35 protein-coding genes are annotated in these 46,585 nt (G+C 70.0%); 8 read left to right on the top strand and 27 right to left on the bottom strand.

Going from position 1 to position 46,585, the window contains the following annotated elements:
* Positions 1-1,218, bottom strand: a 1,218-nt coding sequence (locus tag CAP_RS12515) for a FecR family protein (protein WP_044240184.1), incomplete at its 3' end; no start/stop codon positions are given.
* A 184-nt stretch (positions 1,219-1,402) separates the two neighbouring features.
* Between CAP_RS12515 and CAP_RS12510 the strand changes: the two genes are divergently transcribed.
* Positions 1,403-3,136 carry an OmpA family protein gene (locus tag CAP_RS12510; protein WP_052374941.1) on the top strand — a complete coding sequence of 578 codons (1,734 nt, stop codon included), beginning with the start codon at positions 1,403-1,405 and terminating at the stop codon, positions 3,134-3,136.
* Positions 3,137-3,139: 3 nt separating this feature from the next.
* On the opposite strand, the gene CAP_RS12505 is transcribed toward CAP_RS12510, so the two are convergent.
* Together CAP_RS12505 and CAP_RS44365 are read right to left on the bottom strand one after the other, a co-directional pair.
* The gene (locus CAP_RS12505; protein WP_052374939.1) at positions 3,140-5,533 is read right to left on the bottom strand and encodes an ATP-binding protein; all 2,394 of its coding nucleotides are present in this window, start codon (positions 5,531-5,533) and stop codon (positions 3,140-3,142) included.
* A gap of 71 nt (positions 5,534-5,604) precedes the next feature.
* Positions 5,605-6,402 (bottom strand): hypothetical protein, encoded by a 798-nt coding sequence (locus CAP_RS44365; protein ID WP_156040728.1) that lies wholly within the window; start codon positions 6,400-6,402, stop codon positions 5,605-5,607.
* A 154-nt stretch (positions 6,403-6,556) separates the two neighbouring features.
* On the opposite strand from CAP_RS44365, the gene CAP_RS12495 reads away from it, so the two are divergent.
* From CAP_RS12495 to CAP_RS12480, 4 genes are all read left to right on the top strand, one after another.
* Positions 6,557-8,326, top strand: coding sequence for an adenylate/guanylate cyclase domain-containing protein (locus tag CAP_RS12495; protein WP_231511383.1), 1,770 nt, complete (start codon positions 6,557-6,559; stop codon positions 8,324-8,326).
* 105 nt (positions 8,327-8,431) lie between these two features.
* Positions 8,432-9,772 carry a sigma 54-interacting transcriptional regulator gene (locus CAP_RS12490; protein ID WP_231511381.1) on the top strand — a complete coding sequence of 447 codons (1,341 nt, stop codon included), beginning with the start codon at positions 8,432-8,434 and terminating at the stop codon, positions 9,770-9,772.
* A gap of 32 nt (positions 9,773-9,804) precedes the next feature.
* Positions 9,805-10,602, top strand: a complete 798-nt coding sequence (locus CAP_RS12485) for a peptidylprolyl isomerase (protein ID WP_197041140.1) — start codon at positions 9,805-9,807, stop codon at positions 10,600-10,602.
* A 74-nt stretch (positions 10,603-10,676) separates the two neighbouring features.
* The gene (locus tag CAP_RS12480) at positions 10,677-12,782 is read left to right on the top strand and encodes an ATP-dependent helicase (protein ID WP_081864813.1); all 2,106 of its coding nucleotides are present in this window, start codon (positions 10,677-10,679) and stop codon (positions 12,780-12,782) included.
* A gap of 171 nt (positions 12,783-12,953) precedes the next feature.
* On the opposite strand, the gene CAP_RS12475 is transcribed toward CAP_RS12480, so the two are convergent.
* The 18 genes from CAP_RS12475 to CAP_RS12385 form a co-directional block, all read right to left on the bottom strand.
* A complete protein-coding gene (locus CAP_RS12475) occupies positions 12,954-14,696 on the bottom strand; it encodes a nitrite/sulfite reductase (protein ID WP_081864816.1) in 1,743 nt (580 codons plus the stop codon).
* A 211-nt stretch (positions 14,697-14,907) separates the two neighbouring features.
* The gene (locus CAP_RS12470) at positions 14,908-16,254 is read right to left on the bottom strand and encodes a carboxypeptidase-like regulatory domain-containing protein (RefSeq protein WP_231511379.1); all 1,347 of its coding nucleotides are present in this window, start codon (positions 16,252-16,254) and stop codon (positions 14,908-14,910) included.
* A gap of 362 nt (positions 16,255-16,616) precedes the next feature.
* Positions 16,617-17,066, bottom strand: a complete 450-nt coding sequence (locus CAP_RS12465) for a hypothetical protein (RefSeq protein ID WP_156040727.1) — start codon at positions 17,064-17,066, stop codon at positions 16,617-16,619.
* 39 nt (positions 17,067-17,105) lie between these two features.
* Complete coding sequence (locus tag CAP_RS12460; protein ID WP_044240172.1) at positions 17,106-17,654, bottom strand: response regulator transcription factor; 549 nt, start codon at positions 17,652-17,654, stop codon at positions 17,106-17,108.
* Positions 17,655-17,656: 2 nt separating this feature from the next.
* Positions 17,657-19,141, bottom strand: coding sequence for a sensor histidine kinase (locus CAP_RS12455; protein WP_081864812.1), 1,485 nt, complete (start codon positions 19,139-19,141; stop codon positions 17,657-17,659).
* Positions 19,142-19,282: 141 nt separating this feature from the next.
* Positions 19,283-19,693 (bottom strand): cytochrome C oxidase subunit IV family protein, encoded by a 411-nt coding sequence (locus CAP_RS12450; RefSeq protein WP_044240169.1) that lies wholly within the window; start codon positions 19,691-19,693, stop codon positions 19,283-19,285.
* An 11-nt stretch (positions 19,694-19,704) separates the two neighbouring features.
* A complete protein-coding gene (locus CAP_RS12445) occupies positions 19,705-20,382 on the bottom strand; it encodes a cytochrome c oxidase subunit 3 family protein (RefSeq protein ID WP_044240167.1) in 678 nt (225 codons plus the stop codon).
* Positions 20,379-22,031: a cytochrome c oxidase subunit I gene (gene ctaD, locus CAP_RS12440; protein ID WP_044240157.1), complete on the bottom strand. Its 1,653-nt coding sequence runs from the start codon at positions 22,029-22,031 to the stop codon at positions 20,379-20,381. Before ctaD ends, CAP_RS12445 begins: the two co-directional genes overlap by 4 nt.
* Positions 22,032-22,048: 17 nt before the next feature.
* Positions 22,049-22,999, bottom strand: coding sequence for a cytochrome c oxidase subunit II (coxB, locus tag CAP_RS12435; RefSeq protein ID WP_044240156.1), 951 nt, complete (start codon positions 22,997-22,999; stop codon positions 22,049-22,051).
* A complete protein-coding gene (locus CAP_RS12430; RefSeq protein ID WP_052374930.1) occupies positions 22,996-23,871 on the bottom strand; it encodes an SCO family protein in 876 nt (291 codons plus the stop codon). The genes coxB and CAP_RS12430 overlap by 4 nt, the downstream gene beginning before the upstream one ends.
* On the bottom strand, positions 23,871-24,521 hold the full coding sequence (locus CAP_RS12425) for a hypothetical protein (RefSeq protein ID WP_044240155.1): 651 nt from the start codon (positions 24,519-24,521) through the stop codon (positions 23,871-23,873). The genes CAP_RS12430 and CAP_RS12425 overlap by 1 nt, the downstream gene beginning before the upstream one ends.
* Before the next feature lie 10 nt (positions 24,522-24,531).
* Positions 24,532-25,740, bottom strand: coding sequence for a hypothetical protein (locus CAP_RS12420; protein ID WP_044240154.1), 1,209 nt, complete (start codon positions 25,738-25,740; stop codon positions 24,532-24,534).
* Positions 25,740-26,375, bottom strand: a complete 636-nt coding sequence (locus CAP_RS12415; protein ID WP_044240153.1) for a c-type cytochrome — start codon at positions 26,373-26,375, stop codon at positions 25,740-25,742. Before CAP_RS12415 ends, CAP_RS12420 begins: the two co-directional genes overlap by 1 nt.
* Positions 26,372-27,523, bottom strand: a complete 1,152-nt coding sequence (locus tag CAP_RS12410) for a DUF3341 domain-containing protein (RefSeq protein WP_231511377.1) — start codon at positions 27,521-27,523, stop codon at positions 26,372-26,374. The genes CAP_RS12415 and CAP_RS12410 overlap by 4 nt, the downstream gene beginning before the upstream one ends.
* Positions 27,516-28,973 carry an NrfD/PsrC family molybdoenzyme membrane anchor subunit gene (gene nrfD, locus CAP_RS12400; RefSeq protein WP_044240152.1) on the bottom strand — a complete coding sequence of 486 codons (1,458 nt, stop codon included), beginning with the start codon at positions 28,971-28,973 and terminating at the stop codon, positions 27,516-27,518. The genes CAP_RS12410 and nrfD overlap by 8 nt, the downstream gene beginning before the upstream one ends.
* On the bottom strand, positions 28,970-31,963 hold the full coding sequence (locus CAP_RS12395; protein WP_044240151.1) for a TAT-variant-translocated molybdopterin oxidoreductase: 2,994 nt from the start codon (positions 31,961-31,963) through the stop codon (positions 28,970-28,972). The genes nrfD and CAP_RS12395 overlap by 4 nt, the downstream gene beginning before the upstream one ends.
* Entirely contained in the window at positions 31,960-32,688 is a 729-nt protein-coding gene (locus CAP_RS12390) for a cytochrome c3 family protein (RefSeq protein WP_044240150.1), read from the bottom strand. The genes CAP_RS12395 and CAP_RS12390 overlap by 4 nt, the downstream gene beginning before the upstream one ends.
* Positions 32,689-32,954: 266 nt before the next feature.
* On the bottom strand, positions 32,955-33,734 hold the full coding sequence (locus tag CAP_RS12385) for a hypothetical protein (protein WP_156040726.1): 780 nt from the start codon (positions 33,732-33,734) through the stop codon (positions 32,955-32,957).
* A 75-nt stretch (positions 33,735-33,809) separates the two neighbouring features.
* Here CAP_RS12385 and CAP_RS50280 point away from each other — a divergent pair, with 75 nt between their 5' ends.
* The gene (locus CAP_RS50280) at positions 33,810-34,058 is read left to right on the top strand and encodes a hypothetical protein (RefSeq protein ID WP_156040725.1); all 249 of its coding nucleotides are present in this window, start codon (positions 33,810-33,812) and stop codon (positions 34,056-34,058) included.
* A gap of 45 nt (positions 34,059-34,103) precedes the next feature.
* Here CAP_RS50280 and CAP_RS12380 read toward each other — a convergent pair whose 3' ends face one another.
* Positions 34,104-34,655 (bottom strand): AidA/PixA family protein, encoded by a 552-nt coding sequence (locus CAP_RS12380; protein ID WP_044240143.1) that lies wholly within the window; start codon positions 34,653-34,655, stop codon positions 34,104-34,106.
* 439 nt (positions 34,656-35,094) lie between these two features.
* Between CAP_RS12380 and CAP_RS12375 the strand changes: the two genes are divergently transcribed.
* Both CAP_RS12375 and CAP_RS12370 read left to right on the top strand, forming a co-directional pair.
* Complete coding sequence (locus tag CAP_RS12375; RefSeq protein ID WP_044240141.1) at positions 35,095-37,356, top strand: TOMM precursor leader peptide-binding protein; 2,262 nt, start codon at positions 35,095-35,097, stop codon at positions 37,354-37,356.
* An 11-nt stretch (positions 37,357-37,367) separates the two neighbouring features.
* Positions 37,368-38,543: an amidohydrolase family protein gene (locus tag CAP_RS12370; RefSeq protein ID WP_044240139.1), complete on the top strand. Its 1,176-nt coding sequence runs from the start codon at positions 37,368-37,370 to the stop codon at positions 38,541-38,543.
* A gap of 49 nt (positions 38,544-38,592) precedes the next feature.
* Here the strand turns inward: CAP_RS12370 and CAP_RS47930 are convergent, their stop codons facing one another.
* From CAP_RS47930 to CAP_RS52205, 5 genes are all read right to left on the bottom strand, one after another.
* Entirely contained in the window at positions 38,593-39,393 is an 801-nt protein-coding gene (locus tag CAP_RS47930) for a BMA_0021/BMA_0022 family TOMM bacteriocin (protein ID WP_052374928.1), read from the bottom strand.
* 34 nt (positions 39,394-39,427) lie between these two features.
* Complete coding sequence (locus tag CAP_RS12360) at positions 39,428-43,633, bottom strand: TOMM system kinase/cyclase fusion protein (RefSeq protein ID WP_044240137.1); 4,206 nt, start codon at positions 43,631-43,633, stop codon at positions 39,428-39,430.
* A gap of 4 nt (positions 43,634-43,637) precedes the next feature.
* Positions 43,638-45,401, bottom strand: coding sequence for a sigma-54-dependent transcriptional regulator (locus tag CAP_RS12355; RefSeq protein WP_044240127.1), 1,764 nt, complete (start codon positions 45,399-45,401; stop codon positions 43,638-43,640).
* Positions 45,402-45,542: 141 nt separating this feature from the next.
* Positions 45,543-45,836, bottom strand: coding sequence for an ATP-binding protein (locus CAP_RS52210; protein WP_231511368.1), 294 nt, complete (start codon positions 45,834-45,836; stop codon positions 45,543-45,545).
* Positions 45,833-46,108, bottom strand: coding sequence for a P-loop NTPase family protein (locus tag CAP_RS52205; protein ID WP_044240125.1), 276 nt, complete (start codon positions 46,106-46,108; stop codon positions 45,833-45,835). Before CAP_RS52205 ends, CAP_RS52210 begins: the two co-directional genes overlap by 4 nt.
* Positions 46,109-46,585: the final 477 nt, after the last annotated feature.

Raw genomic sequence — 46,585 nt, 5'->3', positions numbered from 1 at the left:
CGCCATCCCCAGGTCGGGCGCGCTGCCCCGGATGCGCAGGCGAATGACCTGGGGATGGCGCTGCTTCAGGTCGACCTGCTCGATGACCGGACCGAAGGGGCCGTCGTCGAGGGCCAGTTCGAGGGCAGGAGAGGCGCCGAAATGGAGCACGCCATAAGGGTTCGCTTTGATCTGGCCAGGGTCGATCTGGCCGGCCTGGCCGAGGGTGGCCTGGACGAGGTGGGTCACACGGATCGCCGCAATGCCCAGGTACTCCTCGTGGTCGATGGCCCGGACGCGCAGGTGATAGCCACCGACGGGGAAGCGCTCGCCGCGGAAGACGAGGACGTCGGAGGGGACCTCTTCACGGGTGACGAGATCATTGAATTCAGGGTCGCGGGCGACCTCGACGCGATATGCAATGGCACGAGGGACGGGCTGCCAGGCCGCGGTGAGCACGCCGGTCGCTCCGGAGGCGAGGAGGATGTCCGAGCCACGGGCAGGGGCGCCGCCACTCGCCGAGGCCCAGGCCGGGGCCGGCGGGAGCGGGCGCGGAGGCGCGGGGGGTACGGTGGGGGTGAAGCGGGTGCCGTGGTTCCTGGGGACGTCGACGGCGCGGCCCGCTGCATTCACGGCGGCCTTGCCGTCGAACACGGCGACGGTGGTGCGGTCACCCTTGCGCTGGACGACGGTGTCGCGCGAGGTGGCGCTGACCCGTCCGCCGCCGCGGATGTCGACCTCGACGGTGGCGAGGGACGCGCGGGACGAGTCGCCCGCTTTCCCGGAGTCGCCACGGAGGGCGGAGAGAGCAGCCTTCACCTCGCCGGCTTCGAGCTCGACGGCCGCCGGGGGGGCGCGAGAGACGCGGGAGCGGCTGGCGGTGCCGTAGATGACCACCAGGGTGCGGGGGGAGAGGACGAGGCGGGTGCGGTCGATGAACTCGATGTCCGCGCGGCCCTCGTCGAGGGTATTGACGCTCGAATTGGTGCCGAGGGGCATGCCGGCCGAGGCCGTGACCCAGCCCCCACCGGAAGGACGGGCGCGGACCTCGGGATGCGCACCCTTGATCCTGGCATCGGGGATGGTGGTGACGGTGGCGGGGAGGACCAGGGTGAGGCCCTCGGGCAAGGCCACGCCAGGGCTGCAGGCCACGCGATTATAACGGTGCAGGAGGGCGACGTGCTTCGTCGAGCCGTAGGTGACCTTGGCGATATCGTCGCAGGTCTCGCCCTTCTGCACGCCCCATTGGATGACCGGCTCCGGGTATCCCTCGGTAGGCCCCGCAGAAAATGCGGCTGTGGTGTGGCTCAGCAGGCCGGCGGTGAGCGCAGTCAATACGCCTCTCGGGGGAGCCACGGCGTGGTCGACGCTATCGGATCGAGTTCCGCATTGCAAGGTGAGGACGGATGCCCTACGAAGGGTCATGGCGCATTGGCTGGGCCGGCTGGTGTGCGTCCTGGCGCACGCCGCGGCGGGCGCCGTCGTGACACTCTGCGGCTCGAAGGCAGCGGCACAGGAATCCACGGCGCTCGATCGGTTCGACCCGGCGCCCGCGGGAGATGCGTTCTTCTCGGTGCCCTCGGCAAGCGTGCCCGGCAAGCTCGCGCCGGGGGCGGCGGCGCTGCTCAGCTACGCGCGCGATCCGCTGTCACTGCGCCGCCAGAGCGACGAGGGCGACGAGCTGACCTGGGTGAGCCGGCAGGTGGTGCTCCACGTGCTCGTCAGCATGGAGCTGTTCGAGCGGGTGAAGCTCGACCTCGATGTGCCCGTGACCGTGGAGCAAGGGGGGACGTCCGGCACGCTGGGGACGCAGACGGTGACGGCACCCTCGGGGGCACAAGCAGGAGATCTGCGGGTGGGCGGTCGGGTGGCGCTCCTCGGGCAGGATGGGGCAGTGCCGGCGGCAGCGTTGCGGATGTCGGTGTGGCTGCCCGGCGGAGGGGCGCGCGCGTTCTCGGGGACGGAGTCGGCGCGCTTCGCGCCCGCGCTGGTGGTGGGCGGGGAGTACCCGCGCTGGCTGTGGTCGGCGACGTTCGGGGGGCGGTTCGTGCCGGCATCCGAGGAGAGCCTGACGGGGGGCGAGACGTTCGGTGGGGTGGCAGCAGCGCTGCGGCTGGGGGGGTTCCAGATCGGGCCAGAGCTGATGGTGGCGGGCGTGGCAGGGAACCCGCTGCAGGAGCGGGCGCGGAGCGGGGTCAGCGCCGAGGGATGGCTGGGCGCGCGGGTTGCGCTGGGGCCGGTGACGCTGGGGCTCGGGGGTGGTCCGGGGTTCGGGAGGACGCCGGGGACGCCGGCGTTCCGGCTGTTCGGGGGGATCAGCGTGGCTGCCGATCTGGGGCGCAGTCGGGAGCGCACCCCGGTGGCAGGCGACGCGGGCGAAGGGGACGGGGCGCGCAGGGACGCGGCCAAGGCGGTGGGCGCGAAGGTCCCCGAGCGTGCCGTGGGGGTGGCGCCGGTGAGCGATCAAGACGGGGACGGGGTCGTCGACGCCGACGATGCCTGCCCGGCGCTGGTCGGGGTGGACAGGCCGCCGCGGCGGGGATGTCCGCCGGACCAGGACGGGGACAGGATCGTCGACGCCGACGATCGATGCCCGGCCGAGGCCGGGGTGGCGAGCACGAACGCGGAGCGGCACGGGTGCCCTGCCGACACCGACGGGGACGGGATCGTCGACGCGCGGGATGCGTGCCCCTCGGAGCGCGGTGAGGCGACGCAGGATCCGCAGACCCACGGCTGTCCGCGGGCGGTGCGGGTCGAGGGGTCGCAGATCGTCCTGCTGCAGCAGGTGAACTTCGCGACGGGGAAGGCGGAGATCCTGAAGGAGAGCTTCGATCTGCTCCAGCAGGTGGTGCGGGCGCTCGAGGAGCACCCGGAGATCGCGCGGGTGGCCGTGGACGGGCACACGGATGGGCGGGGGTCCGAGAAGGCGAACCTCGACCTGTCTCGGCGGCGGGCGCTGTCGGTGGTGCAGTGGCTGATCGAGCACGGGGTGGACGCGCGGCGGCTGGAGTCGCGGGGGTTCGGGCCGCGGCGGCCCCTCGCCGACAACACGACGGATGCAGGGCGCGCGAAGAACCGGCGGGTGGAGTTCCAGATCCGGCGGCGCACGGCGGAAGGCGCCGCCGGCTGGCGTGACGGGCCCGTGGACGAGGACTGAAGCTCAGGCGGAGTTGGGCGGGAGGTCGTCGTCGGGGGCGAGGGTGGAGACGATGGCCACCAGCTCGGCGGGCTCGATGGGCTTGGCCATGTGGGCGTGAAAGCCGGCGTCGAGGGCGCGGCGGCGATCCTCGGGGCGCGCGAAGGCCGTCATGGCGACGGCGGGGAGGTCGCGGAGGGCGATGTCGCCGGAAGCCCGGACCTCGCGGATGAAGGTGTAGCCGTCCATGCCCGGCATGCCGATGTCGCTCACGAGGACGTGGGGGGTGTTCGCGCGCAGCGCCCTGAGCGCCTCGGGGCCCGAGAGGGCGGTGCTCACGGTGGCGCGCTGCTCTTCGAGGACGCGGCGGGTGAGCTCCAGGGCGTCGGGTTCGTCGTCGACGACGAGGACGCGGACGCCGTCGAGGGTGGTGCGCGGGGGCGTGTGGCGGGCGCGAGGACGGCCGCTCATCGGGGACGACGAGAGGGGGGCGCTCGCCTCGCAGGGGAGCTCGACGACGAAGATGGCCCCGTCCCCGAGGCCAGGGCTGCTGGCGTGGATGCGGCCGCCGTGGCGCTCGACGAGGTGCTTGACGATGGAGAGGCCGAGGCCGAGGCCGCCGTGGCGCCGGGCGATGGTGGAGTCGGCCTGGCGGAAGCGGTCGAAGATGTGGGGGAGGACCTCGGGGGCGATGCCCTGGCCGCTGTCGCGCACGGTGAGGACGACCCAGGCGCCGGAGCGTTCGAGGGTGATGTCGACGAGGCCGCCGCGAGGGGTGAACTTGATGGCGTTGGAGACGAGGTTGACGACGACCTGCTGCAGGCGGTTGGAGTCGCCCTGAACCGGGGCGTCGAGGGTCTCGATCTGGGCGCGCAGGGCGACGCCCTTGGCGACGGCGGGGGCGCGGAGGTCTTCGAGGGCGGCACGGACCACGGCGTCGAGGTCGAGGGGGCCCACCTCGACGTGGAGCTTGCCGGTGACGATGCGGCTGACGTCGAGCAGGTCGGAGACGAGCTGGGCCTGCATGCGGGCGTTGCGCTCGATGACTTCGAGGCCCTTGTCGATCTGCTCGGGCTGGCGCGTGGGGCGGCGGAGGAGCTGCGCCCAGCCGAGGATGGCGTTGAGCGGGGTGCGCAGCTCGTGGGAGACCGTGGCGACCAGCTCGTCCTTGGTGCGGCTCGCGCGCTCGGCCTCGGCGCGGGCGGCGCGCTCGCTCTCGAGAAGCAGCTCGCGCTCGAGATCGCGCTGCTTGCGCTCGGTGGTGTCGGTGACCACGCCCGTGGCGGTGAGGGGGGCCCCCTCCAGGCCCGCGATGACCTGGCCGCGGTTGCGGATCCAGCGGACCGCGCCGTCGGAGCGGATGATGCGGTGCTCGATGTCGTAGACGCCGCAGCGGCCGAGGGCCTGGCGCCACGCGGCGAGGGCGGTGCTGACGTCGTCGGGGTGCATGCGGCCGAAGAAGTCGGCGACGGTGGAGGCGGTGTCCTCGGCAGGGAGGCCGAGGATGCGGTTGAAGCCGCGGTCACGGCTGTCGACGCCAGAGCCGACGTCGATGCGCCAGGTGCCCGCCTCGGCGGCGTCGACGGCCTCGGAGAGGCGCAGGTTGGTCTCGCGCAGCTCGGCCTCGGCCTGCTTGCGGTCGTGGATGTCGATGACGGAGCCGATGTAGCCGAGGAACTCGCCGGAGGGCCCGAGGCGGGGGCGCCCGGCGTCGATGGCCCAGCGGTAGATGCCCTCGCGGCTGCAGAGGCGGTAGTCGATGGCGAAGGGCCTGCGCTGCTCGTTGGCTTCGAGGAAGGCGCGGGTGGAGGCGCCGCGGTCGTCGGGGTGGACGGCGTCGGTCCAGCCGAAGCCGAGGCCCGTCTCCTCGCACTGGCCCGTGAACTCGTACCAGCCGCGGCTGAGGAAGGAGCACCGGCCATCGGACTCGGTGACCCAGAGCATGGCAGGTGCCGTGTCCGCCATGGTGCGGAAGCGGGCCTCCTGCACCTCCTCGCTGGGTGGCGCGGAGGCGCGCGCATGCTCTGCCAGGAGCGCGGCGTGGGCGCGGCTCACGTCGAGGAGCGAGGCGACGCGCGCGAGCAGCTCGGCAGGATCGCAGGCGGCGGAGACCACGTCGTTCGCGCCGGCGCGGAAGGCGTCGAGGGCAGCTTCATGGCGCTCTGCCTCCGCGCCGGGAGGCAGGAGCACCAGGATGGGGAGCGCCGCGCGATCGCAGTGGGCGCGGGCTCCGCGGCAGATGGCGGCGGGCGGGAGATCCGGCAGCCGTGCCTGCACGAGGAGCAGCGGAGGCGCGACGCCGGGGGAGAGGCGCGCGAGCGCGAGGTCAGGGTCGGTGACGACCTCGACGGGATGCGCTGCGGCAAGGATGTCCCTGACGAGGAGCACATGCTCCGTGCTGTTCGCGATGAGCCACACAGAACCCTCTCGCTGCACGTCGCCGGGGTCTTCCCTGCTCAGAGCCGCCTCAGAGCCGCCTCAGAACCGCCTCAGAACCGCCCTTGCATCACGAGGCCGGCAGTGCCGGGGCCGAAGCTCGGGGCGACCCAGACATTGCGGCGCGCCTCGCGCTTGTTGTCCCGCTCCCGCTCACTCTCGCGCTCACGGGGCCACACGCCGTACGCGACGGTGATCGCGCCGGCGATCCAGGCCCCCGCGAAGGTGGCAATGCCGAGGGCCTGGAAGGTATCGCCCTGGCTCTTGAGCCGCATCGCCTCGCTCTGCAAGGAAGCCGCCTGCACGCACTTTTCCGGAAGGGCGTTCCCGGTGCACGACCCGCCCTCCGCCTCGACCTCAGTCACGAGCGCGCCCGCATTGAGCGCCAGGTTACCGGAGTCGGTGACCCGGTTGCCGCTGAACGTGAAGAGAATCATGGTGCCGCCGAGGAGCGCCGCGGTGATGCCCGAGCCGACGCCGACGAGGACCCAGTTGGGGCCCGGCTCGGCCCTGTCCTCGCGGGACCGGGCCGACTCGGGCACCGCGGCGTGCGCGTCGACGCTGGCCGCCGCCTGCTGCGCCGACGCCTCCGCAGAGACAGCAGCGCCAGCCGCGGTGCTCTCGGGCTTGCCCGTGCCCATCGTCGAGGATTGCCCCCCAGAAGCTGGCTGCGCCGAGGGAGCTGGCTGCGCCGAGGGAGCTGGCTGCGCCGAGGTCGCCATGGTGGCGGACGTCGTCGGAGCACCCGGCGCGGTCGACGTGGTGGGGGCGCTCTGGGCAAGCGCGCTGCCGCTCACGGTGAACGCTGCGACAACCACCGTGGCGAGGGCGCGGATCCCCGTTCGTTGCATCAGCCCTCTGTAGCCAAAAGGCCGGGGGATGTCGAGAATGGCCCCGACCTTCATCGCAAGGTCAGGAGGCTCCGCACGCTTGCTTCGTGGCTCCAGACACTGCTCCGGGTCGTTTCCAGCAACGGCGGCCCGTCGTTCCGTCTAGCTTCGGCGCATGGCGCTGCGCAGCTCGCTCCGCACGAAGGCTGCGGTGCTCTTCATGGGGATCACCCTCTTGCCGGTGGTGGTTGCGGTGGCGCTGCTCATCGAGATCAGCCGCCGGCCCGTGCAGAACGCGGAGGAGATGCTCCAGTCGGCGGTGGTCGCCGAGGTGGTCGGGGCCGCGGCGCGGCTGACGCGGGACGTGGAGAGCGACGCGCGGGTGGTGGCCGCGCTCTTCGCGAGCGCAGCCGAAGGAGCGACGCGCGATGAAGACGTGATGGCGCAGGTGCGGGCGCTGCTCGGGACGCGCACAATCACCGAGGCGGTGCGGCTGGAGGTGCCGTCGGCAGGGCTGCAAACGGTGTTCCGGAAGGCGGAGGCGACGGCGGACCCACCGAAGAGCACCGCGGAGCTGCGGCGCGTTGCCGACGAGGAAGAGGCGGCATTCGGACTCACGGGACCCGGGCAAGGGGTGGTGGTGGTGCGGGTGCCTTCGAAGGCCGGCGGGGCCGCGGGCTACGTGGTCGCGGGGGTGCCGCTCGCGCTGCTCGGAGAGGACGTGCGCGAGATCGCGGAGCGGCGGTTCGGCAAGCAGGGGGTGAGCCTGGTGGTCGCGGGAGAGGAGCGGACCGCAGTGGCCGCGGTGGGGGCGCCCGGGGTGGAGGTGGGGAGCGATGTCTCGGGGCTGCCGATGTTCGGGTTGCTGGGCCCGGAGGTGGCCTGGAACAAGAGCGTGAGCGCGGTGAGCCAGCACGAGATCGACGGGCGCGAGGTGGTGGGCGCGATCCAGATCGTGCCGGAGTTCCGCTGGGCCGTGCTGGTGTGGCGGCCGCGCGCGGAGGCGTTCGCGGCGCTCACGGACATGCAGCGGGGCGGCCTCGCGGTGGCCCTCGCCGGCGCGCTCCTGGCCATCGTGGTGGGGCTCGTGGCGGGCCGCCAGATCACCCGGCCGATCCTGGATCTTGTGGCGCGGGCGCGGCTCATCGGCGCGCGGCAGTGGCGCGAGCTGGGCCCCGCGGAGGGGGAGCCGGTGCCGCAGGTGCAGGCGCGGCGCGACGAGCTGGGAGAGCTGGCCACGGCGATCGGAAAGATGGCGCACGACCTGGAGGCGGGCGAGGCGGAGATCAGCCGGCAGGCGAGGCTGCGCGGAGATCTCGGGCGCTTCATGGATCGCGCCATCGTGGAGGCGATCGTGCGGGGGGAGCACCCGCTGTCGCTGGGCGGTCAGCGCACGGCGGTGACGGTGCTGTTCGCGGACGTGGTGGGGTTCACGCCGCTCGCGGAGTCACGGGAGGCGGAGCGCATCGTGGGGCTCTTGAACGAGCTGTTCTCGGTGCTCACGGAGATCGTGTTCCGTCACGGGGGGACGGTGGACAAGTTCATCGGCGACTGCATCATGGCCGTCTGGGGAGCCCCCGTGGGGCAGGAGGACCACGCGGCGCGGGCGCTCGCGGCGGCCGAGGACATGATGCGGTTCCTGGAGGCCGCGAACGACGACTGGAAGAAGCGGTACGACGTGGAGATTCGCCTCGGAATCGGGGTGAACTCCGGCGAGGCGATCGCGGGGAACATCGGCTCGGACAAGCGGATGGAGTACACGGTCATCGGGGACGTGGTGAACGTGGCCGCGCGGCTCGAATCCATCGCGCAGCCGAACCAGGTGCTGGTCGCGGAGGCGACCCAGGTGCTCGCGGGAGACGCCTTCCCGCTGCGGTATCTGGGCGAACAGAGCCTCACCGGGCGGAAGGGAGCGACCCGGGTGTACGCGCTCGATCCAGGGTGAGCGCAGGGGTCAGGACGGGGGCGCGGCGGTTGTACTACCATGCGCCCCATGTCGTTCTCCCGGTCCATGGGACCCGCTGACACTGCAGCGGTCACCGAACCTCGGATGAAACCCGAGATCCTGCGCGTGCCACGGCTCGAGCTGTGCGTGGAGCGCGAGGGCGGGAAGGCCACCCGGCGGGTGATGGTGCTCGACAGCGACTTCGTGCGGGTGGGCGCTCACCCGAGCAACGATCTGGTGCTCTCGGACCGGCTGGTGTCGCGCTTCCACTGCATCCTGGAGCGATCGGGGCAAGGCTTCCGGGTCACGGACGTGGGCTCGCTGAACGGCATCTGGATCGGCGGCGCGCGGGTCCGCGACGCGGACATCCAGCCGGAGTGCGTAATCGAGCTGGGCGAGTCGACGATCCGGGTGCGCGACGCCAGCGCGATCTCGGAGACGGAGCTGCCGGCGGTGCTGAGCTTCGGGTCGCTCTGGGGGGCGTCGCTGTCGATGCGCCGGATGTTCCACGTGCTGCAGCGGGTGGCGCAGGCGTCGTCCGACGTGCTCATCGAGGGCGAGAACGGGACGGGCAAGGAGCTGATCGCCACGGAGCTGGTGCAGCGGAGCAACCGCGCCCAGAAGCCGCTGGTGATCGTGGACTGCGGGGCGATCTCGCCGACACTGATCGAGAGCGAGCTGTTCGGGCACGTGCGGGGGTCGTTCACGGGGGCGTCGCGCGACAGGGCAGGCGCGTTCGAGGAGGCCGACGGGGGGACGGTGTTCCTCGACGAGATCGGGGAGCTGCCGCTGGAGATGCAGCCGAAGCTCCTCCGGGCGCTGGCCTCGCGCGAGGTGCGGCGGGTGGGAGAGAGCCGCGCGCGCAAGGTGGACATCCGGGTGATCGCGGCGACCAACCGGCGGCTGGAGCGCGAGGTGAACAGCGGCAGGTTCCGCGAGGACCTCTACTACCGGCTGTCGGTGGTGACCGTGCGGGTGCCGCCGCTCAGGGAGCGCAAGGAGGACATCCCGCTCCTCGTGCAGCACTTCCTGGGCGCGCTCGGGGCGTCGGACCGGTCGGAGCTGTTCCCGCCGGACGTGATGGACAAGATGCTGCGCTACGACTGGCCCGGGAACGTGCGCGAGCTGCGCAACCAGGTGGAGCGCACGGTGGTGCTGGGGGGCGAGGCGCTGCTCGAAGGTACGCACTCGGACGGGCAGTCCAGCGCGCCGCTCGAGGTGGGAGAGCCGGGTGCGCTCGACGCGATGAGCGTGGACATCGAGCGGCCGTTCAAGGAAGCGAAGGAGGCGGTGGTGGACCGCTTCGAGCGCGAGTACCTGGTGGCGCTCCTCGGCTGGGCGAGCGGGAACGTGAGCCGCGCGGCGCGCAAGGCAGGTCTGGACCGGATGTACCTGCACCGGCTGCTGCAGCGGCACGGGCTGCGGCGGGGCGCGGCGCTCGATTGAGGTCCGGCGTCGGGTTGCGCTAGCGTGCCGGGATGCTGGTGACGCTGCCCCGCTCCTCGGTTCGGTCCCCTGCCCTCCTCGCCGCAGCGCTCACAGCGCTCACGATGCTCGGCGCATCCGCGTGCTCGAAGGGCGACGCGCCCGCGCCGGGGGCGACGACGGGATCGGCCTCCGCGAAGAGCGAGGCGAGCGCCGCGGCGGCCAGCGCGGCCTCCGCGAAGGCACAGCCGGCGCCCACGGGATCGGCGCTGACCGGGGACGCGCCCATCTTCCACCCGGAGCTGGCAAAGGAGCAGGCGCCGGACACGTACAAGGTCAAGTTCACCACGACGAAGGGCGATTTCGTGGTGCAGGTGACGCGCGCGTGGGCGCCCAACGGGGCAGACCGGTTCTTCAACCTGGTGAAGCTCGGCTTCTACGACGGGGTGCGGCTGCACCGGGTGGTGGACGGGTTCATGGCGCAGTTCGGGGTGAGCCCCAACCCGTCGGTGAACGGGGCGTGGTTCAAGGCGTTCATCCCGGACGACAAGCGGGAGAAGAGCAACAAGCGGGGCCTCGTGACGTTCGCGACGGCCGGAGCCGACATGCGCACGACGCAGGTGTTCGTGAACTACGCCGACAAGAACGCGCGGCTCGACAGCATGGGGTTCACGCCCTTCGGCGAAGTGGTCGAGGGGATGAGCGTGGTCGACTCCTTCTACAAGGGTTACGGAGAGCTGGCGCCCCAGGGCAAGGGGCCGAATCCGTTCGTGATGCAGAGCCAGGGGGACGCGTACATCGAGAAAGACTTTCCGCTCCTCGACCGGATCAAGGAAGCGAAGATTCTCTGAGCGGGGTGACCGGGCGGCCGTAAAAAACAAGCTCCCCGACGTCGCTCTGCCGGGGTAGAGCGGCAGGCCGCAGTATGCAGCTCAATCCCTCCCAGAGCGCGGCAGTCGAGCATGATCTGGGTCCGATGCTGGTGCTCGCCGGCGCAGGCTCCGGCAAGACCCGCGTCGTCACCGAGCGCATCGCCAGGCTCCTGCAGCGCGGGGTCTCCGCGCGCTCGATCCTGGCGATGACGTTCACCAACAAGGCCTCCGCCGAGATGCACGAGCGCGTCGGCAAGCTCGTGGGCTCGAAGCTCGCGCGCGAGCTGACGGTGTGCACGTTCCACCGCTTCGGGCTCGACGTGCTGGGCGCCGAGACCAAGGCCCTCGGGCTGCGGGGCAGCGCCTTCGCGATCTTCGATCAGTCGGACTGCACGGGCGTCATCCGCGAGATCCTGAGGGAGCTGCGCTCGGGGCGCAGCTACGACGTGGGCGCGATCCTGGCGCGCATCTCCAACGCCAAGAACGCCTTCCAGACCTCCGAGGCCTGGGAGGAGGCGCAGCGCAGCGGCAAGGGGATCGACGAGTACGACGAGGTGGCGATGCTCGTGTACCCGCGTTACCAGGCGGCGCTGCGCTCGTTCCAGGCCTTCGACTTCGACGATCTGATCTGCGAGGTGGTGAACCTCTGGAAGCGCCGCCCCGACGTGCTGGAGCGGTGGCGGACCCGCTACCGGTACGTGATCGTCGACGAGTACCAGGACACGAACCACGCGCAGCTCGAACTCCTGCGGCTGCTCGGCACGCACCGCAACGTGGTGGTCGTCGGCGACGACGATCAGTCCATCTACGCCTGGCGCGGCGCCGACGTGCGCAACATCCTCGATTTCGAGGAGCACTTCGGGGGCGCCAAGGTGGTGAAGCTCGAGCACAACTACCGCTCGCGCGCGCCAGTGCTCGACGTCGCCAACGCGGTGCTCGCGCGCGCCGGCGGGCGCCGCCACCGGAAGACGCTCATCGCCACCCGGATGGGAGGCGACAAGGTGCAGCACGTCATCTGCGCCGATCCCGACGTGGAGGCGAGCTTCGTCGCCACCGAGGCGATGCGCCTCCTCGAGCGCGAGGGCGCGCGCCCCAGGGACATCGCGGTGCTCTACCGGTCGAACCTCCTGTCGGGCCCCATCGAGGCGGCCCTGAAGGAGCGGCAGATCCCGATCCGGATGATCGGCGGGACGCAGTTCTTCGAGCGCAAGGAGGTGAAGGACCTCATCGCGTACCTCAAGGTGGCCCTGAACCCGGAGGACGAGATGTCGCTGCGGCGCATCCTCAACTACCCGGCGCGGGCGATCGGGGACGCGGCCGTGGCCAAGCTCGCGGCGCACGCGACGGCCCGCGACCTGATCCTGTGGACCGCGGTGTCACGCCCCCACGCGGTGCACGAGCTGTCCTCGGCGGCGATGGAGGGCTGCAGGCAGCTCGTGCGCATCGTCGAGGCGACGCGGCAGCGCTTCGAGCGGGGAGAGCCGAGCGCGCAGATCGCACGGGCGCTGCTCGTGGACGCGGGGTTCAAGGAAGACATCGTGGCGGGCTCCACCTCGAACAGCGCGGCGGCGCGGCGGTGGGGCAACCTGGAAGGTCTGCTCAACGTGTTCACCCGGCGCGACGAGCAGGGGAAGGGAGACAGGGAGCAGTTCGCGAACTTCCTGCGGCTCCTGGCGCTGCGCCAGGAGAGCGAGGAGGAAGAGGCGACCGACCGGGTGACGCTCAGCTCGATGCACGGCTCGAAGGGGCTGGAGTTCCCGTACGTGTTCGTGATCGGCCTGGAAGAAGGGATCATGCCGCACCAGCGGGCGCTCTCGGAGCGCGCCACGGACGCGGCGCCTTCGGGGGGTGAAGGCGAGGTGGTCGGGCACAGCATCGACGAGGAGCGGCGGCTCTTCTACGTGGCGGTGACCCGCGCAAAGGACCGGCTCTACCTGTGCCGCGCCAAGGCCCGAGGGAGCCGGGGGAAGCTCGTGCCGCGGACGCCGAGCCGGTTCCTGCTCGACGTGCCGGAAGAGCTGCTCGCAGAGCGCGAGGAAGAGGGGCCGCAGGCGCCCGAGATCGATAAGACCAAGGCAGGCGCCGCGAGCGTGCTCGCCGCGCTATCGTTCAACCCATTCTCGGCGAACCAGCCAGTAATCCCCCGACGCCGCCCCTAGCACTGCGTACCCTGGTTCAGGGACCTTCGGTCCCTACGCTCCCGATGGTCGGTACTGCGTACGGCAATTCAGGGACCTTCGGTCCCTACCCCCGTGACTTCGCTCGAACGCCGAGCCGAGGACCCGGGACGAACATGGGGAACGTACTCCCAGGAGTGGCGCCGCGCAGCGTCACTCCGCGGCGTCCGCGCCGGTATCCGAGCCAGCGTCCGCGCCGTAGACAGTGTTGCCAGTGACGGCGAGCCCTGCCCTGGAGATGTCCTTCGCGCCCCGGCGGAGGACGAACTCCTGGAACGTCTCTCCCTCGACGCGCTGGTCCAGGTAGAACTCGGCGATCGCCGCGATGAGCTTGGGCGCGTCCTCTTCCAGGATGCGGCCCTCCATCCGGTCACCGATGCGCGCCGCGGGGCCGCAGCCACCGCCGAGGCGGAACGAGTACGCGGGTCGCTCCACGCCGTCGGGGCCCTTGCTCACCATGCCGGTCATGCCGATGTCAGCCACGTGGTGCTGGCCGCAGGAGTTCGGGCAGCCGGAGATCTTGATGGTGAACGCGCCAATGCGGCGGATCTTGTCGTCGGCCTCCTGCCGGGAACTCTCCCTGGCGAGGTGATCGCGCACCTGCGCGCCCACGGACATGCTCTTGGTCACCGCCAGCGTGCAGTAGTCGGCGCCCGGGCAGCTCACCACGTCGGTGATGTGGTCGGCGTCGGCCTCGGCGAGGCCGAGCGCGCCGAGCTCCCGGTGGAGCTGCGCGAGGTGGGACTCGGGGACCCAGCGCATCACCAGGTTCTGGGTGTTCGTGGCGCGCACCTCGCCGTTGCCGTGCTCGCGGCTGAGGGTGGCGAGGCGCCTGAGCTGCGCGCCGGTGATGTCGCCGAGGGGAAGCTTGATCGTCGCCACCCGGTAACCGGGCTGCTGCTGCGGAACGGTGTTGGTGCGGACCCAGCGCGCGAAAGCCGCGTCGCCGAGCGGGACGCCCCCCTCACCCGGGGCGAGCGGTGCAGCCTCGGCGTACTCGGCGAGGTAACCGTCGAGCTGCGCGTGGAGCTGCGCTTCGCGCTCCTCCTGGATCTTCGCGAACGTCTCGTCGAGGCGGCGGAAGAACTCGGCCTCGCCAACCTTGCGGATCACAAACTTGAGGCGTGCCTTCTTGCGGTTCTTGCGCTCGCCGTCGCGGAAGAAGATCGCGACCATCGCCTCGGCCACCGCGAGCACGTCGCGCGCCGGGATGAACTCGCGCCACAGGTGGGCGATCTCCGGGGTCGACCCGAGCCCGCCTGCGACATAGACGGCGAACCCAGGCTCCTCCTTGCCCTCACCGCTCCCGTCGGCGGCCTCCACCTGGCCCATCTTCGCCAGGAGGCCGATGTCGTTGATCATGATCTGCGCGTGGTCCTTGTCGCTCCCCGACAGGCCCATCTTGAACTTCCGCGGCAAGCGGAGGTTGTGCTCCTGGAAGTAGAAGTGCTGGGTGAGGGCGTGCGCGTAGGGTGAGACGTCGAAGACCTCTTCCTCGACCACCCCCGCGAGGTGCGACGCCGTCACGTTGCGCACCGCGTCGCCGCAGGCGCCGATGCAGCTAATGCCAAGCGGAACGAGCACGCGCTGCAGCTCGACCGAGTCCTCCAGCTCCAGGTGATGGAGCTGGATGCATTGACGCGTCGTGACGTGGGCGAGGCCGCGGCCCCAGCGATCGGTGACCTCGGCGAGCGCGTCGAGCTGCTCGGCGGTGATGCGACCGCCCGCGATCTTGATGCGTTGCATGTGCTTCACGTGCGCGAGCTGCGCGTAGAGGCCCATGCCGAGGCGCAACGGACGGAACTGGTCCGGGCTGATCTCGCCCCGCTTGAACTTGCCGATGCCCTCTTCGAGGCGGTCGATGGCGGCCAGTTGACGCTCAATCCGGGACGACATTCCCCGAGCATACGCGCCATGACGCCAGGCGGCAGAGAATTCCCGGCGCGCGACGCAGCTCTGCGGACGGATCTCTGGCCGGAGCGGCCGGCCCGCGCCGTTGGCCACGCGGGAGTTGGTGAGTGTGGCGGAGAGCGTGGTGAAGAGCGTCGAAAGCCAGGCCACCACCCGGGTCACCGGGTGGCGGCGTCAGCGTGAAGCGCTCAGCGCCTCACTGGATCTCGATCTGGGGCGGGGGCGGGGGCTCGTCGTCGGAGGTGACGCAGGCCGAGAGGTCGAAGAGCATGAACATCAGCACCTTCTCCTGGGCGGAGAGCTCATTGGTGATGCAGCCCTGGGGGAAGGGGTAGGAATCGCCGGGGTAGTCGCCCGAGGAGACGTGAATGTCCGTGTACACCACGCGACCGCACTGGTTCTCGGGCTCCTCGGGCGTGCCGTCCGCCTTGATGAGCGGCGTGTTGTAGGTGAAGTACTGAACACCGGGGTCGTGCGGAGCCTCGCTGTAAGCCCAGCGCGTGGTGAGCTGGTCGTTCACCGTGAGGATGCTGTGCTGCGGGTCGAGCACCTGGATCTCGCCCGGCGTCTGCGACGCCTCCACGTTCACCAGCCAGTCTGAGAGCGCAGCCCCTTTGGGGAAGGACGTGTCGATGTGGCTCGTGAACGGCTCCAGCGGGTCGGACTGGAAATCCCAGTCGGCGAGTTCGGGCCACGGCGTGGGGCCGAACTCCATCCAGATGTTGTGCCAGTGCGAGGCGAAGATCCGGCCTCCAGCCGACGCGTAGTCGTGCATGGCCTGCAGCGCGGCCGGCGGCTTGGTCTCGGGGAACTGCTCGCCCTCGCACGCGAGGAGCACCACGTCGTAGCGCATCAGGCCATCGAGCGTGTCCCAGAGGTTGTTCGCGGGGGTGAACGCCGCGCCGCCGTTCAGGGTGTCCGCGAAACGCTCTCCGCCTTCCCTGCCGTGGAAGAGATGGATCCGCCCGCTGCCTCCTTCCGACGTGAACTCCGCGTCGTCGATCCCCATCTTGCGGACCAGGCACTCCAGCGGGTCGAAGCCGCCGGTGGTGAGCGCGATCAGCGGGATGTGGCCTTCGGCCTGGTTGCGCGGGAGGCGAACCTCGTGGTCCACGGTCGGCGTGTCCACGCACGCCTCGACGGAGGGCAACACGAACTCGCGCCGCCACTTGCCGACCTGGATGACCAGGGGAATGTTCTCGCCCACCGGAACGTCTTCCAGGACGAAGTGGCCCTCGGTGTCGGTCAGCGTCGCGGCGATCGGATCGCCGGAGAGGTTGGCAGCGCAGGTCTCGCAGGTGGCGCCGTCGGCGATGGGGCTGAGCGGCGCGTTGGGGATGTAGACGGTGACGTTGTAGAGAGGCACCCGGCCTGCGGGGTCGTAGACGACGCCGCTCACCGTGGTCTTCGCTTCACCGTCGCACTCGACGACGGAGCATTCGAGGTTCTGGCACGGCCCTTCGCCGCCACCACCTGCGCTACCCGTGGTCGGGAAGAGCTGACCACCCTCGCCAGCGCCGCCCTCTCCACCGTGACCCCCCACATTTCCGCCCCCTCCGCCCTCCGTGGTTCCCGTGGAAGACGTATCGGAGCAACTGCAGCCTGGCATCACAGCCGGCACGGCGACAGCGGCCAGGATCAGGGCCGCTCGCATGGACCACTTTTTCATGAGACCTCCGTGTTCCTGGGACGGCGCATTCCAGCGCGCAGCCCGAAGACATCGCATCCTGCAGCGTACGCGAGTGTCATCAACGCGCAACGACCCAGGGCGTGGACGGAACTGCATTCGGGGTCCCTCTCCGGACCCGCGGAGGTGATCCTGCTCCCAGGTATGTGCGTGGAACCACGGAGAGCGCACCACGCCGCGTAAAGGACGCGTGGTCTCCCTCTAAGGGGATGCTGGACCTAAGAGTCCGTACCGGTCTGACTCTGGGCAGGCTGAGGAGCCATGATGGGCCGCTCCTCCAGCTCCACCTGGAACACACACGCCTTCCTGAGGAACACCTTGTGTGTGAGCACGTTCTTGGTGACGCAGGTGGGGACGGTCCCCTCGACCGGATCGCCTTCAGGGGACCCGAGCTGGATCTGTCCGCCGGGGAGCATGGTCGCGGTGAACCGCGCCGCTCCGCCCGGGATGCGCTCACAGGGCTCGACGAGCTTCTTGATCGCGTTCTCGGCCTGCTTTGCGTTGAACTGGGTGACCTGCGGGCAGCTCGTGGCCACCACCGAGGAATGCACCATCGCGATGGGCGGCGCTGCGGGCTCCGGGGGCTTCGTGGGCTCCGCGGGCTTGGCCGACTTGCACGAGGCGAGCGCCATGAGGACTGCCGCAAGAGCCGAAAGCCGGTGGGTCATGAGTCGTTTGTACCATGGCCCGATGCGCCACGGGCGGCCTCACACCCCGATCTTCTTGAGCTTTCGCTGGAGCGTACGGCGGTCGATACCGAGGAGCCTTGCAGCACTGGCAACCACACCACCCGACTGCTTCAGCGCCGCGCGGATGGTCTCTCGCTCCATTTCGTCCAGGTTCAAGCTCGCAGGTTGCTGAGACGACGGGCCCGTCGTCGAGCGGGGACGGTCCCGCAGGGTCGCGGCTTCACGGAGCAACCTGTCGGCATCGACGGGCTTGGTGAGCAAGGTGTCCGCACCTTCTCGCACCGCCGCCACCGCCAGAGGGATGTCGCCGTACCCGGTGAGCATCACGATCACCGCCTCGGGCTGGAGCGCACGGAGCCGCGCCAGGGCGCTGAGGCCATCGCCGCGGGGCATGCGGTAGTCGATCACGATGAGATCTGCCGGCTCGTACTCGAGCGCGAGGAGCCCTTCGTCCACCGTGGCCGCGGTCCGGGCCATGACGCCCCGCCGACGCAGCGCGCCTTGCAGCGTCATCCGGAAGGCGTCGTCGTCGTCGACCACCAGCGCTGTCGCGATCCGCTGGACCATCGCTACCCCTCACCCTCCCCGCGCCTGTTCATCTGCCATGAGCCGCTCACCCTGTCTCCCGTACCTCCGCCCCTGTCACTCTCGGCGCTCTGCTGCAAGGCGCTCTGTTGCAAGCTCAACGTCACGGTGGCGCCCCCGAGCGCATCGCTCTCCGCGCGCAGCACGGCATGCATCCGGGCTGCCATCAGGGTGCTGATGTAGAGGCCCAGCCCCATGCCGCCCTGCGACTCCTTCGTGGTCTGGAAGGGCTCGCCGAGGCGGTTCTCCATCGCGGCGCTGAAGCCGGGTCCGCTGTCGGCGATGGCGATCTCCACGTCGTCGCCGCGCACCTCCACCGCGACGGAGATCCGCTGCTGAGGGGCGTCCCCGCCTTCCCCCGCGCCCTCGCTGGTGCTGTCACGCCCCGAACCCGTCGCCATCGCCTCCACGGCGTTCGTGAGCACGTTGACCAGGATCTGGCGGAGCGCCGAGCGCAGGACGCGCGCGTGCACCGGCTCGCTCCCTTCGAAGGAGAGCACGCCGGAGTAGCCGAGGCGCGCCAGCTCGGAGCGGGTGACCTCCTCGACGAAGGAGGTCAGCTCCACCATCTCCATCCGCTGGTCGGACCGGATCTGGCCCCGCACCAGGCTGATGATCTCGCTGGCGCGCTGCGCTTCTCCCGCCACGGTCTCGGCGAGGCGCGCGGCCTCCTCGGAGCCGGCCTCTCGGACGACGTCCACGAGGTCACGGCTCGCGAGCAGGATGGTCGCGAGCGGCGTGGACAGCTCGTGGGAGATGCCGCCCACCATGCGACCGACCATCGCCTGGCGCTCGTTGCGCATGCTCTGCTCGCGCATCTCCTCCAGGCGATGCCCGTACACGATCACGAAGAAGCCGAAGAACAGGGTGAGGGCGGCGATGGAGACGAGATCGCCGAGCATCTTGATCCGCACGATCCCGAGGGGAGCGCTGTCGAGCGGGAGCGGCGGCGCCGTCAGCAGGGCGACGATGGCGAAGAGCGTCGCCGCGGCCACGATGACGGTGGTCCGCCGGCTACAGAGCAGGCCGGCGAGGGCCATCTGGAACGTGAGGAAGCTGGCGAAGGGGTTCTGGATACCCCCGGAGAACCACAGCATCCAGGTCAGCGCCACGACGTCGCCCAGGATCTGCAGGGGCGCGCGATCGCGGGGCTCACCGCCGTCGACGCGCGCGTCGGCGTCGCGCCTGCCGAGCCACGTCCAGACCAGGTTCATGATCGCGATCCCCGCGATGCCGCCGAGGAGCGGGGCGGCTCCCAGGCCGGGGACGAGCACCTTCCCTGCGGCGGTCGTGGCGAGCATGCCGGCGATGGCGGCCCACCGGAGCTGGACCAGCCAGCGGTCGGCGGTCTCGTCGGACGAGGGAGAGGGCCCCGTCAGCAGCACGGCCAGCCGCCGCCTCCGGGGCGAGGCCATGGCCGTGCCACCCCCGGCGGTATCCATCGTCCAGGTGGGAGGGTGCGTCTGCATGCGGGATGCGCGAGGAGCCTGAGCGACCACTACCGCCGGCCCGCGCCGCGCGCACGGGAAACCGTGTGCTGCCCCGCAAACGAGAAAGGCGCCACCCTCGCGAGGGCGACGCCTTTCAGGCGCGCGGCCAGACGGCTGCGCTTACTGCTGAGGAGACTGCAAGCCGAACGGATCCTTGATGTCCAGGGGACGGTCGTGCTCGATGGGCTCCGCCCGACCACGGTTGTCGGTGTCGCTCATCGTGAAGCCGATGAAGATCCCGAGGAAGATCAGGGACGACACCAGGATGATCGAGTTGAACCGCTCGTCCCAGCGCAGGTGCATGAACAGGAGCGCCACCAGGCTGGCCTTACAGGTCGCGATCAGCATCGCGATCCACAGGTTGAAGTCGCCGAAGTCCACGTAGCTCACCGCCACGGTGATCACCGTGAAGACCATCAGCGCGATCCACGTGCTGATGTAGATCTTCAGCGGGAGCACGTGGGGGACGTGGTCCGCGCCGCCATGGGCGTGGCCGTGGACGTCTGCGTGGGTATCTGAATGCGTCGCCATGTGCGTCTCCGTCAGCCCACCAGGTACAGAAGCGGGAACAGGTAAATCCAGATCAGGTCGACGAGGTGCCAGTAGAGGCCCACGCCCTCGACGGGCGCGTAGTACCGGCTGGAGAACTGACCCTTCAGGTTGCGGATGAGGATCCAGGTGATGAGCCCCATCCCGGCCAGCACGTGGAAGCCGTGGATCCCCGTCATCATGAAGTAGATGGCAAAGAAGATCCCCGCCTCGCGCGGCTCCTGGAAGCCCGTCGCCGTGAAGTGAATCCCGGGGAGCAGGCCGTCGTGGAACTTGTGCGAGTACTCGAAGTACTTGATGACGAGGAAGGTCGCGGCGAAGGCCAGCGTCAGACCGAGGAGGACGGTGACCGCCTTCTTGTTGGTCGTCTGCGCTGCCCGCACCGCGAGCGCCATCGTCAAGCTGGAGCAGATGAGGACGATGGTGTTGATACCGCCCATCACCCGGTCGAGGTGGTGGTGCGCCTCGACGAACCCGCCCAGGTACCAGCTACGGAAGATCGCGAACGAGCAGAACATCCCTCCGAACAGCAGGATCTCCGTGACGAGGAACAGCCAGATCCCCATCTTCCCGGAGTTGAACTGGATGTCGGCGGTCGGGAAATGGTGAGCGACGTGGAACTGGGGAGACTTCTCCCCGTTCGCGACGTGCGCCTCGGCGCTGCTGCTCATGCGTGCTCCTTCTGACCCTGCGCGAGCGGGTAGTCATACGCGCCGTGCGTCACGACGGGGGTGGACTCGAAGTTCTCGGTGATGGGCGGCGAGGCCGTCTGCCACTCCAGGCTCAGCCCACCCCAGGGGTTCGCCGGCGCCTGCTTGCCGTTCTTGAGCGAGACCAGCAGCGTCACGATGCCGAGCGCGAAGCCGGCGCCGAGGACCCAGGAGCCCACCGTCGAGAAGGCGTGCAGCGGCTGGAACTGGTCGAGGTAGTTGTAGTAGCGGCGCGGCATGCCGCGGCTGCCCAGGAAGAACTGGGTGAAGAAGGTCATGTTGAAGCCGATGAACACCAGGATGGCGCTCACGGCCCCGCCCTTCTCCGAGTACATCTTGCCAGTCATCTTGGGCCACCAGTGGAAGAGCCCACCGAAGAAGGCCACCGCCGTGCCGCCCACCATCACGTAGTGGAAGTGCGCCACCACGAAGTAGGTGTCGTGCAGGTGCAGGTCGACGCCGAGCATCCCCAGGAACACCCCGGTCAGCCCGCCGATGGTGAACAGGATCAGGAACACCAGCGCGTAGAGCATCGGCGTGTCGAGCTTGATCGAGCCGCCCCACAGGGTGCTCGTCCAGTTGAACACCTTGATGCCGGACGGGATGGCCACGATGAAGGTCAGGAACGAGAAGATCGTCCCCGCCAGCTCGCTCTGACCCGACACGAACATGTGGTGGCCCCACACGAGGAAGCCGATCAGCGCGATGGCGACGCTGGAGAAGGCGATCGCCTTGTAGCCGAAGACCTTGCGCCGCGAGTGCACCGCGATGAGCTCGCTGATGATCCCGAAGCCCGGCAGGATCATGATGTAGACGGCCGGGTGGCTGTAGAACCAGAAGAAGTGCTGGAACAGGACCGGGTCACCGCCGAGCGCCGGGTCGAAGATGCCGATCTGGAAGGCGCGCTCGAAGATGAGCAGGAGCAGCGTGATCCCGAGGACCGGCGTCGCCACGATCTGCACCAGGCTGGTCGCGTAGAGCGCCCAGCAGAGCAGCGGCATCCGGTACCAGCTCATGCCGGGCGCCCGGAGCTTGTGCATCGTGACGATGAAGTTCAGCCCCGTCAGGATGCTCGAGAAGCCCATGATGAAGGCCCCGAGCGTCACGTTGACGACCGCCGTCGTGGAGACCCGGCTCGAGTAGGGGACGTAGAACGTCCAGCCCGTGTCGATGCCGCCGAGCACCAGCGACGAGAGGGTGATCAGCGCCCCGATCCAGAAGATGTAGAGGCTGAACAGGTTCAGCTTCGGGAACGCCACGTCCTTCGCCCCGACCATGATCGGGATGAGGAAGTTGCCGAGCGACGCCGGGATGGACGGGATGATGAACAGAAAGACCATCACCGCGCCGTGCAGCGTGTACGCCTGGTTGTACCCGGCGGCGCTCATGATGGTCCGCGACGGCGTGAGCAGCTCGAGGCGCACGGCGAGCGCGAAGAGCCCGCCCACCAGGAACGCGAGCACCACGCTGCCCAGGTACATCAGGCCGATGCGCTTGTGATCGATCGTGGTCAGCCAGGAGACGATGCCCTTGCCATTGCGGATGTAGTCAACGGCGCCTTTGCCTGAGTCGGGCGCTACGACGTGATCAACTGTTGCTGTCTGCGACATTTCGCACCCTCGCCAGGTTACTTCACGGTCTTGAGGTAAGCGATCAGCGCGTCGATCTCGCGATCCTTGAGCAGCCCGCGGAAGGTCGGCATGACGGCCGGGAAGCCCTTCACCACCTTCGCTTGCGGGTTCAAGATGCTCTCGCGGATGTAGTTCTCGTCGACGGCGACGCGGCTCCCGTCGGAGAACTCCTCGTTACGCCCGAAGATGCCCTTGAACGTGGGCCCCTGCATGGGGGAGCCGTCCACCGAGTGGCAGGTGGCGCAGCTCTTCTTGGCGTAGAGAAGCTTGCCGAGCTCCTCGGGAGGCAGATCGCTCGGGCCGGACTGCTGCTCGATCCACTTCTCGAAGTCGGACTCCTCGAGCACCTTCACCGTGGCGAGCATATCGGAGTGACCGCTGCCGCAGTATTCGGTGCACAGGAGCGCCGTGTCCCCCGCGTTGGTCGCGTTGAACCAGATCGTCGTGTAGAGGCCGGGCACCACGTCCTGCTTCACCCGGAACTCCGGGATGTACAGGCTGTGGAGCACGTCCTTCGAGCTCATGATGAGCTTCACCGGGCGTCCCTTGGGGACCGCCAGCTCGTTCACCACGGCCGTGCCGTCGGGGTAGATGAAGGTCCACAGGTACATCTCGCCCGTGACCTTGATCTCGTAGGACTCCGCCGGGGCCACCGAGGCGTAGACGTAGCTACGCAGGCCCACGAAGAAGAGCCAGATCAGGATCACCAGCGGGATGAGCGACCAGGTCACCTCGAGCGCGGTGTTGTGCGCGATGGGGCTCGTCTTGTCCTTCTCCGTGCGGCGCCTGTACTTCAGGACGAGGTACACGGTCGCGCCCGTGATCAGGAGGAAGAAGACGATGCCGGTCCAGTAGGCCGCGTAGTAACCGAAGTCGACCTTCTCGGCCAGCGTCGAGCTCTGCCGGGGAAGCCAGAAGGAATCGATATTGATGTGGGGTTTGTTCATGATGCCTCGCGAGTCCCCAACCGCTCGTTCCGCCAATGGCGGAAGAGCAGCGCCCCGAGCAAGAGCACGGTCAGCGCGCCCCCGGCCCTCATCAAGCGCCAGGTCGCCACGACGTAACTCCCCTCCTTGGGGTCGTAGTGAAAGCAGAACAGGATCACACGATCGAGGGTGGTACCGATCGTGCCTTGCCCGGCCTCGACGAGCGCCAGGCGGAGCGTGGTCTCCGGAAACGTGACGCCATACAGCGTCCGGGAGAGCCGCCCTTCGGGTGTGACGACGAACGCGCCGGCGGCGTGGGCGAACTGCGTCGTCGCCTCGTCCCAGCGATAACCGAAGCCCACGGCGTCGGCGATCCGCCGCACGTTGGCCTCGTCACCCACGGCGAAGTCGAACCCGCGCTCGCCCACGTCGCGGCCATAGGCCCCCACGTAGCTGTCGCGCTTCTGCTTCGCCAGCTCCACGGTGTCCCGTGGATCGAAGCTCACCACCAGCACCCGGTACTCATTGCCGGCGGTCCATGCCGTGGCCTTCATGGCGTTCAAGACGCCGTTCAGAACCATCGAGCACAGCATCGGACACTGGTAGTAGGCCAGCACCAGGACGAGGGGCTTGCCCGCGTCGAGGTAGTGACCGAGCGTGACCTCGCGCCCTTCCTGGTCGCGGAGCCGCGCGTCTCTGGGAACCTCGGCCCCCGGCTTGTCCTCGATGCCGATCCCCTCGAGCTCCTTCGGGAGCGTGTTGTCGACCGGCTTCGCCTCGATGCCACGGGCCATCGGCGACGCCGGCTGAGCCCCCGCCCTGGCCGCAGGCGCGGCAACCGTGATGACGAGCGTCATCGCGGTGATCAGGGCGAGGAGCCGGGGGAGCTTCATCAGTAGACTTCGCCTCCAGAGGCAGGCGCAGGTGCGGCCGGCGCGGACGCGGGCTTCTTGGGAGCCTTCTTCTTGGGCGCGACCTCGGGCTTCTCCGTGGCCGTGTCCTTCTTGTCCGCGTCCTTCTTGTCCGCGTCCTTGGCGTCGCCGTCCTTCGCGGCTGCGTCCTTGGCGTCGCCGTCCTTCTTGTCCGCGTCCTTGGCGTCGCCGTCCTTGGGCTCACCCTGCTGGGCGCCTTCGGCGGGCGTACCCTCGGCAGGCGTGCCCTCCGCGGGCGCGGTGGTGGTGCCCTGCTGCTCCGGGGGCCGCGCCGCCGCTTCCCGGTAGCTCTGCAGCGTCACCTCGATGGCCCGCGTCAGGGGGACGCGCACGACGCCATCCTTCTGGCTCACCCACTGGTAGCGGGTGAGCTTCGCCTCCTCGCTCGCCCGGAGCTCGCGCAGGGCGCTGTTCGGGGGATCGAGGACCTGTAGCTGGATCTGCGCCGTGAACTCGTAGACGAACAGCTCGTAGACGGCCGTGACGATCAGCACGAGGGCGACCATCAACCCCGCGATGTAGAGCGCGATGAGCCCGTTCTTGGGGCGGTCCGCCTCGACCTCGACGGGATCGTGGTGCTCGGCGTCTGCTGCGTGAACCGCGTCGCTCATGATCCCATCCTCAGATGTTCTGGACCGCGGCCGCCTCGGGGAGGCGCGGGTCCTTGATCGGGTAGAGGTGGCCGCTCGCCGCGAGGCGAGCGATCAAGACTGCGGCGACGCCCACGGGGGCCAGGAGGCCGCCGAGATCGATCCAGCTAAAGTGCGCGCCGTGGTGGTCCAGGGTCGGCATCACCAGCCAGTAGAGGTCGAGGTAGTGCATCACCAGCATCCACACGGCGGCACCGCCAAGCACGGTGTAGTGCCTCTTTGCATGCCGGGACAGGAGGACGAGGAACGGAATCACAAAGTGCCCGAAGAGGAGCACCATGCTCACGACCTTCCAGTTTCCTTCCCACCGGTGACGGTAGAAAAGCGTCTCCTCGGGGATGTTGGCGTACCAGATCAAGATGAACTGGGAGAAGCCGATGTACGCCCAGAAGACGATGAACCCGAAGAGCAGCTTGCCGATGTCGTGGCGGTGCTCGACGTTGCTGATCTTGTGGAGCAGCCCGGCGCGCTGCAGCCCGATGTTGATGAGCGCCAGCATCGAGAGCGAACTCACCGCCGCCCCCGCGAACACGTACACGCCGAAGATCGTCGAGTACCAGTGCGGGTCGAGGCTCATCAGCCAGTCGAAACCGGCGAAGGTGATGCTCAGGCCGAAGAGCAGCGTGGCGGGAGGCGCCAGGTTCTGCATCTTCTCGGTGAGCTTGCGATCGCCGCTCTTGTCCTGCTCACGCGAGCGGCCCGCGAAGTAGGACGCGAGGAAGATCCAGATGCCGAAGTAGATCGCGGCGCGGACGTAGAAGAACGTCGGGTTCAGGTACCCCGCCTTCTTCTGCAGGATCTCGTCGTGGGCCGCCTCGGCGCTCATCCAGTGGTGGTAGATGTCGTGCGAGAACAGCACGATCGGCAGGAACAGGAGGGCGCAGGCCGGCAGGGCCCCCGAGAGCCACTCCATGTGCCGCCGCGGCGCGACCGACCAGCCGGCCTTGGTGAGGTGCTGGATGATCACGAAGAACAGCCCGCCGAGGGCGATGGTCGTGATCCAGAGGAAGCCGGTCAGGTACGAGAACGCGAGCCGGTGCGGGTCGGTGACGTAGCCCGCCGCGGCGAGGATCACGCCGACGACAGCGACGCCGATGGCGATGCCCTGGAGCTTCTTCGCGCTCTCCGCGTCGAGCTTGATCGCGTCGGGCTTCGTGGAGACTTCGTGGGACGTTGCCATCACTTGGCCTCCTTCGGGGCCGCGTCGGCGGGGGCCTGCTCTTCGGGGAGGATGCTGCCGCGCTCGTTGGCGGGGACATCCTCGAGCTTGCCGTACTGGCTGTGCTGGAGGACGCGCACCCACGACACGATCGCCCAGCGGTCCTCGACGGGGACCTGCTTGCGGTAGTGCGGCATGTTGCGGACGCCGTTGGTGATCACGTCGAAGATCTCACCGTCGGGCATCTGCCGGACGCGCTCGGAGACCAGGTCGACCGGCGGGGGGAAGCCGCGCTGGATGACCAGACCCCGGCCGCCGCCGGTCTTGTCGTGGCAGGGGGTGCAGTAGATGTTGAACCGCTCCTGGCCGCGCTGGAGGAGCGCCTGATCCACCTTCACCGGCGCCAGCGGCACGTGCTTGCCATTGAGCTTCCCGCGGTAGAAGGCGTCGTCCTCGTCGAGGTGGCCGTGGGCGATGGTGCCGGGCACGAGCGGGCGCATGCCGCGCCCATCCTCGAACACGTTGGAGGCCTCCTGGGGCTGCACCTTGGGCTGCCAGTCCATGTCGCCGAAGATGTGTATCGGCGGCTTGTCGCTGGGCTGCCCGCGGCAACCGGCAAGGAGGAGGAGGGTCAGGGGAAGGGCCAGACGGATCACTGGGCGACCTCCAGCACTTCGTGCGCGCCGAGCTTTTCGAGGAGGCGTCGGGTGGTGCCGAGGTCGTACTTCGGATCGCGCGCTTCCACGCTGATGAAGAACGCATCGTCGGTGGCCCGGGGGAACGCGGGGTGGGTCATGGTCGGGTGCGAGAAGGTCGGTAGCTTCCCGAACGCCCACACCGCCACGAAGCAGGTGAGCGCCGAGAAGAGGACGGTCAGCTCGAAGAAGATGGGGACGAAGATCTGGTACGAGAACGGCAGCTTCCCGCTGATGTTGAGCGGGTAGTCGTACCCCTGCGTGTACCAGGCCAGCGCGATGGCGCTCGACAGGCCGGTGATGCCGCCGACGAGCACGAACCAGGGCAGGCGCGAGGCCGGCAGCCCCATCGCCTTCTCCAGGCCGTGCACGGGGAACGGCGTGTGCGCGTCGAAGTGGACGTACCCCGCGTCCCGGAGCGCCTCGCAGGCGTGGTACAGCTCCGCCGGGGTCAAGAAGTAGCCCATCAGCGCGTAGGGAGCGCCCACGATGCCGGGCGCTGCCTCGTGCTCCGGCTCGTCGTGGTGCTCCACGACGCGGGGAGCGGCGGCCGGCAGCGGGGTCGCCGCCGCAGCGACGCTCTCTTCGGCCGGGCGCTGGGACTTCTTCTTCTTCTTCTTCTTGCCAGCGTCCGCGTCGGCACCGGCCTGCTTGCCCTTGGCCACGGCCTCCTCCTCGGCAGCGTCGGCCTCCCGCTTGGCGGCCTCCGCCTTCTCCTTCGCGATCTTCTCTTCGAGCATCGCCGCGTCGGCCTTCTCCTCGGCGGCCTCGGCCTGCCGCTCGGCGGCCTCGGCCTCGGGGAACGGCGCGTCCGCCTTGGCCTCGGCCTCGAGGCGCGCCTTCGCCGCCTCGGCCTCGGCGATGTCGGCGCGCTGCTCCGCGGCATCGGCCTGGATCTCGGCCATCGCCGCCTTGGCCGCGGCGACCTCCGCGTCCTGAGCCGCGTCGTTGGCCTCGTCGCGGGGCTCGTCCTTCGTCGCGCCTTCCGCGGGGCTCGCGCCCTCGTCCTTCGTCGCGCCCTCGTCCTTCGTCGCGCCTTCGGCCGGGCTCGCGCCTTCGGCCGGGCTCGCGGTCCCGGGGTCGGACTTGCGATCGTCTTGATCAGCCATGGTGCTCCACCCCAGCCTTCTCGCCGTGCGCGTCGTGCGCGTCGTGCGGGTTGTGCGGGTCAGCCGCGGGCAGGACGCCCTTCACCTCGCCGATGGCGATGACGGGCACGAAGCGGCAGAACAGCAGGAACAGCGTCAGGAACAGGCCGAAGGTGCCGACGAAGGTCGACATGTCGACCAGCGACGGCCGGTAGTAGCTCCAGCTCGACGGGATGTAGTCGCGGTGGAGGCTGGTCACGATGATGACGAAGCGCTCGAACCACATGCCCACGTTGACCACGATCGAGATCGCGAACATCGCCGGGATGCTGGTGCGGATCTTCTTGAACCAGAAGAGCTGCGGGAAGAGCACGTTGCAGCTCACCATCGTCCAGTACGCCCAGGCGTACGGGCCGAAGACGCGGTTCATCAGCGCGAAGCTCTCGTACGGGTTGCCCGAGTACCAGGCCATGAAGAACTCGATCCCGTACGCGTAACCGACCATGGTGCCGGTCGCGAGGATGATCTTGTTCATGTTCTCGAGGTGCCTCATCGTGATGAGGTGCTTCAGCCCGAGGGCCGTCCGCGCGACCACCATCAGCGTGACGACCATCGCGAACCCGCTGAAGATCGCGCCCGCGACGAAGTACGGCGGGAAGATCGTGGTGTGCCACCCGGGGAGGATCGACACCGCGAAGTCGAAGGACACGATGGTGTGCACGCTGAGCACGAGCGGCGTGCTCAGACCGGCGAAGATCTGGTAGGCGCGCTCGTAGTGCAGCCACGCGCGGTGCGAGCCGCGCCAGCCGAGCGAGAGGATGCCGTAGACGATCTGCTTGGTCTTCGTGTCCGCGCGGTCGCGCAGCGTCGCGAAGTCCGGCACCAGGCCGACGAACCAGAACAGCGCCGACACCGTGGCGTACGTCGAGACCGCGAAGACGTCCCAGAGGAGGGGGCTCTTCATCTGCGGCCACATGCCCATCTGGTTGGGGATGGGCAGCATCCAGTACGCGAACCACACGCGGCCGACGTGGAACGCCGGGTAAATCAGCGCCGCGAGCACCGCGAAGATGGTCATCGCCTCGGCGGCGCGGTTGATGCTCGTCCTCCACTTCTGCCGGAACAGGTAGAGGATGGCGCTGATCAGGGTCCCGGCGTGGCCGATGCCGATCCAGAACACGAACCCGGTGATGTCCCAGGCCCACCCGATCGTGCTGTTCATGCCCCAGACGCCGACGCCCTGGCTGACCAGCCAGCCGAGCGACCCGCCGAGGACCATGAGCAGGCTCACGGCGAGCGCGAGCGCGAAGGGCCACGTCTTCGGCGTCTTGCCGAGCGAGATGCCGGCGACGCGATCGGTGATGCTCTTGAACCCGAGCCCACCGAGGACGAGGGGGTGACGGCCGACCGGATCGTCCGTGTTCACCGCGGCGACGGGCTTCTCGTTGGAGATGGGGACCGACGTGCTCATGCGCCCTCCAGCTCCGGGTTCCGGTTGCGAATCCGGGCGAGGTAAGTGATCCGGGGTTTCACGTTGATGTCCTCGAGCAGCTTGTAGCCGCGAGCGCTTGCGGCCCGCTCGGACACCGCGCTCTTCGGGTCGTTCAGGTCACCGAAGGTGATGGCCTGGGTCGGGCAGGCGGCCTGGCAGGCGGTCGCGATCTTGCCGTCCTCGACCCGGGTCTTGCCGTCGCGCTTCGCCTCGATCTTCGCCCGGTTGATGCGCTGCACGCAGAAGGTGCACTTCTCCATGACGCCGCGCGAACGGACCGTGACTTCCGGGTTGAACTGGAGCTTCCGGAACTCGTCGTGGTCCTTGTTGTAGTGGAAGTAGTTGAAGCGCCGGACCTTGAACGGGCAGTTGTTGGCGCAGTACCGGGTGCCGATGCAGCGGTTGTACGCCATGTCGTTCAGGCCCTCGGGGCTGTGCGTGGTGGCCGCCACCGGGCACACCTGCTCGCACGGCGCGCTCTCGCAGTGCTGGCAGAGCATCGGCTGCGAGATGGTCTCCGGCTCGTCCGGCGACCCGTCGTAGTAGCGATCGATGCGCAGCCAGTGCATCTCGCGGCTGCGGGTCACGCCGTCGGGCCCGACCACGGGGGTGTTGTTCTCCGCCTGGCAGGCCGTGACGCACGCGCTGCAGCCGAGGCAGGCGTTGAGGTCGATGGCCATGCCCCAGGCGTGCCCCTGGTCCACCACGGGCGAGGTCCAGAGGTTGAACAGCTCCGGGCGCGGGGCTTCCTTCTTGGCGAAGGTGGGGTCCTTCTTGAACTCCTCGTAGCTGCCCTCGCGGGCCACCGGGCGGCCCTCCATGGAGAAGTGCTCCTGGGTGCGCGCGGCCTGAACGAAGCCGCCGGTGCGCTGCGCCGAGAAGCCGCTCGCCACGTCGAACCCGGCGCTCTGGCGGATGGGCCCCGTGTCGACGCCGACCTTGTGCGCCACGCGCAGCGCTGCCCTGCGGCCCTGGCCGAAGGTGAGCGAGATCGAGTCGTCGGCCTGGCCCGGCATGATCGCCACGGGGATGGTGATCGAGCCGCCCGCGCCGCTCACCGTGATGACGTCGCCGTCCTTCACCCCGAGCTTGTTCGCGGTGGAGAACGAGAGCCCTGCCGCGTTGCCCCAGGTCTGCTTGACCGAGGGATCCGGCAGCTCCTGCAGCCAGGCGTTGTTGGCGAAGCGGCCGTCGTAGGCGTGGTCGTCGGGCCGGAAGGTCACCTCCAGGCCATCCATCGACACACCCTTGAACGCGCCGAGCGCCTTGACCACCGCGTCGGGCGCGGGCGTCACGGCCTCCACGGGCGAGGCGCTCCCGGCCCACACCCCGTCGTGCAGCGCCTTGCGCCAGCCCTTCTCCGCGTCGGCCGCCTTGCCGAGAGCGGTGGCGCGCACCATGTCGTAGCCGCTGCGGTTGCCGCCGAGCAGCATCTCCAGAACCTCAAGCTCGCTCTTGCCATCGAAGAGGGGAGCGATGAGGGGCTGGACGATCGACTGGGTGCCATCCACGCTGCGCGCGTCGCCCCAGGCCTCGAGCAGGTGGGTGCGGTTCAGGTGCCAGGTCGTCTTCTCGCTGGTCTCGTCGATGACCGTGGAGAGGTGGATGCTCGTGCGCACCTTGCCGATCGCCTCCGCGAAGCGGGCATCTGCCGGCGCGTTGAACACGGGGTTGCCGCCGAGGATGAGCAGCGTCTCCACCTCGTTCTTGCCGATGGAGGCCGCGAGGTCGGTCAGCACCGTGGGGCCGTCGCGGTCCTCGTCGAAGGCGGCGTGGAAACGCACCGGCTTCCCTTCGCCGATCGCATCGAGCGCCTGGTTGATCAGGTGCGCGACCGCGTGAACCTCGGCGGGCTGCTTGCGCCCCGCCACGACCACACCGCGGCCACGGTTCCCGGCCAGCTCCTTGGCGATGGCCACCACGAAGCGCTTGGCCTTCTCGCTCAGGCCCTGCCCCTTGGGCTCGGCCGCGGCGGCGACGCCGGCGCCCAGGTCCACCCCGAGCTTCCCGAGCTCCGCGGCGAGCGCGAAGGCGAAGGCCGGCACCTGCCGGCTCTGGATGCGGAGGCGGTGGTCTGCGGAGCCGCCCGTCGTCGAGAGGTGGCTCTCGATCACGTAGAGCCGGTTCGGCTCCACGCCCTTGTCCACGTCACGGCCGGCGACGAACCCGCGCGCCTGGCGCACGGTGCTGCCGTCGGACGAGAGCACGTCCGCGTCGAGCGTGACGATGGTCTTCGCCTTGGCGAGGTCGAGCGACATCGACAGGGGTCGGCCGAAGGCCAGCCGCTCACCCTCGTGCGCGTTGTCGGACGAGAACGGCTCGTACCGGACCACCTTCGCCTGGGGGAGCGCCTCGCGCAGCGCCCGGAGCTGCGCCGCCAGGCTCGGGGAGCGGTGCGACTCGGTGAGGACCACCAGGCCCTTGCCCTGCTGCGCCTTGAGGCGCTCGCCCTCGGCGCGCAGGAAGTCGCTCGCCTCGGCCCAGGTCTTGGTCTGGCCCTTGTTCCGCGGGCTATTGGTGCGGTCGGGATCGTAGAGATCCAGGATGAACGCCTGGCTCCAGAGCGTCGTCGTCCCGAGGCTCTCGGGGTGCTGCGGGTTGCCCTCGACCTTCGTGGGCCGCCCCTCGTGGCTCTCCACGAGAAGCCCGTACGCCGTGCCCTGGAAGGGAAACGTCGTGGCGAAGTAGAGCGGGTTGCCCTCGACGACCTCTTCGGGCCGGCGGGTGTAGGGCATGATGTGCTCCTCCGGGCGGCGGCACCCGGCGAGCGTCGCGATCGCCGCCGAGGCGCCCATCACCGTGAGGAACTGGCGCCGTCCCTCGCCCTCGGGCGGGAGCGCCGCGCCAGGCGGGAACTCGGCGGGGAGGCTCTCCTTGAATTCGGGGGAGCCGGCATGCTCACCGAGGCTGCGCCACCAGCGCTTTGCGTTCGGATCCTCGGGAGCGAGAGGAAGAGGGACTCGTTTCATCGGTGGCACCCGGAGCAGTGCAGCGGAGGGTTGACGGGCCTGCCGTCGGTGGTGTGCGCGACGGGGTTGCCGTGCGGCGCCGGCCCTTCGGCAGCGACGGGCGCGTTCGCAGCGCCGCCGCCAGCGAGCTTCGCGGGCGCCGCCGTGACGTGCGCCAAGGCCGGCAGGTCCATGCGCGTGATGTCCTTGGGATCGCGAAGGTTGGGGCCAGGATTGCGGTGGCAATCGAGGCACCAGCTCATCGACAGCGGCTCGACCTGTCGGACCTCGGCCATCTGGTCGACGCGACCGTGGCAGGTCACACAACCGACGCCCGCCGAGAGGTGAGCGCTGTGGTCGAAGTAGACGTAGTCGGCGAGGTTGTGGACACGCACCCAGGGGATGGGAGTGTCGTTCGCCCAGCTCTCGCGCACGGGCAGGAGCTTCGGGCTCTGCGTCCGCACCTTCGAGTGGCAGTTCATGCACGTCTCGGTGGGTGGGATGGCAGCCTCCTCGGACCGCTCGACGGTGTTGTGGCAGTACCGGCAATCCATCCCGAGATCACCCGCGTGTAGCTTGTGCGAGTAATCGACGGGCTGTTTCGGCTGGTAGCCAACCTCGACGTGCTTGTTCGTACCGTAGTACCAGAGGCCCCCGGTGACAGCCGCGCCAAGCGGCAGCACCCCGAAGACCAGGGAAAGCGGGAGGACCTTGTTGGCCCAGCGTGGGAATATGTACCGCGCCATGGGTGGAGTGGAGCGTAGTCGGGCCTAACGCTCAGGGGCGAGTTATGGCGGTACGTCCTCCGCCACAAGCGTCAAAGTGCCGCGGTGGTGCGGCAGGATGCCGCAGGGTGGGGTGGGGTGCCGCTGTAGGTACAGCGGATTACAGGCAGGATCGTGAAACGCGGCGCAAATGCGGTGCAGGAACGTCGCGTCAATGGTGGGGAGCCGGCGTGGGGCCCCGGCCCTGTGGTGCACAGAGCACTCCCGAGAACGCCTTAAGCGCGCGTTCATTCCCGCGCCAGCTCCGGCGTGCTGTTCACGGCCTTCACCCACGCCTCCACGGGCAGGGCGCTCCACCGGCGGAGCGTCTCGGCATGCCGGAGGCACTTCAGGGTGTCGAGGGTTCTCACCGAGCAGCGCAGGCTCATGGCCCGTGGCAGCGGCCGGTAGAGGTTCTCCTCACCGAGCGCCAGCGACACCGACGTCCAGAGCTGCACGATCTGCACGCGCCCCGCTTCCTCGACGATCGCCGCCACCATCTGGTGGTTGGTCTTCTGCATCCCCGCCGGGTTCTTCTCTGCCAGTGCCAGCGTCCCGCCCACGGAGGCCATGATCGCGTCGCGCGTGGGCACGGAGAACCTCGCGCACATCGCCTCGAACGCCTCCCGGACGGCCGCCATGCTGGCGTGCAGCGGGAGCATCCGCTCGCGCGTGTTGCGCCCCGCCACCCGGAGGAACGGCATGCTCGCGAGCTTCCGCAGGTAGCTGCTCCACGCCATGACGTCGTACACGGTGCTGACCGGATCGAACCCCGTCATCTCCTGCGTCTTCTTCAGAAGCAGCGTGGCGACGGACGCCCAGCCCCCCAGCGGCGCGAGCGCTCCCAGAGAAGGCAGCGCCTGGCCATCGCTCACGTACGCGGCGCCCGTCGCCTGATCGCGGCCCTGGGGAGGCGCCGCGTCCTCCCTGACCCTCGGCAGCTCGAAGAACTCGGGGTAAGGCCCCACCCACGCCGACACCTTGAGCCTGTTTCCGCGGACGAGATCGCTGGTGGTGGAGATTGTCATCGTGGCCCCTGTGCAGCAGACGGCGCTGACGCCGTCGTCGTTGCCCCCGCCCTCGCCCGCGATGAATTGCAGCGGATGTGCCACCAGGCGCGCGCTGCAGGCGCGCCGCGCAAGGACGCCTCGACGCCCGAGATCACGCGCAGGATCATGGTCGGCCGACCGCGCCCCGAGCCGCGCCGCACCGCCGGAGCGGACGCAGAGCGCCCCACGATCCCTGCCGCTGCGTCACCTGCTGAAGCGGCGCTTCACCGGGTGACGCAAGGTCCCCACAGCCCTCCCGGCGAGGTCCGGCGTCACCTCCAGCAGCGGCGCTTCACCGGGTGACACGCGCCGGGGTCCGAACCCGCGGCGCACTGGGGAACGCCAGACCTACCCGGGCTGGGTGACGGTCACGAAGGGGTCCCAGCTATAGGTCTTCACCTTCGTGGTGCCCTGGTAGATGTCCACGTAGAACGTGTAGGCCTCCTGCTGGTTGGTCCCCGGGTCCGGGCGCCCAGGGAGCACGGCCTGTGCCTGGATGTAGGGTTTGTAATCGCCGACCGTGGCGACCGTGGCGGTCGTCCCGGAGGGCAGGGGCTGCGCATCGGGCTTGTAGATCAGGATGGTCCCCTGGCCGTCGTAGGCCGTCCAGCTCGCGAGCAGCTTGGCGTCGTTCCAGGCGTAGTCGCTGGACACGATGGCCGTGTAGCCCTGATCGGTGTCGCTGGCCTTCACCTCCTTCGGGAACATGAACCACCGGATGACGTCCTGGTTCTGCACCTCGATACTGAGTTCGTACGAGCCCTGCGTCGAGCTGCCGTTCGCGTCCTTCTGCACGATCGACGGATCGGCGTACATCTGGATCACCTTACCCGGATCGGTGGTCCCGCTCATGATGGAGTCGCAATCGATGACGATCAGCACGTTGTAGATGGTGGACATGGCGCTCTCTTCTGCGTCTTGAGGTGGGCGATGGATCGCGGCTCCGGTGCGTGCAGCACACGCTCCAGAGATTCGATGCGAGGCGATCCGCGCTCTCCGCGTCGCCCCGGTGCCCAGCGCGATTGCACGTGAGATGCCAGGCCACGCACGCCTCTCCGTGGAGGCGCATGCGCCCTCCGCCACGCCTGCGGCGACGCCACACCACCTCGGACGCAGCCCTGCTGCGTCACCCGCTGCGTCACCCGCTGCAACCGCGCTTCACCGGGTGACGCGAGGGACCGCGCCTCTGGCCGGCAGCGCGCCCGCACGCCCGAGGCGCGGCATTGCACGGCGCTTGCACCACGCCCGTCCGCGGCCGTCCTTTCCCTGACCAATCTCACCGCCTCTTCCCTCATCATCGCGCCGCTGCCTCTCCTCCACCCTGCCTCATGCCTGCCTCATGAACCGAACCCTCCGCTTCAAGCCGCACCTGCACGTCGAGCCGCTGGGCGACACCCGCGTCTTCCTCGTAGGCGAGCGCGAGCACCAGCACGTCCTGCTCGAAGGCCGCTGCAATGCCCTCATCGCGCCCCTCCTCGACGGCCGCCGCACCAACCGCGAGATCCTCGAAGCCCTCGACGGACAGGCCTCTCCCTTCGAGCTGTACTACGCGCTCCTCACCCTGGAGCAGAAGGGCTACCTCACCGAGGCTGCCCCTCCCCTGCCCCCCGAGGCCGCCGCGTTCTGGCAGGGGTGGGGCGTCGACCCGGCCCTCGCTGCCGCGCGGCTCCAGGCGAACCCCGTGACCGTGCTCTCGGCGGGAGGCGAGGACCCGGCCCCCCTCGCGCGCGCCCTCGAAGGCATCGGCGTGCGCCTCGAAGACGACGCACCGCTGCGCGTGGTCGCGGCCGGCGATTACCTCGACGACACCCTCGCGGCGCTGAACCGGCGGGCCCTCGCGGAGCGCTTCCGCTGGATGATCGTCAAACCCTCGGGCACCGTCGCCTGGATGGGCCCCCTCTTCCAGCCCGGCGAGGGGCCGTGCTGGGAGTGCCTCGCCCACCGCCTCCGCCAGAACCGCCCCGTGGAGATGTTCCTGGCGCGCCAGCAAGGCCACGGCTCCCCGCGCCCACCGCCACGCGCCGCCCTCCCCACCAGCCTCCGCGCCGCCGCGGACCACGCCGCCCTCGCCCTGGCGCGCTGGATCGTGCGCGGCACCGACGCCTCCCTCGACGCCAGGCTCCTCACCCTGGACCACGCGCGCCTCTCCCTGGAAGAGCACCCCGTCACCCGCCGCCCCCAGTGCCCCGCCTGCGGCACCCCCGACCTCCTCGCCCGGCGCGCCGAGGAGCCCCTCACCCTCACCGCGCGGCCCACCTCCTTCACCGACGACGGCGGCTACCGCGCCGTCACCCCCGAGGAGACCTTCGCGCGCTACCGGCACCTCATCAGCCCCATCACCGGCGTCGTGCACAGCGTCGGCCCCTTGCCCGGCCGCGACCACCCCCTCCGCCCCGTCTTCGCTTCCTCGTACTTCACCTGCCCCCTCCCCGACAGCGCCCCTGGCGCCGACGACTTCAGCCGCCCCGCCCTCGGCAAAGGCCGCACCGCAGCGCAGTCGCGCGCCGGCGCACTCTGCGAGGCCATCGAGCGCCATAGCTGCATCTTCCAGGGCGACGAGCCCCGCATCCGCGCCCGCCTCGCCGACCTCGGCGACGACGCCGTGGACCCCCGCGCCCTCCTCAACTTCAGCGAAGCGCAGGTCCGCCACCGCGACGCGCTCAACCGCGCCACCCCTGACGCGCGCCGGCGCATCCCCCTCCCCTTCGACGAAGCCGCGCTCCTCGACTGGGTGCCTGCCTGGTCGCTGACGCACGGACGTCGCCGCTACCTGCCCGCCACCTCCTGCTACCTCCACTGGCCGGCCCCACCCGCCGAGCGGTTCACCACCCTCGACCCGAACGGCCACGCTGCCGGCAACTTCCTGGAAGAGGCCATCCTCCAGGCCTTCTTTGAGCTCTGCGAGCGCGATGCGGTGGGGATCTGGTGGTACAACCGCCTCCGCCGCCCCGCCGTGGACCTGGCGAGCTTCGACCAGCCGTACTTCACGGACCTCGAAGACCACTACCGCGCGCTCGGCTACCGCCTCCGGGTGCTCGACGTGACCAACGACCTCGGCGTCCCCGCCTTCGTGGCCCTGACCCACGCGGAGAGCACGGGACGTCACTGCATCGGGCTCGGGTGCCACGCCGAGGCGCGGCTCGGCATCCAGCGCGCGCTCACGGAGCTGAACCAGATCTTCGACCCCGACGACCCCTCCCCTGCCCCCTGGGGCGACGCTCCCCTGGAAGACGCCTCGTTCCTCGCCCCTCACGACGGCCTCCCCGAGCGGCAGCGCGGCGACTACCTGCACCCCCTCACCAGCGACCTGCGCGACCTGCGCGACCTGCGCGGCGACCTGCGCGGCGACCTGCGCGGCGACCTGCGCGACGAGGTCCTCCAGTGCGTCGCGCGCGCCTCCGCCCTCGGCCTGGAGGTGCTGGTGCTCGACCAGACCAGACCCGATCTTGGCCTGTGCGCGGTCAAGGTGGTGGTGCCGGGCCTGCGGCACATCTGGCCGCGGTTCGGGCCGGGGCGCCTCTACGACGTGCCGGTGTCCATGGGGTGGCTCGCGCAGCCCCGCGCCGAGGCGGACCTCAACCCCGTGCCCCTGTACCTCTGAAGGAGTCGCCCATGCGGGACGGTTTCTGGATCATCGACGCCGACCGGCACGTCACCGAACCCATGGACCTGTGGCAGGCGTACCTCCCGCCCGCCTTCCGGGCGCGCGCCCCCACCCTGGAGCTTCCCCCCTCCACCGAGCCGCTCGGCGCCCGCATCGCCCGCCTCGGCCCCCGCGGCCTGGTCCCGCCGGCCCCCGTGCTGATGCTCGAAGGGCAGCCCGTCATGCGCGGGATCTCGGAGCGCGCCGAGATCGCCCTGAGCCTGGCCAGGCAGCGCCGCCCGGGCCACATGGAGGCCGGCGCGAGCCCCGCGGCGCAGCTCGCGGCGATGGACGCCTCGGGCATCGACGTGGCCCTGCTCTTCCCCACCTTCGCGATGTACCTCCTCGGCATCGACGGCCTCGACCCCGCGCTCGCGGGCGCCCTCGCGCGCGCCTACAACGACTGGCTGCGCGACTTCTGCGCGCCCGATCCCGAGCGGCTCCGCGGCGTCGGCGTGGTGAACCTCCACGCCCCCGGACAGATGGTGGAGGAGCTGCGGCGCGTCGTCGCGTGCGGCTGGAGCGCGGTGGTGCTCCGGCCCAACCCGGTGCACGGCAGGCGCCTCAGCGACCCCGCCTACGAGCCCTTCTGGGCCGCCTGCGCCGAGCTTCAGGTGGGCGTCGCCATCCACGAGGGCACCCACGCGCGCCTGCCCACCGCCGGCGCGGACCGCTTCGAGAGCCGCTTCGCCCTCCACGCCTGCTCGCACCCCATGGAGCAGATGATGGCCCTGCTCGCGCTGATCGAGGGGGGCGTCCTCGAACGGCACCCGACCCTGCGGGTGGGGTTCCTCGAAGCGGGGTGCGGGTGGCTGCCCTCCTGGCTCCACCGCCTCGACGTGGTCGAGTACGAAAACCTCGCGGGCGAGGTGGAGGAGCACGTGAAGATGCAGCCCTCCGCCTACTTCCGGCGGCAGTGCTTCGCCTCCGCCGACCCCACCGAGCCGCTCCTCGCGGAGACCTTGCGCCACCTCGGCGAGGGTCACCTGCTCTTCGGCACCGACTTTCCCCACGTGGATCACGACACCGACGGCGTGGGGAAGATGCTCGCGCTCCGGGAGGTCCTCGGCCGCGACGCGCTCGCCAAGGTGCTCTCGGGCAACGCCGCCCGCCTCTTCGGGCTCCACGTCCCGCCGGGAAAATGACCCTCTCCGCGCCCTGAAGCACGCGGAGAGGATCCGCCGCGCGGCCTTCCTAGCAGCAGCAGAGGGTGAAGGGATGCGTCCTGCCCGACGAGGCGTACGCACCGAGCGCCATGGCCTGCTCCGAGCCGCTCTCGGGAGGCGGGGGGAGGATCAAGGTCAGGGCGATGGGGGGCAAGGTCCAGCGCCCCTTCGTCCCGTCCCAGGTGCCGTAGGGCGCTCCCGCGGGGACATCCTGGACGCGCAGGAGCACGCCGCCGGGGAACTGGAAGTTGAACGCATTCCAGAGCGCCAGGACCGGGTCACTCAGAAGGTGCTCCTTGAAGGCCGCGTCGTGCCACGCGAGGGCGACGGCCTGAGGCCAGACGTGGATCCAGCGCACCATCTGGTCGAACGCCACGAGCGTCCCCTCGCCGCCCAGGGAGAGGTTGGAGGTGTGGACGTTGGACCCCCCGCCGCCCCCCGGCGGGGGCCTGCCTGCGAGGGTGGTGGAGGCGCCGACGATCTGCGCCTCGTACGCGGCCATCGCGTATCCCCAGGCCGCGCCCGTGGCCGGGGGCACCGGCAGCATCAAGGTCACCTCGGTGTAGGGCAAGAGCCAGAAGCTCCCGCGCCAGGCGTCGGAAGACGGGTCGCCATCCTTCAGGGTCAGGGTCACCTCCGAGCCCAGCAGCGCGTGGATGTCGAGGTACCTGTTCGGGTTCGCGAGCAGCTTGCTCCGGTAGGCAGGGTCGCTCCACGACTTGGCGACCGCCTCGATCCAGAGGAAGTGCCACTCCTTGAGCTGGTCCATCTCGTCGCTGGCGCTGGTGTCCTTCTTCTTTCTCACGTCGTCCGGGTCTTGATCGACCATGGGTCCTCTCTCTCTTGGCTCGGCCAGGGAGCCTTCAGCCGGGCGAAGGCTCCAGACGCTCCGCGGCCTCCGGCGCGTCGGCAGGGCTCGCAAGCAGGATCCGGGCCTGCACCATCTCCGGCGCGTCGAGCCCCTCGGTGAACCACCCGTGGGCAGGCCGCACCAGCGCCTGCGCCTCGCCGCGCGCGCCGCGCCGTTCGAGGAGGCTCCCCAGCGCCAGGCTCGCCCGCAGCTCCGGCACGCGCGCCCCCTGGGCCCGAGCGATGCGGAGCGCCTCGCGCAGGTGCGCCTCGGCCTGAACCTCATCCCCCTTCGCGCCGTGGCTCGCGGCCTCCAGCCGGTGGATCTCCGGGAGGTAATAGACCTCGCCGCTCTGCTCGGCGCGCTCGCGGCACGCCCCGAGGATCTCCAGCGCCGCGTCGTGGTTGCCTCGCCGGGCCTCCACGTCCGCGATGAGGGCGGCCCAGTAGGTCATGCAGAGCTGCTCGCCGGACCTGCGCAGGGACGCGAGGCACTTCTGGCCCTCGGCGAGATCGCCGGTCGCCCAGGCGTGGAGGATGCCGCAGAACACGCCGACCGACTCCATCCCGTACCGCCTGGCGAGCGCGGCGCCCTCCTGGGCCGCCTCCGCGGCGGCCTCGCGCTCCTCCCGGTAGTGGTGGATGCCGCCCAGGAAGAGCAGGGCGTTGCCGATGCAGATCGGGTGGTCCAGCTCCCGCGCCCACGCCACGGCGGCCTCGGCCTGCGCCAGCGCCTGGTCCGGGTAGCCCATGAACCAGAGCAGCAGCGACAGGATCACGTGGGCGCAGACCCGGGAGTCGATGCCGTACGTGAACGCGCTCTGCCGGTGCGCCGCGGGGTCGTAGAGAGCGAGGGCGCGCTCCAGGTGCACGCGCGCCTCGGGGAAGCGCCCCTCCAGCCAGAGGCACTGGCCGAGGAGGGGCAGCACGGCCACCTCCTCGCCCACGTCCCCCCGGCGCTGCGCCCGCGCGAGCAGCCTCTCGGCGACGGCCCTCGCCGTCTGCGGCCGGACGTGCAGGTAATAAAGAAGCAGCCGCCACAGGGTGGGCGCGGCGTCGGCGCTGTCACCGAGGCTGTCCACCAGCTCCAGGGAGCGCTGCGCGGTGCGCGCCAGATCCGGGGCACCGACGCCGCCATGCGCGAGCATCGCGAAGGTTAGCTGGCTGCACAGGGACAGCTCGACCTCGCTCCGCTCCACCTCGCCCTCGATGGCGGAGATCCACCCGAGCGCCTCCTGGCCGGAGCGGATCGCTTCGAGGTAGGCCGAGCGGTGGAGCGCGCCCTGGGTCGCGCGCTGGGCGTAGGCGATCGCTTCCTTCTTCTGGTCCGCCGCGGCGTGGTGGCGGGCGAGGAGGTCGGGGCGGGCCTCCACGATCGCCGGAAACCGGGACTCCAGCGTCCGCGCGATGTGCCCATGCACCTTCTTGCGCGCCTCGCGGGAGAGCGACTCGTAGGCGGCGTCCCGCATCAGCGCGTGCTTGAAGGTGTAGGCCTGCTCCTTCGGGCGGTGCTTGCGCGAGAGGACTCCGGCGCGCGCGAGGGCGTCGAGGTCCTCCCGCACGGTCTCCGCAGCCGAGCGGCTCGCCGCCGTGAGCAGCTCCACCCCGAACTCGCGGCCGAGGGCCGCCGCGAGCTGGGCCGTCTCCTTGGCGCTCCCCAGCAGGTCGAGGCGCACCGTGAGCAGCGCGCGCAGGGTGTTCGGCACCTCCACCTCCGAGAGGGGGCGCGACAGGTCGTAGCGGTCGGCGCGCTCCACGAGCGCCCCGGAGTCCACCATCATCCGGGTCAGCTCCTCCACGAAGAGCGGCACCCCGTCCGTGCGGCCCACCACCTGATGCATCACCTCCGGGGGCAGCGGCTTGTGGCCGAGCAGCCCCTGGACGAGCGCCTCGATCTCCCCCTGCCCGAGCCGGTTCAGGTGGAGCTGGAGCAGCCCGATGGTGGCGAACGACGGCGAGAACTCGGGCCGCGCCGTGAGCAGGACGCAGTACTGGCCCGAGGGCACCTCCTGGACGAGCTGCTTGAGCAGCTCGATGGTGGAGGGGTCGGCCCAGTGCAGGTCCTCCACCAGCAGCACGAGCGGCCGCTCCTCCGCCATGGAGGCGAAGAGGGCGAGCACCGCATTGTGCGTCAGCTCCTTCAGGCGCTGCGGGGCGAGGACGAGCGGCGCATAGGGCGCTTCGAGGGGCAGCGAGAGCAGCGGCAGGAAGAGCGGCATCACCTCGGTCAGGGTGAAGCCGTGCCGGGTCAGCTCGACCTCGACGCGCGCGATCTTCGCGCCCGGCTGGGCCTCCGGATCGAGGCCGAACGCGCGCCCGAGCAGCTCGATGAACGGGTAGAGGGCGCTGTTCTGGGCGTCGGGCGAGCAGCGCGCTTCGAGGAAGGTGAGCGCCTCGCCGCGCAGCCGCTCGCGCAGCTCGCGCACCAGGCGGGTCTTGCCGATCCCGGGCTCACCCGTGATCAGGCTGCACTGACCGCTGCCGGCGCGGGCCCGGCGGAAGCGTTCGAGCAAGAGCTCCACCTCTTGATCCCTGCCGACGAGAGGGGCCTTCGGGCCCTCGGGGGTGCCCCCGGTGGTGATGTCGCCGCGGGAGCGCGCCAGGAGGAAGACCTCGCGCGAGGCGACGAGGTCGTCGAGCGTCCCCGGGTCTTCCGCGGTGACGAGCCCTCCCACCGCGGCGAGCCCGTCGCGCGGGGCCTGCGCTGCGGCTTCCCGGGTCTCCGCGGCGCTCACCTCCAGCGTGAACGTCGCCCGGAGGAGCTGCTGCGCGTCCGCGGAGACCAGCGGGCTGCCCGGCCGCGCGCGCCGCGCCAGCCGCTCCGCGATCGCCGCCGTGGTCCCCACCCCGATCCCACCGCCGACCGCCCCGCGCCCCGCGACCAGGATGCCGGTGTGAATGCCGACCTGCACCTCCACCCGAGCGCCATTGGGGCCGACGCTCCGGGCGCTCTCCTCCTGGATGGCGAGGGCGGCGTGCGCGGCGCGGATGGCGTCGTCCTCGGCGGCACGCGGATACCCGAAGTAGAGCAGGAGCCTGTCGCCGAGCGCCGCGGCGACCAGGGCCCGCATCCGGACGGCCAGCTCCGTCGCGCCGAGCAGGGCGGCCCGGAGGCGCTCGTCGATCTCCTCCACGTCCAGCGTGTGCGGGGCGTCGGCGCGCGGCGAGAACACGCAGCAGACCGCGGTCACCTGGCGCTGCTCACCTTCCAGGTGGGCGAGGCGCGAGGCGATCTCGGTCGCGGGGCCGCCGCCCGTATCGCCCGCCCCGCTCCCCGTGCCCCTCCAGCCCTCCATGCCCGCGAGCGGCACGTCGCCCAGGATCAGCGCCTCGTACGAGACCCCGCGCAGATCGCAGGCGTCCAGCTCCTGGAACAGCGACGCGGCAGTGCCTTCCCGCTCCGCCTCGTTCTTGCGGGTCACCCGGCGCAGCATCCGCCCGATCGGGTGCGCATCGAGCACCGCCGGCAGCGGCACCGGCTCGGGGCTGAGCTGCTGGTAGAGGATCTCGGCGGCGGACCTCCCCCGGTACACCGGCTGGCCCGTGAGGCACTCCAGGAAGACCAGCCCCCAGGAGAACAGGTCGGCGCGGTGCGACGTGTCGAGCCCGCGGAGCTGCTCCGGCGCCGCGTACCCCGGCGTGCCCACCGTCTCGTCGCTCGCGGTGAGGCGCTTGCGCTGCTCCTCGGGGCCCTCCTCCGCCATGACGCTGATCCCGAAGTCCAGCACCACCGCGTTCCGGCGGGCGCCCGACGGGATGATCATGATGTTGCTCGGCTTGAGGTCCCGGTGCACCACGCCCTGGGTGTGGGCGCAGGCGAGCGCGTCGAGCACCTGGAGCATGAGGTGCTGCGCTTCGCGAGGGGCGAGCCTCCCTTCCCGCGCCAGCAGCTCGGCCAGGGTCTCGCCAGGCGCGAACGCGAACACCGTGTAGAGGAGCCCGTCCTGGGTCCTCCCCACGTCGAGGAGCTGGACGGTGTTCGGGTGGTGGATCTGCGCGCACAGCTCGGCCTCCCGGAGAAAGCGGGCCACCCGCCGCTCCCGGCGCGCCGCGTCTCCCTGCTCTCCCCGGCGCATGATCTTCAGGGCCACGGGCTGCCCCGTGGTGTCCTGGCGCGCCTTGAAGACCGTGCCGAACCCGCCCTCCCCGAGCAGGGCGATGATCTCGTACCGGCCCTCGAAGCGGTGACCGGGCTCGAAGGTGAGGCTGTGTCGAGGCATGGTGTTAGGTCGGATCCCCAAGCGTATCCAGCAGCGCGGAAAAGTCCTGATCCATCTCGCCGCCGACGCTCCGCATCAGCTCGCGCACACGGTCCAGCTCACGCTTCAGGGTGCGGTGGTGGTTGCGGTTCTTGAGGAGGTGGCCCTGCCCGAGCAGCACGAACGCCGCGTCCCGGTCCCCGCGCCGCTGCACCGCGGCGCCCATCACCAGCCCCCGGAAGGCCTCGGTGTGCTCGAACGACAGCGGCGCCCCCGAGTGCTCCCGGCGCTCGACCTCCTGCACGAAAGCATTTGCCGCGCGCCAGAGCTGGGCCAGGAGCGACGTGGTCTCCGCGCCCCCCTCGTACGCCAGCGCGCTCTCCACGTGGCGCACCTCGAGCACGAGGTCCCCGCGCGCCGCCTCCCCGCCGCTTGCGCCGCCTGCGGACGACGCGGCGAGCGCGTACGCCCGGCGGACGATGTTGTCGAGCTGCCGCAGGTTGCCGGGCCAGGTCCACGCTTGCAGCCGCTTCACCGCGTCGGGCGTGAGCCGCACCGCGCTCGTGCGCCCCGCCTCCTGGTGCCGGCGGCTCAGCATGTACTCGGCCCAGAGGGGCAGCTCATCGAGCCGCTCGGAGAGCGGCGGCAGCTTCACCGGCAGCACGTTGATCCGGTAGTACAGGTCCTCGCGGAAGCGCCCCGCCCGCACCGCTCCCCGCAGGTCGGCGTTGGTGCCCACGATGAACCGCACGTCCGCCGTGCGCTCGGCCTGCTCATCGCCGAGGGGCCGGTAACGCCGCTCCTCCAGGACCCGGAGCAGCCCCGCCTGGGCCTTGAGCGAGAGCTTGTCGATCTCGTCGATGAACAGCGTCCCCCGCGCCGCCCGGGCGATGGCGCCCGCCGAGTCCTTGACCGCCCCCGTGAAGGCGCCGCGCTTCCACCCGAACAGCTCCGCCATCTGCAGGTCCTCGGGGACGGAGAGCAGGTCGAGCGTCTCGAAGGGCTGCTCTCTCCGGGGCGACTGGTGATGGCACCACCGCGCGAGGCGCGACTTGCCGGCGCCCGTGGGCCCGCCGATGAGCACCGTCTCCTCCTGCGCGGCGAAGATCCGCAGCATCTCGATGAGCCCCGCCGTGGAGGGCCCCACCACCGGCAAGAACTCGTCCGTCGGCGCCGCCTGGACCTGCTGCAGCGGCAGCGCGGCGAGGTACGGCGCCGCCACGATGGCGAGCAGCTCCAGGGTCTCGTGGCACGCCCCCCACACGAACTCCTGGCCGATCGCCGCCTTGCAGCTCGCCTCCAGGGTGATCATCCCGTCCACGCCACCGGCCGGCGTGCAGAGGGGAACCACGTGCACGTGCGAGGCGGCGCGTCCGAGCATGCGCTCACGGGTCTCCTGGCCCAGCGGACTCTCCGCCGCGTGCAGGTCCCGGCGCTCGACCTCCTCCCCGCGCAGCCAGGGCCGCAGGGTGGCGAGCTGCACGTCGATGGAGACGGAGCAGCGGTGCTCGACCAGCCAGTGCCAGACGTTCGCGGAGGTGAGGTAGCCCAGGGTCTCGATGGGCGCGCCGCTCGGGAGGGCGATGCCGAAGAGCCGGCGGTAGCTGTCCCCCGGCCGGAAGTGGACGAGCGCCGAGACGAGCTTGCCCCGCCGGGCATAGGGACTCGCCTCGAGCGCCGCCTCGACACAGGCGACCATGGCCTGGAGCAGCTCCCTGGCCGCCGCCTCGAAGCTCTGCGCCGCGATCAGGCGAGGAACCAGCGATGTGAGGATCTCGTCGGGGCGCATGGCAAAACTCGCGCCGAGCCTACCCCATCTGCCCCGCCGACTGGACCCCCGCCAGGGAATGCCCGTGCGGAGTCGTCGGCGCAGACCGAACGGCGCCGAAAGCTGCTGTGGAGCGGTAGGCGAGGGCTGTCGAACCGAGGGCTAACTCACCAGAGCGGCGCATGCTCCACCCGGAGCGCGACGCCCTCGGGCGCTCCTCGCTCCACGACACCGGGCGTGCCCTGGGGGGGCGATGATGGTCGCCATGTAGAGCGAGCCTGCGGCGTACTGCTCCAGGAGGTCCTCGATTCCCTCCACGTCGCTCAGCCGGGTGAGCTGCGCCCTGTCGCCTTTCAGCTCGGCCGCAAAGGACTCCTCCGCCGCGAACTGGCTGAGCAACACGGGAGAGTGGGTCGTGATGAAGACCTGCAGCCCCCTGGCATTCGCAGCCTTCACGGCGCGCGCGAACACGGCGAGGGCCCACGGGTGGAGCGAGATGTCCGGCTCGTCTGGAGGTAGGGAGGCGCCGCGAACACTGCCTGCGCAGTCACCGTGGTCCGGCGGATCAGCTCCTGGTCCTTCTCCAGCGAGACGAGGCGCTCGCCGGAATATGGATCCAGCCTCCCCTTGCCCGCACCATTGGGACCGAACACGACGGAGAGGGGCCCCGGCTCGACTTCGAGATCCGCGAGCAGCCGGTAACCTTCGACCCGGAGGCGCCTCAGCATGGAGTGTGCCTACCGTATTCCCACGGGGGACTGGCAGGGGTTGCGGGACGGAGACCAGCCGCTTTCCGTGGCCACCCTCCCTCTCCAGCGGTCCTCCTTCACGTGTCAGCAGTCATCCTTCACGTGCCAGCGGACTTCCTTCACGTGCCAGCGGACTTCCTTCACGTGTCAGCGGACTTCCTTCACGTGCCAGCGGACTTCCTTCTCGTGTCAGCGGACTTCCTTCACGTGCCAGCAGACTTCCTTCTCGTGTCAGCAGTCATCCTTCACGTGTCAGCAGACTTCCTTCTCGTGTCAGCAGTCGTCCTCCACGTGTCAGCAGTCGTCCTCCACGTGTCAGCAGACTTCCTTCTCGTGTCAGCAGTCATCCTTCACGTGCCAGCGGACTTCCTTCACGTGCCAGCGGACTTCCTTCTCGTGTCAGCAATCATCCTTCTCGTGTCAGCAGTCATCCTTCTCGTGTCAGCAGTCATCCTT

This window comes from Chondromyces apiculatus DSM 436, assembly GCF_000601485.1.
Lineage (GTDB): Bacteria > Myxococcota_A > Polyangia > Polyangiales > Polyangiaceae > Chondromyces > Chondromyces apiculatus.
This window is presented reverse-complemented; position numbering and strand designations above follow the sequence as displayed.

Bases quoted from the DNA above. Each gene is read 5' to 3' on its own strand.
- CAP_RS12510 (WP_052374941.1), top strand. From the start codon at position 1,403: ATGGCGCATTGGCTGGGCCGGCTGGTGTGCGTCCTGGCGCACGCCGCG.
- CAP_RS44365 (WP_156040728.1), bottom strand. From the start codon at position 6,402: ATGCAACGAACGGGGATCCGCGCCCTCGCCACGGTGGTTGTCGCAGCG.
- CAP_RS12495 (WP_231511383.1), top strand. From the start codon at position 6,557: ATGGCGCTGCGCAGCTCGCTCCGCACGAAGGCTGCGGTGCTCTTCATG.
- CAP_RS12490 (WP_231511381.1), top strand. From the start codon at position 8,432: ATGAAACCCGAGATCCTGCGCGTGCCACGGCTCGAGCTGTGCGTGGAG.
- CAP_RS12485 (WP_197041140.1), top strand. From the start codon at position 9,805: ATGCTGGTGACGCTGCCCCGCTCCTCGGTTCGGTCCCCTGCCCTCCTC.
- CAP_RS12480 (WP_081864813.1), top strand. From the start codon at position 10,677: ATGCAGCTCAATCCCTCCCAGAGCGCGGCAGTCGAGCATGATCTGGGT.
- CAP_RS12475 (WP_081864816.1), bottom strand. From the start codon at position 14,696: ATGTCGTCCCGGATTGAGCGTCAACTGGCCGCCATCGACCGCCTCGAA.
- CAP_RS12465 (WP_156040727.1), bottom strand. From the start codon at position 17,066: ATGACCCACCGGCTTTCGGCTCTTGCGGCAGTCCTCATGGCGCTCGCC.
- CAP_RS12460 (WP_044240172.1), bottom strand. From the start codon at position 17,654: ATGGTCCAGCGGATCGCGACAGCGCTGGTGGTCGACGACGACGACGCC.
- CAP_RS12455 (WP_081864812.1), bottom strand. From the start codon at position 19,141: ATGCAGACGCACCCTCCCACCTGGACGATGGATACCGCCGGGGGTGGC.
- CAP_RS12450 (WP_044240169.1), bottom strand. From the start codon at position 19,693: ATGGCGACGCATTCAGATACCCACGCAGACGTCCACGGCCACGCCCAT.
- CAP_RS12445 (WP_044240167.1), bottom strand. From the start codon at position 20,382: ATGAGCAGCAGCGCCGAGGCGCACGTCGCGAACGGGGAGAAGTCTCCC.
- ctaD (WP_044240157.1), bottom strand. From the start codon at position 22,031: ATGTCGCAGACAGCAACAGTTGATCACGTCGTAGCGCCCGACTCAGGC.
- coxB (WP_044240156.1), bottom strand. From the start codon at position 22,999: ATGAACAAACCCCACATCAATATCGATTCCTTCTGGCTTCCCCGGCAG.
- CAP_RS12430 (WP_052374930.1), bottom strand. From the start codon at position 23,871: ATGAAGCTCCCCCGGCTCCTCGCCCTGATCACCGCGATGACGCTCGTC.
- CAP_RS12425 (WP_044240155.1), bottom strand. From the start codon at position 24,521: ATGAGCGACGCGGTTCACGCAGCAGACGCCGAGCACCACGATCCCGTC.
- CAP_RS12420 (WP_044240154.1), bottom strand. From the start codon at position 25,740: ATGGCAACGTCCCACGAAGTCTCCACGAAGCCCGACGCGATCAAGCTC.
- CAP_RS12410 (WP_231511377.1), bottom strand. From the start codon at position 27,523: ATGGCTGATCAAGACGATCGCAAGTCCGACCCCGGGACCGCGAGCCCG.
- nrfD (WP_044240152.1), bottom strand. From the start codon at position 28,973: ATGAGCACGTCGGTCCCCATCTCCAACGAGAAGCCCGTCGCCGCGGTG.
- CAP_RS12395 (WP_044240151.1), bottom strand. From the start codon at position 31,963: ATGAAACGAGTCCCTCTTCCTCTCGCTCCCGAGGATCCGAACGCAAAG.
- CAP_RS12390 (WP_044240150.1), bottom strand. From the start codon at position 32,688: ATGGCGCGGTACATATTCCCACGCTGGGCCAACAAGGTCCTCCCGCTT.
- CAP_RS12385 (WP_156040726.1), bottom strand. From the start codon at position 33,734: ATGACAATCTCCACCACCAGCGATCTCGTCCGCGGAAACAGGCTCAAG.
- CAP_RS50280 (WP_156040725.1), top strand. From the start codon at position 33,810: ATGTGCCACCAGGCGCGCGCTGCAGGCGCGCCGCGCAAGGACGCCTCG.
- CAP_RS12380 (WP_044240143.1), bottom strand. From the start codon at position 34,655: ATGTCCACCATCTACAACGTGCTGATCGTCATCGATTGCGACTCCATC.
- CAP_RS12375 (WP_044240141.1), top strand. From the start codon at position 35,095: ATGAACCGAACCCTCCGCTTCAAGCCGCACCTGCACGTCGAGCCGCTG.
- CAP_RS12370 (WP_044240139.1), top strand. From the start codon at position 37,368: ATGCGGGACGGTTTCTGGATCATCGACGCCGACCGGCACGTCACCGAA.
- CAP_RS47930 (WP_052374928.1), bottom strand. From the start codon at position 39,393: ATGGTCGATCAAGACCCGGACGACGTGAGAAAGAAGAAGGACACCAGC.
- CAP_RS12360 (WP_044240137.1), bottom strand. From the start codon at position 43,633: ATGCCTCGACACAGCCTCACCTTCGAGCCCGGTCACCGCTTCGAGGGC.
- CAP_RS12355 (WP_044240127.1), bottom strand. From the start codon at position 45,401: ATGCGCCCCGACGAGATCCTCACATCGCTGGTTCCTCGCCTGATCGCG.
- CAP_RS52205 (WP_044240125.1), bottom strand. From the start codon at position 46,108: ATGCTGAGGCGCCTCCGGGTCGAAGGTTACCGGCTGCTCGCGGATCTC.